51 protein-coding genes (1 of these 51 running past the window's edge) are annotated in these 57,671 nt (G+C 50.9%); 18 read left to right on the top strand and 33 right to left on the bottom strand.

The features are described 5' to 3' along the window. Positions 1–2,483, top strand: the 3' portion of a protein-coding gene (locus tag B051_RS0120260) for a multicopper oxidase domain-containing protein (RefSeq protein WP_245539677.1). Its footprint begins 148 nt before the window's first position; 2,483 of the gene's 2,631 nt are visible here — the last part of the coding sequence; the start codon falls outside the window, past its left edge; its stop codon occupies positions 2,481–2,483. Positions 2,484–2,862: 379 nt separating this feature from the next. Here the strand turns inward: B051_RS0120260 and B051_RS21740 are convergent, their stop codons facing one another. The 11 genes from B051_RS21740 to B051_RS0120200 form a co-directional block, all read right to left on the bottom strand. Next, entirely contained in the window at positions 2,863–3,564 is a 702-nt protein-coding gene (locus tag B051_RS21740; RefSeq protein WP_018480067.1) for a DUF305 domain-containing protein, read from the bottom strand. A 92-nt stretch (positions 3,565–3,656) separates the two neighbouring features. Continuing rightward, complete coding sequence (locus B051_RS0120250; protein WP_026236559.1) at positions 3,657–5,768, bottom strand: copper-translocating P-type ATPase; 2,112 nt, start codon at positions 5,766–5,768, stop codon at positions 3,657–3,659. Positions 5,769–5,786: 18 nt separating this feature from the next. After that, positions 5,787–6,071 carry a hypothetical protein gene (locus tag B051_RS0120245; protein WP_018480064.1) on the bottom strand — a complete coding sequence of 95 codons (285 nt, stop codon included), beginning with the start codon at positions 6,069–6,071 and terminating at the stop codon, positions 5,787–5,789. 119 nt (positions 6,072–6,190) lie between these two features. Further along, a complete protein-coding gene (locus tag B051_RS0120240; RefSeq protein ID WP_018480063.1) occupies positions 6,191–6,859 on the bottom strand; it encodes a hypothetical protein in 669 nt (222 codons plus the stop codon). A gap of 219 nt (positions 6,860–7,078) precedes the next feature. Further along, positions 7,079–7,666: a helix-turn-helix domain-containing protein gene (locus B051_RS0120235; RefSeq protein ID WP_051080691.1), complete on the bottom strand. Its 588-nt coding sequence runs from the start codon at positions 7,664–7,666 to the stop codon at positions 7,079–7,081. An 860-nt stretch (positions 7,667–8,526) separates the two neighbouring features. Further along, a complete protein-coding gene (locus B051_RS21735) occupies positions 8,527–9,159 on the bottom strand; it encodes a DUF3347 domain-containing protein (RefSeq protein ID WP_018480060.1) in 633 nt (210 codons plus the stop codon). A 282-nt stretch (positions 9,160–9,441) separates the two neighbouring features. Beyond that, positions 9,442–9,714, bottom strand: a complete 273-nt coding sequence (locus B051_RS22125) for a hypothetical protein (protein ID WP_018480058.1) — start codon at positions 9,712–9,714, stop codon at positions 9,442–9,444. Between the two features lie 154 nt (positions 9,715–9,868). Further along, entirely contained in the window at positions 9,869–11,638 is a 1,770-nt protein-coding gene (locus B051_RS0120215) for an efflux RND transporter periplasmic adaptor subunit (RefSeq protein WP_018480057.1), read from the bottom strand. 45 nt (positions 11,639–11,683) lie between these two features. Beyond that, the gene (locus B051_RS0120210) at positions 11,684–13,117 is read right to left on the bottom strand and encodes a TolC family protein (protein WP_018480056.1); all 1,434 of its coding nucleotides are present in this window, start codon (positions 13,115–13,117) and stop codon (positions 11,684–11,686) included. Beyond that, on the bottom strand, positions 13,114–16,884 hold the full coding sequence (locus B051_RS0120205; protein ID WP_018480055.1) for an efflux RND transporter permease subunit: 3,771 nt from the start codon (positions 16,882–16,884) through the stop codon (positions 13,114–13,116). The genes B051_RS0120210 and B051_RS0120205 overlap by 4 nt, the downstream gene beginning before the upstream one ends. A gap of 97 nt (positions 16,885–16,981) precedes the next feature. Next, positions 16,982–17,419, bottom strand: coding sequence for an HYC_CC_PP family protein (locus tag B051_RS0120200; RefSeq protein ID WP_018480054.1), 438 nt, complete (start codon positions 17,417–17,419; stop codon positions 16,982–16,984). A 397-nt stretch (positions 17,420–17,816) separates the two neighbouring features. Here B051_RS0120200 and B051_RS0120195 point away from each other — a divergent pair, with 397 nt between their 5' ends. Next, on the top strand, positions 17,817–20,084 hold the full coding sequence (locus B051_RS0120195; protein WP_026236557.1) for a heavy metal translocating P-type ATPase: 2,268 nt from the start codon (positions 17,817–17,819) through the stop codon (positions 20,082–20,084). 109 nt (positions 20,085–20,193) lie between these two features. Next, positions 20,194–20,403, top strand: coding sequence for a heavy-metal-associated domain-containing protein (locus B051_RS0120190; protein ID WP_018480052.1), 210 nt, complete (start codon positions 20,194–20,196; stop codon positions 20,401–20,403). A 79-nt stretch (positions 20,404–20,482) separates the two neighbouring features. On the opposite strand, the gene B051_RS0120185 is transcribed toward B051_RS0120190, so the two are convergent. Together B051_RS0120185 and B051_RS0120180 are read right to left on the bottom strand one after the other, a co-directional pair. Next, entirely contained in the window at positions 20,483–21,454 is a 972-nt protein-coding gene (locus tag B051_RS0120185; protein ID WP_018480051.1) for a nucleotidyl transferase AbiEii/AbiGii toxin family protein, read from the bottom strand. After that, positions 21,451–22,176, bottom strand: a complete 726-nt coding sequence (locus B051_RS0120180; RefSeq protein ID WP_018480050.1) for a type IV toxin-antitoxin system AbiEi family antitoxin domain-containing protein — start codon at positions 22,174–22,176, stop codon at positions 21,451–21,453. Before B051_RS0120180 ends, B051_RS0120185 begins: the two co-directional genes overlap by 4 nt. Positions 22,177–22,486: 310 nt before the next feature. On the opposite strand from B051_RS0120180, the gene B051_RS0120175 reads away from it, so the two are divergent. The 9 genes from B051_RS0120175 to B051_RS0120135 all read left to right on the top strand — a co-directional run bounded on the left by B051_RS0120175 (position 22,487) and on the right by B051_RS0120135 (position 30,856). Then, positions 22,487–23,125 carry a hypothetical protein gene (locus tag B051_RS0120175; RefSeq protein WP_157579147.1) on the top strand — a complete coding sequence of 213 codons (639 nt, stop codon included), beginning with the start codon at positions 22,487–22,489 and terminating at the stop codon, positions 23,123–23,125. A 6-nt stretch (positions 23,126–23,131) separates the two neighbouring features. Then, positions 23,132–24,211: an XRE family transcriptional regulator gene (locus tag B051_RS0120170; RefSeq protein ID WP_083919486.1), complete on the top strand. Its 1,080-nt coding sequence runs from the start codon at positions 23,132–23,134 to the stop codon at positions 24,209–24,211. A 698-nt stretch (positions 24,212–24,909) separates the two neighbouring features. Beyond that, positions 24,910–25,083, top strand: coding sequence for a hypothetical protein (locus B051_RS22635; protein ID WP_018480047.1), 174 nt, complete (start codon positions 24,910–24,912; stop codon positions 25,081–25,083). 299 nt (positions 25,084–25,382) lie between these two features. Next, complete coding sequence (locus B051_RS0120160; RefSeq protein ID WP_018480046.1) at positions 25,383–26,414, top strand: SAVED domain-containing protein; 1,032 nt, start codon at positions 25,383–25,385, stop codon at positions 26,412–26,414. A gap of 5 nt (positions 26,415–26,419) precedes the next feature. After that, positions 26,420–27,976 (top strand): nucleotidyltransferase, encoded by a 1,557-nt coding sequence (locus tag B051_RS21725; protein ID WP_018480045.1) that lies wholly within the window; start codon positions 26,420–26,422, stop codon positions 27,974–27,976. A 342-nt stretch (positions 27,977–28,318) separates the two neighbouring features. Then, a complete protein-coding gene (locus B051_RS0120150) occupies positions 28,319–28,774 on the top strand; it encodes a LexA family protein (RefSeq protein ID WP_018480044.1) in 456 nt (151 codons plus the stop codon). Beyond that, positions 28,771–30,039 (top strand): Y-family DNA polymerase, encoded by a 1,269-nt coding sequence (locus B051_RS0120145; RefSeq protein WP_018480043.1) that lies wholly within the window; start codon positions 28,771–28,773, stop codon positions 30,037–30,039. The genes B051_RS0120150 and B051_RS0120145 overlap by 4 nt, the downstream gene beginning before the upstream one ends. 77 nt (positions 30,040–30,116) lie before the next feature. Next, entirely contained in the window at positions 30,117–30,446 is a 330-nt protein-coding gene (locus B051_RS0120140; RefSeq protein ID WP_157579145.1) for a hypothetical protein, read from the top strand. Positions 30,447–30,493: 47 nt separating this feature from the next. Beyond that, on the top strand, positions 30,494–30,856 hold the full coding sequence (locus B051_RS0120135; protein ID WP_018480041.1) for a hypothetical protein: 363 nt from the start codon (positions 30,494–30,496) through the stop codon (positions 30,854–30,856). Between the two features lie 110 nt (positions 30,857–30,966). Here the strand turns inward: B051_RS0120135 and B051_RS0120130 are convergent, their stop codons facing one another. The 3 genes from B051_RS0120130 to B051_RS21720 form a co-directional block, all read right to left on the bottom strand. Further along, on the bottom strand, positions 30,967–31,410 hold the full coding sequence (locus B051_RS0120130) for a beta-barrel fold lipoprotein (RefSeq protein ID WP_018480040.1): 444 nt from the start codon (positions 31,408–31,410) through the stop codon (positions 30,967–30,969). A gap of 135 nt (positions 31,411–31,545) precedes the next feature. Then, entirely contained in the window at positions 31,546–32,640 is a 1,095-nt protein-coding gene (locus tag B051_RS0120125) for a DUF3991 domain-containing protein (protein ID WP_018480039.1), read from the bottom strand. A gap of 7 nt (positions 32,641–32,647) precedes the next feature. Then, positions 32,648–33,280, bottom strand: a complete 633-nt coding sequence (locus tag B051_RS21720) for a DUF4099 domain-containing protein (RefSeq protein WP_018480038.1) — start codon at positions 33,278–33,280, stop codon at positions 32,648–32,650. A gap of 308 nt (positions 33,281–33,588) precedes the next feature. On the opposite strand from B051_RS21720, the gene B051_RS0120115 reads away from it, so the two are divergent. The 6 genes from B051_RS0120115 (at position 33,589) to B051_RS0120090 (ending at position 42,524) form a co-directional block, all read left to right on the top strand. Beyond that, positions 33,589–33,906 (top strand): DUF6660 family protein, encoded by a 318-nt coding sequence (locus tag B051_RS0120115; protein ID WP_157579143.1) that lies wholly within the window; start codon positions 33,589–33,591, stop codon positions 33,904–33,906. 112 nt (positions 33,907–34,018) lie between these two features. Beyond that, positions 34,019–38,404, top strand: a complete 4,386-nt coding sequence (locus B051_RS0120110) for a CusA/CzcA family heavy metal efflux RND transporter (RefSeq protein WP_018480036.1) — start codon at positions 34,019–34,021, stop codon at positions 38,402–38,404. 20 nt (positions 38,405–38,424) lie between these two features. Continuing rightward, the gene (locus tag B051_RS0120105) at positions 38,425–39,627 is read left to right on the top strand and encodes an efflux RND transporter periplasmic adaptor subunit (protein WP_018480035.1); all 1,203 of its coding nucleotides are present in this window, start codon (positions 38,425–38,427) and stop codon (positions 39,625–39,627) included. A 10-nt stretch (positions 39,628–39,637) separates the two neighbouring features. Beyond that, positions 39,638–40,048, top strand: coding sequence for a Fur family transcriptional regulator (locus tag B051_RS0120100; protein WP_018480034.1), 411 nt, complete (start codon positions 39,638–39,640; stop codon positions 40,046–40,048). 63 nt (positions 40,049–40,111) lie between these two features. Continuing rightward, on the top strand, positions 40,112–40,477 hold the full coding sequence (locus B051_RS0120095; protein WP_018480033.1) for a DUF3703 domain-containing protein: 366 nt from the start codon (positions 40,112–40,114) through the stop codon (positions 40,475–40,477). Positions 40,478–40,496: 19 nt separating this feature from the next. After that, complete coding sequence (locus B051_RS0120090) at positions 40,497–42,524, top strand: heavy metal translocating P-type ATPase (RefSeq protein ID WP_018480032.1); 2,028 nt, start codon at positions 40,497–40,499, stop codon at positions 42,522–42,524. Positions 42,525–42,918: 394 nt separating this feature from the next. Here the strand turns inward: B051_RS0120090 and B051_RS21715 are convergent, their stop codons facing one another. The 17 genes from B051_RS21715 to B051_RS0120005 all read right to left on the bottom strand — a co-directional run bounded on the left by B051_RS21715 (position 42,919) and on the right by B051_RS0120005 (position 57,502). Continuing rightward, a complete protein-coding gene (locus B051_RS21715) occupies positions 42,919–43,269 on the bottom strand; it encodes a helix-turn-helix domain-containing protein (RefSeq protein ID WP_018480031.1) in 351 nt (116 codons plus the stop codon). Continuing rightward, the gene (locus B051_RS0120080) at positions 43,266–45,233 is read right to left on the bottom strand and encodes a type IV secretory system conjugative DNA transfer family protein (protein ID WP_018480030.1); all 1,968 of its coding nucleotides are present in this window, start codon (positions 45,231–45,233) and stop codon (positions 43,266–43,268) included. Before B051_RS0120080 ends, B051_RS21715 begins: the two co-directional genes overlap by 4 nt. 104 nt (positions 45,234–45,337) lie before the next feature. Then, a complete protein-coding gene (locus tag B051_RS22120; RefSeq protein WP_018480029.1) occupies positions 45,338–45,796 on the bottom strand; it encodes a hypothetical protein in 459 nt (152 codons plus the stop codon). After that, the gene (traN, locus tag B051_RS0120070; RefSeq protein WP_018480028.1) at positions 45,793–46,581 is read right to left on the bottom strand and encodes a conjugative transposon protein TraN; all 789 of its coding nucleotides are present in this window, start codon (positions 46,579–46,581) and stop codon (positions 45,793–45,795) included. The genes B051_RS22120 and traN overlap by 4 nt, the downstream gene beginning before the upstream one ends. A 1-nt stretch (position 46,582) precedes the next feature. Continuing rightward, on the bottom strand, positions 46,583–47,764 hold the full coding sequence (gene traM / locus B051_RS0120065; RefSeq protein WP_018480027.1) for a conjugative transposon protein TraM: 1,182 nt from the start codon (positions 47,762–47,764) through the stop codon (positions 46,583–46,585). Continuing rightward, positions 47,751–48,137 carry a hypothetical protein gene (locus B051_RS0120060; RefSeq protein WP_245539674.1) on the bottom strand — a complete coding sequence of 129 codons (387 nt, stop codon included), beginning with the start codon at positions 48,135–48,137 and terminating at the stop codon, positions 47,751–47,753. Before B051_RS0120060 ends, traM begins: the two co-directional genes overlap by 14 nt. Further along, positions 48,115–48,723 carry a conjugative transposon protein TraK gene (gene traK / locus B051_RS0120055; RefSeq protein WP_018480025.1) on the bottom strand — a complete coding sequence of 203 codons (609 nt, stop codon included), beginning with the start codon at positions 48,721–48,723 and terminating at the stop codon, positions 48,115–48,117. The genes B051_RS0120060 and traK overlap by 23 nt, the downstream gene beginning before the upstream one ends. A gap of 17 nt (positions 48,724–48,740) precedes the next feature. Further along, a complete protein-coding gene (locus B051_RS0120050; protein ID WP_018480024.1) occupies positions 48,741–49,736 on the bottom strand; it encodes a hypothetical protein in 996 nt (331 codons plus the stop codon). A gap of 4 nt (positions 49,737–49,740) precedes the next feature. Next, on the bottom strand, positions 49,741–50,364 hold the full coding sequence (locus tag B051_RS22115) for a hypothetical protein (RefSeq protein ID WP_157579141.1): 624 nt from the start codon (positions 50,362–50,364) through the stop codon (positions 49,741–49,743). A 15-nt stretch (positions 50,365–50,379) separates the two neighbouring features. Continuing rightward, entirely contained in the window at positions 50,380–51,051 is a 672-nt protein-coding gene (locus tag B051_RS0120040; RefSeq protein ID WP_018480022.1) for a hypothetical protein, read from the bottom strand. Beyond that, a complete protein-coding gene (locus tag B051_RS0120035; protein ID WP_018480021.1) occupies positions 51,026–53,470 on the bottom strand; it encodes a TraG family conjugative transposon ATPase in 2,445 nt (814 codons plus the stop codon). The genes B051_RS0120040 and B051_RS0120035 overlap by 26 nt, the downstream gene beginning before the upstream one ends. A gap of 48 nt (positions 53,471–53,518) precedes the next feature. Next, positions 53,519–53,821 carry a hypothetical protein gene (locus tag B051_RS0120030; RefSeq protein WP_018480020.1) on the bottom strand — a complete coding sequence of 101 codons (303 nt, stop codon included), beginning with the start codon at positions 53,819–53,821 and terminating at the stop codon, positions 53,519–53,521. A 3-nt stretch (positions 53,822–53,824) separates the two neighbouring features. Next, positions 53,825–54,100 (bottom strand): DUF4134 domain-containing protein, encoded by a 276-nt coding sequence (locus B051_RS0120025; protein ID WP_106219179.1) that lies wholly within the window; start codon positions 54,098–54,100, stop codon positions 53,825–53,827. Positions 54,101–54,142: 42 nt separating this feature from the next. After that, a complete protein-coding gene (locus tag B051_RS0120020) occupies positions 54,143–54,553 on the bottom strand; it encodes a hypothetical protein (protein ID WP_018480018.1) in 411 nt (136 codons plus the stop codon). 154 nt (positions 54,554–54,707) lie between these two features. Beyond that, positions 54,708–55,202 carry a hypothetical protein gene (locus B051_RS0120015; protein ID WP_018480017.1) on the bottom strand — a complete coding sequence of 165 codons (495 nt, stop codon included), beginning with the start codon at positions 55,200–55,202 and terminating at the stop codon, positions 54,708–54,710. 72 nt (positions 55,203–55,274) lie between these two features. After that, positions 55,275–55,904 carry a ParA family protein gene (locus B051_RS0120010; protein ID WP_018480016.1) on the bottom strand — a complete coding sequence of 210 codons (630 nt, stop codon included), beginning with the start codon at positions 55,902–55,904 and terminating at the stop codon, positions 55,275–55,277. Between the two features lie 20 nt (positions 55,905–55,924). After that, positions 55,925–57,502, bottom strand: coding sequence for a relaxase/mobilization nuclease domain-containing protein (locus B051_RS0120005; protein WP_018480015.1), 1,578 nt, complete (start codon positions 57,500–57,502; stop codon positions 55,925–55,927). Between the last annotated feature and the right edge of the window lie 169 nt (positions 57,503–57,671).

The raw sequence follows: 57,671 nt of genomic DNA, 5'->3' as shown, positions 1-57,671 counted from the left end.
TGACGCTGGTAAAGCAGAAATCAAAAGCCCCGGCTAAAGAGCAGCAGGCTCCGCCAAAAAAAGCAACCCAAGCCAAACCTGCTACACCTTCTAAAAAACCTGTGCAGCAGAAACAAGCGCAGCCGACTCAAAACAATGATCAACCTGCTCATAAACATGCACAGCCTACGCAGCAAAAGCCAGTCACACCTGTACAGAACCCGGAAGAAAAAGAGAAGCCCGTACATAAAGCAGGACATAAACCAGAGAGCCCGGGGCCAACATATAAACCGCGTACTGTGCGTTATGACCTCTATGTACGGGATACCCTTGTAAACTTTACCGGCAAAACCAGAAGAGCCGTGGCCATAAACGGCAGCATTCCGGCACCTGCCTTAACGTTTACCCAAGGCGATACGGCCGAGATCTATGTGCACAATGAGATGGATGTGGAAACTTCCATACACTGGCACGGGGTGTTCCTGCCTAACCGGTTTGACGGTGTTCCCTGGCTTACCCAAAAACCGATCAAACCTCACTCTACTTACCTCTACAGATTCCCGATCATCCAGAATGGTACTTACTGGTACCACAGCCATAGCGCCTTTCAGGAACAGAGTGGGATGTACGGTGCCCTGATCTTTAACAAGGTGAATGAACCGGATATGCCGGCTATACCTATTGTGTTAAGCGACTGGACTGATATGAACCCCAAAGAAGTATACCGGTCACTGCGCAGTGCCAACGATTGGTTTGCCATTCAGAAAGGTGCGACGCAGGGTTATGCGGAGGCCATCCGAAAAGGCTACTTTGGGACTAAACTGAAGAATGAGTGGAAGCGGATGGAAGCGATGGATGTGAGCGATGTGGCCTATGAGAAGTTTCTGACCAATGGGCAGGATATAGCAGAGCAAACGCATTTCACGGCCGGGGATGTGGTGAAGCTCAGGGTCGTCAATGGCGGCGCTTCCACTTACTTCTGGCTGACCTACTCCGGAGGCAAAATTACCGTGGTGGGCAACGATGGAAACGATGTAGAACCTGTGGAAGTGGACCGACTGATCATCGCGCCTGCCGAAACCTACGACCTGCTGGTCACCATACCTGAGAACATGCAATACGAGTTTCTGGCTACTGCCGAAGATCGTTCCAATACCACTTCGCTGTGGCTGGGCAGGGGCATGAAAATGAAGGCGCAGCGTTTAGGCAAACTGAACTACTTTGAAGGCATGAAGATGATGAACGACATGATGAAGTTGAACGGGGACATGGAGCCGATGGGTATGGAAATGAGCAACCAGCAAATGGACATGAACAGCGTGATGTACCCGGAGTCAGCAGGCCAGGACCATAGCATGCACGGAGGAGATGAGACAAAACCTGCTGCTGATACAAGCATGCAGATGAAGCAGCAAACTGACACCACCGCACACCAGGGCCATGACATGAAAGGGCACGATATGCAGAGCATGAACATGAGTGGCAGCGATGGCGAAATGGTAACCCTGAACTATGGCATGCTGCGGGCTCCTGAGAAGACAATGCTAAAACCCGGCCCCGTAAAAGAATTGCGTTTTGAGCTCACCGGCAACATGAACCGCTACGTGTGGACCATGGACAACAAGACGGTGTCAGAGTCTGACAGGATTCTGATAAAAAAGGGGGAAAACGTGAGAATCATCATGTTCAACAACTCCATGATGCGACATCCCATGCACCTGCACGGTCACGACTTCCGGGTACTGAACAAGCAAGGCGAATACGCGCCTCTGAAAAATGTGCTAGACATACTGCCCATGGAAACCGACACGATCGAGTTTGCAGCCTCGGAGAACGGCGACTGGTTTTTCCACTGCCACATACTCTACCACATGATAGCGGGCATGGGCCGCGTGTTTACCTACCAGAACTCACCCCCAAACCCGGAGCTTCCGAATCCTGAAAAGGCTCGAAAAATGTTTAACCGCGAAGACAAGGTTTTTCTGCCATCTGCGCAGGTAGGGTTGGAAAGCAACGGCAGCGATGGAGAGTTTATACTTGGCAGCTCCCGTTACCAGCTTTCCACCGAATGGCGGATCGGTTTTAAGAAAGAGTACGGTGTAGAAAGCGAGACGTACTTTGGCCGCTATTTCGGGAAAATGCAGTGGTTATATCCTTTCATCGGCTTTGACTATCACTACAATAGCGTAGAAAATGAGCCGGAGAATAATATGTTTGGACAGACAAGTAACCAGGATAACCGGAAGGTTGCCGTAGCCGGGGTGCAATATACGTTGCCGATGCTGATCGTGTCAGAAGCCAGAATTGACACCAAGGGTAAACTGCGTTTCCAGTTGCGACGCGATGATGTGCCGCTTACCAGCCGCCTGCGCCTGAATTTGATGGGCAACACCGATAAAGAGTACATGGCCGGTTTGCGCTACATCGTAACCAAGTATGTGTCGCTATCAACTCACTATGACAGTGACATGAAGTATGGCGCCGGACTTACGTTTGTGTATTGAAGCAACTGGGTTCGTAAATACTTGAAGCTGACTTGCTGGTATCTGATGAAGAAGAGCGGCTACTTATAATCTATATAAGTGCCGCTCTTATAGTTCCATAACTACAGGTTCTTATAATGGTGTCATTCTTCCAGGAAGTTACCATGTGGACTTATGCCTTTTAGGTACATAGGTTGTCACTTATGATGACCTACCACATACAAGGCTTAAGTTAAGTCTGTAAAACACTGCTACACCCCAGCACTGCCCCTGATCGTGCCCGATCGTGTAAAATGCGAAGGGTACTGCTACGGACTCTATTGTAGTTCGGCAAAGGCCACTGCTCCAGAATTGTAGTGGCCTTCCTTATGCTCTAAGTTTCTTTAGAGTTAAAAAATTACTACTTGTTCTGGTCAAGCCAATTTCTAAATTCTTTTATTTCTTTTTCCTGTTCATCAATGGTTTTTTGGGCCATTTGTTTCATCTCTTGGGTTTTACCTTGCTTCAAGAATGCTCTTGCCATCTCATTTCCCATTTCGTGGTGGTGTATCATCATCTGGGCAAAGCTGTGATCTGTATTTGCTCCGCTCATATCGCCCATGTTCTGGTGCATATCATCCATCATTTTGCGCATTGGCTGCATCATACGCATTGTACTGGCAGTGTCTCCTTTAGTGGGTTTGTGTGTTTTTGTAAAGTCCTGCAGCTTCTGGATATCTTCTTTATTCGTTTTCACTGTCTTTTGAGCCATCTCCTTCATTTTGGCATCGGTGCCATTGGCTATTTCATCTTCAGCCATGCGGATGGCTCCCTGATGGTGCATGGTCATCATGTTCGCAAAGTCATAGTCAGGATCTCCTGTCATTTTTGCTTTCATGGCATGCATTTCCTCCATATTCTGGTGCATGTGTCCCATCATGCCGCTCATCTCACCGGTATTCATGTTGTGCTGGGTGTTATCTTCACCCATCATTGAATCTGATTTGGCGTCAGTAGCTGTGGCAGTTTCTGCTCTGTTGTTTTCCTGGCTACAGGCTGCAAGAAGGAAGACTACCCCTACAAACAGCATTTTTGTTGGCAATTGTCTATTTATTTTTTTCATAGTTTTGAATTTATAGTGTTATATACGTGATGAATGAATACAATTAGGGAGTACGGAAGTTTGCACCGGTGTTTAGGGCATGCCTGCATAAACTATTTTATCTGCCGGCGCAGCAGTTGCGCATTGATCGCCACAATCACGGTGCTCAGACTCATTAGCGCTGCCCCCACGGCCGGCGATACCATGATGCCCTGCTTATAGAGTACGCCGGCGGCCAGGGGCAGCGCGATCACGTTATACCCTGTTGCCCAGATCAGGTTCTGGATCATTTTGCGGTAGGTGGCCTTGCCGAAAAGTATGAGCGAGGCGATGTCCTGTGGGTTGCTGTTCACCAGTATAATATCGGCGGTCTCGGCGGCTACGTCGGTGCCGGAGCCCACGGCGATGCCTACATCGGCCTGTGCCAGGGCAGGGGCGTCGTTCACGCCATCGCCGGTCATGGCCACGAACTCACCTTGGGCCTGCAGCTCCTTCACCTTCTCCTGTTTCTGGTGGGGCAGTACGTTGGCCAGGAAGCCGTCCATCTGCAACTGGTCACTCACGCTTTTGGCTACGCGCTCGTTGTCGCCGGTGAGTAGCAGGTTCTTAATTCCGTTTTGTTTCAGCACCCGTATGGCCTCGGCCGACTCCTCCCGGATTTGATCGCGCATGGCGATGTAACCAACCGGCTGATTCTCTACCAGCACATACACGACTGTTTCCACGCCTTCTTCTGCCTGGCTGGCGGGTACGGGGATATCGAATTCAGTGATATAGTTCGGGCCCACTACCTTCACATCTATTCCTTCCACTATACCCTCGAGCCCTTTACCCGGCAGGTAGGTAAAAGCCTGTGCAGGAGGCACGACTATACCTTCTTCCTTTGCCCGGCGTATGATACTTTGCGCGATGAAGTGCTCCGAGTTCTGCTCCACGGCAGCGGCCAGGCGCAGCATTTCCCGCTCGTCCATCGCATTGTCAAAAATCACGAGGGAGGCAATCTCATGGGAGCCCTGCGTAAGGGTCCCGGTCTTGTCGAAGATGACGGTTGTGATCTTGCGGGAGTTCTCGAAGGCGGTGCGGTTGCGGATAAGCAGGCCATTGTTGGCCGACACAGCCGTAGAGATAGCCACCACCAACGGCACGGCCAATCCCAACGCATGCGGACAGGAAATAACCATGACCGTCACCATGCGCTCCAACGCAAAAGCCAGGTCCTTCCCAAGTAAGAGCCACACGGCAAAGGTGCCAAAGCCGGCGGTCAGCGCCACATAAGTCAGCCACTTGGCGGCCCGGTCGGCCAGACGTTGTGTCTCAGACTTGGTTTTCTGGGCATCCTGCACCAGCTTGATCACCTTGTTGAGGTAGCTCTCCTTGCCCGTAAACTCCACCCGCACGCGCAGGGCACCGTTGCCGTTGATGGAGCCGCCGATCACTTTATCGTCCTTATTCTTTTTGACAGGTTTGCTTTCGCCGGTGAGCATGCTCTCGTTCAGGTGGCTTTCTCCGTCTTCCACCACGCCGTCGGCGGGAACTTTCTCGCCCGGTTTTACCAATATTAAATCGCCCTTCTGCAGGTCTTCAATACGCACTTTTACGGTTTCGCCATCCCTGATGAGCATGGCCTCGGCGGGCATCATGCTCACCAGCAGTTCCAGTGCTTTGGAGGCACCCAGCACGGAGCGCATTTCAATCCAGTGCCCGAGCAGCATGATCACAATCAGTGTGGCCAGCTCCCAAAAGAAGTCCATGCCCTCCAGCCCGAACACAATGGCAGTGCTGTAGAGGTAGGCCACCGTAATAGCTACCCCGATCAGCGTCATCATACCCGGTACTCCTTTCTTCACCTCTTCGGCCAGACCCGTCAGGAAGGGCCACCCGCCATAGAAATAGATGATGGACGAGAGCACGAAGGCGATGTATAGGCTGTAAGGAATGTCCAGTGAGAAGCCCAGGATGTGCTGCACCATCGGGCTGAGGATGATGACAGGCACAGACAGCACCAACGATACCCAGAAGCGCTTCTTAAAGTCCTCTATCATCATGCGGTGATGGTCGTGGCCGTGTTCACCGTGCGGTGGATGTCCCGAGGTGTCGTGGTGCATGGCATGCTCGTGGCCGTGCAGCATTTTTTCTTCCAAGTGTTCTTTGGCTGCTTCTACGTGATTTTCAGCTTGTTTTTTGGGACCATGGTGATGATGGTGATGCCCAGGATTGTTCTTCATAACTATCTGATTTGATGTTTAGTACTCTCGCCTTAATTTGCGGGCTAGATCAGGCGTAATAGAATCAGCATATACGCCATATGCATCCACCAAAACTCCCTTCACTCCTTTATCAGAGGAAACAGCATACGCGACAGAATTATCACTAGGATTGCTGGCACCTTCAAACCGGTAAACTTCATCAATCTCAAATTCTTCAGGTTTTAACTCCAGGTGTAGCTGCGGGCATTCCAGGCAAGTGGGCTGCAAGTTAAGGTCTACTGCGTAGCCGCGCTCCCGTAAGTTGTTCAGCGTCTCGACCATCGTATCATACTTGTACTGTTTTATCTATTTAGCTTTAATGAATATAATGATTTTGTTTGATTCTTTCTTGAAAATTAGTAAATGAAAAAGGCGCAGCTAGGGTGACTGCGCCTTCGGACTTAATGGTGGTGACCCGTCTCCAGGTATTTGCCTTGTGGGCCGACACCCTCTATATGTACGAGCTGAGCACCGTAATGTCCGGCCATGGCCACACAGTAGGCAGCACTGGTAAGAACAAGAGCAACAACCAGCACGCTCCAGCGCTTCCCTTTAAACAAGAACTGATTTAACAATTGGGCTACCAGGGCAATTCCTCCGAGGTAGATGGTCCAGTCAGCGTAGAAGTCATGCTGTTCAAGCACCAGTTTGGCATGCGCTGTAAGGCCAGTTGTATGCGGGTGGTCGATTTCAGTTACATAGTAGGCCGTACTAAAGCTGATCAGAGTGGCTACGGTGGTGATCCAATCGAGTTCCTTGCGCAGAAACAGGATGTTGCACAGCTGGACGGCAGCAGCCACTAAAAGCAGCACGATGGGGAAGTGCACGATCAAAGGGTGCTTATTTGGAAAATCATCAGGCCGAGCATGAACTGTTTCAGGGTTTTGCCGGTGCGCTGCGTGCGCTTCGGGTGTTACCACAGTTGGGAGGGCAGAAGTGTCAGATTGCTGTACCTTCTCTTCGGTTTTGGCTACCTCCCCGTGCTTCTCGCCTCCATGAGCATATAGTCTCTCAATTTTAGTTAAAGACAAAAGCAAAGTGAATGTCACTATAAAGTATACATTTTTCATTTTAAAAGTTTTAGTTAAGTGGTTGTGTTACTGTTCGTGGTTTATATCCACAATACTTAACTACTCCCTTATTTATTTAAACAAACTGCTACAGGATGCATGAAATCGTACTAGCAATGAGAATCCATTTTGTACACCATTAGCGTACTCAAGCGGGAAGCAGGCAGTTTTATATATTTATGGAGTAGTCTTATATATTCTGTGTAGAAATCTATAGTGTCAATACAGGTTGTCAATGGTTCGCCGGTCTGTACCACCCTCATTCTTGTATTTATTGAGGGTGATACCCGTCACCTCTTTGAACTGCCTTGACATATGTTGCAGGCTTTTATAACCTAGTTTGGCTGCAACAGCACTAAGGGAAAGTTCATCATAGGTGAGCAGTTCTTTGATGCGCTCTACTTTCTGTACAACAATATATCTGCTCAAAGCGATGCCTTCACATGCTTTGAACGTAGTACTGATAGTGGAGTAATCTTTCCCTAACTTATCAGCCAGATACGTAGACACGTTAGTAGTAAGGGATGAGATCTCCTCGCTATAGATTAGCTGAATGACAGCTACTTTTATACTCTCTATAAGCTCTTCTCGCTTGTCGTGGAGCAGTTCGAAACCCTTTTTTGCCAATACCGCTTCTATCGTGGCTTCATCTACCTCGGCATTTTCACCGACAGCGGCCACACCTAACGTTACTTCCAGGACATGCAACCCTAACTTTTCCAACTCCTCCTGCACAACCATAATGCAACGGGGGCACACCATGTTTTTTATATGTAGCACCCTTTGGTGCTGACTCTCTATACTCATACTCCTCAGGTAGTGTGTAAAGCGATTAGCGGCATAATTAGGCTAACCGCCTTATTTGATACAAACTTATTTAGACTGTCTTACTTTGCTCCAGGGCTTATAAAGCACTATAAAAGCACAGAAGACCATCCTGCAGCAATACCGAAGACACATAGCTCTTCCAGTACTGTCGCAGACAGAAACAATTTGTGCATCAAATTATGAGAGAGTGCAGGAATATCCTGATGTCAGGTATCTTAGGAACAGGGGCATCCGGGGGAGCATGTGATACTGCTCTGATACTATTACTGTACCAGAACCTCAGGAAAGCCTGGAACAGACTACCCGCAAGGGCGTAAGGAGCCTTCACGAGTAACGGCAAATCCACGGAAGGAGCCTCCTTAACAAAATGGGCGTAAACTAAATCTGAACAGCAACCATCCTTTTCCGGTGCAGGAGCCGGATGCTCGTGCGCTTTTTGGTGATGCCAGGCGATAGTGGCCTTATGTTCGTTTGCGTGGCTATGCCCCCCGTGTTTCGCACCATGATGGTCTTGGGCAAGCGCTGCAGGCAGGAGCCGCTGCGCCAGGTGCGGAAGATTACAGACCAATTGGGCAAAGTACAGGTTCACGAAGACCGCTAACAGCAGCAGCCCCGCAAAACTTGTTCTCTTGCTATGCCTGGTTCTTCTCATGAGCTAAAGCCTCTGTACAACAGCACCCAATCCTACATTTAATAAACAAATATAGTAAAAAAGTAACATCTCACTACTTCAACCTTTGGTTGAAGTAGGCTAACTTATTTTACCAGAAATCAACAACACTTTTGAATGCTGCAGGTGGTTAAGCGTGAGCCGATAAAAGCTCACGCTTGATTTGTATCTAATTAAGCACTTCCTCCGTGCTGCCACATTTAAGCATCTGCTCACCGAAGTAAGGGTTGCGGATCTCCTGATTGGAGCTCAGCCAGTAAGCACCCTGGTTATCCATGGCCATCGGGCAGTGCTGGTAATACAGCTTCTGGTTTGTAGGGCCAAAGGCTTTAGTCAACGCAAAAGTAGCCTCAGAGAGCAACTCCAGTTGTCCGCGCTGTGCAGGCAGGTCTGTAGCTTCTGCTATTTTAGAAGCACTTTGCTTCACTTCGCCCAGTTTTTCTTCAGCAAACGCCTTCTGTTCGCCCTGCAGCGCAGATACATTTACTTTTTCGGCAGCGGCTACTACGGCTTTCGCATCAGCCTGTACTTTAGCAGCGTCAGACGCCACCAGGTTGTCTTTCAGTTTCAGGTAACTGTCTACTACGGCAGTGATCTGCTCTTTAACAGGACCGGCAACCGACGTGTAATCCGGGGCGTCTACCACTACTTTGCCCTCAGCCGGCATGGCATCGCCGTGCGCCATACCTTCGTGGTGCTCCAAGTTTTCAGTTTCGGCAGTAGTTGTTTCTTGCTTGTTCTCTCCGCAGGAAGTAAATACAAATGCTGCAAGGGTAGCAGCTACAAGGGTTCTTTTCATCATTGGTTTTAATAGTTATAGGTTTTAATTTGATTTTAACTGGTTTTATAGCAGGAAAGCATAAAAGGGTAAAACTTTACTCTTTTATGCGCTACACTACCCTTTGTTATTGCTTATACTTCTTGTAGTTTTCTGCAGCAGCAAAGTATAATACATCGCCGTTGATGCTACCCGGCTTCAAGGCAACAAAGGCCTTCAATTTACTTCCTCACCTGTTACCGGATCAGCGGCATAACGTACCTGGCGGTCGTTTTGGATAGTTTTAACGCACATTTCGCAGCAGCCCTAGTACATTTTATCCTCAAAGGCCACCGGGTACTGCTCTTTGCCCATAAAGGCGTTGTTCACCATGCACACCAGATCCTTGGGCAAGCCATCTGCCGTCATCAGGTCAGCCGGGGATGCCTGTTGCTGTGGTTGTATGCTGGCCATATGGGCCTCGTGGTTGGATGGAGCCTCGGAGGCTGCGGCGGCCTGCGTTTCCGGTGTTATCTCAGAAGAGCAGGAGGCCAGCACTACAGCTGCTAAAGCGGTGCTGTAAAACAAGTTATTTCTCATGAGCTCAGGTATGGTTAAGTCGTTATCTGTTCAAAAAGGACAATTCCCAAAGCTAGTATAACAGCTAGGTAAAGGAGCCATCTGAGCCAGGACTTTTGTTTGGCTTTAGGGCTGTCGTCTCCGGTTCTGCAACAATCTTTCATGGCCTAATAGCTTAATGGACATGACTTTGCACCGGTGCAGATTTGTCGGCTGCAGGTGCTCCGTAACCCTGTCTGTAGGTCTGCTCCGTCTCGCCGCAGGTAAGCATGGCATCGCCAAAGTATGGGTTACGGATGTCTTTCTGCTCGCTCAGCCAGTAGCCACCCTGGTCGCCCAGTGCCATCGGGCATTTCTGTTTATAGAGCACCTCCTTGCTTGTGCCGAAGGTTTCCACTGCCTCAATCAGGTGGTTGGAGAGTGGCGAGAAGGCTTCCCGTTGTTTGTCGATAACGGTGCTTTTCTGGATCGCATCGGCGTTGGAGGCCAATACGGGCTGCAGCTGCATCCATTTGGCATGGCTACTGCCATCCAACAGGGTCATATCGGTTTTGTTCAGTGCCTGCCTGAACTTGCCTGCAGCCTGGCGGGCAGCGTCAGCATCAGAAGCCACAAGGGCATTCTTCAGCGTATAATAACTATCTACCAGGACCGTCAGCTGTGTCTGGAACTCCTCCGGAGCCTCCAGCATGTTGTTGGCTGGCGCTGACATCATGCTATAGTTCCCGCTCAGTTGGGCGGCTCCGTCCACGGCAAACACGCCGTTTGTCACCACCTGCTCGCCTTCGCTTAGTCCGGCTTCTATCAGGTACATATCGCCCAGACGAGGACCCAGCGTCACCTCCCGCATTTCAAAGGCAGGTGCGTCGCGATCATCCGCCTTCACATACACGACTGAGCGCTTGCCCGTCCAGAGTACGGCGGTGCGTTGTATGGCCAAGGCATTCTCTTTGGCAGCTGTTCGGGTGGATGTCTTGATGCGTGCATTGGCAAACATGCCCGGCTTCAGCTGATTTCCTGGATTTAGCACCTCGGCCCTTACCTGCACAGCGCGGGTGCTGGCATCGAGCACAGGCGTAACAAAGGCGACCTTGGCTGTGAACTCCTTGCCCGGGATGCCCGGTACAGTAAAGTTAATGCTTGCCCCTTGTTTAACCCAGGAAAGATCGCTTTCATACGCATCCAGCACCACCCAAACAGAGGAGAGGTTGGCTACCTGAAAGAGTATTGAACCTGTGCTGACATAGTCGCCGACGGCTACCTGACGTTCGGTTACTACCCCGGCTGCACCGGAATAGATGTCAAAGCTGGTCAGGATGTCATTGGCCTGCTCGATGCGCGCTATCTGCTTGGCCGAGATGTTCCATAGCCTGAGCTTGGTTTTGGCGGCTTCGTAGAGTTCCGGCATCAGGTCTTTGGATCTAGCCGCCTCCTGCAGCTCGCGCTGCGCTGTGATGAGCTCCGGGGAGTAAACCGAGGCCAGCCGTTCGCCCTTGCGTACTTCCTGGCCGGTAAAGTTGACATAAAGCCGCTCGATGCGGCCCGGGAACTTGGCGGTGATGGAGGACACCTGTTGCTCGTTTAGCTGCACTGTGCCTGACAGCAGCAGCTCATTTTCAGGGTTTACCAGCTGTGCGGGCGTTGTTTGGATGTTAGCCAGGGCGATCGCCTCCGGTGTCATCTCCAGCACATAGCGGCTCGTTTTGCCGCCGCTGCCGCCCTTGCTCACCGGTATCAGGTCCATGCCGCAAAGCGGGCACTTGCCCGGTCCGTCCTGCCGGATTTGCGGGTGCATGGAGCAGGTATACTCGGTTGCGCCTGCCGTTTCTGCCGCGTGGTTGTGGCCTTGTTCGGCAGCTCTGCCCCCGAAAATGAGCCAGCCCAGGAGCAGGCCAGCCAGCGCTACCAGTATATAGGTCGTGATTTGTTTATTTCTTGGTTTCATCGGTCTTGGATGGAATGTATGTTTCATTGCCTGCCAGGGGCAAGCTTAAATATCGCTGTTCATCATGCGGTTGATGGCCGAGACGGTAACATGCTGCTCGGTTACGGCCTGCAGCTGTTGCTGCCGCAGGCTAAGTATAGCCTGTCGTTGCCGCAGGATTTCTTCTATGCCCGCGCCTGCGACGCTGTAATTGGTGGTCAGGAGCCGGATGGCCTGCTCGTTGAGCACGATTTGCTCTTCCAGCAACTGCAGGGTTTTGCTCGTTCGCTCGTAATCGTACAGCAGCCCGCTCAGTTCGGCAAACAGCATGTTCTCGGTGGCTTCGCGGTTCTGCGTTGCGGCCTCCTGGGCATACTGTGCCTCCTTCTGCGCCGCTTTATACTTCTTGCGGTAGATCGGCAGGGAGATGCTCACCATCGGCATCACCATGTTCTCGCCCCCCATGGCCATCTGCGACATCTCATCGGGGCGCGGTTTAAACACCATGTACTCCAGCCCCACGCCAATCATGGGCCTGCCCATCAGCTTGGCCATGCGCAGCTGTGCCTCGCGCGCCTTCTCGTCCCACTCATACATTTTCAGCATCGGGTGGTTCTGGCGGATAGAGTCCTGGATGAGGGACAGGGAAGCAGGCAGGGCAACCGGCGCTAAGGTATCGGCTACCTGCACTTCCAGGTTCAGGTCGCGGTTGAGCATGCTGTTAAAGGCAGCCACTTTGGGTTTTCTCGAGTCGCGGAGTAGCTGGAGGCGGTTCTCCATGTCCTTTACCTGCACCCGGATAAGGATAACATCTACCATCGAGCTGCCCGACGAGGCCATGCTTCCGCCGCCGGCCATACCGCCCATACTTCCGCTGCCAGAAGAAGCCGTTGAGGTGCCGCCAGTGGAGCCTCCGCCCATGCCGGCCATGTCCGAAGAGGTGCTGCCAGCCATACTTTGGGAAGAAGCAGCGCCCGGGCTCTGCCGGCGTGGGGAGGCCGGGGCGCTTGTAGCAGGCCCCGACTTATACTTTGCCAGGGCCACCCGCTCCAGCGATTTAAGGATCTCCAGCTCCCGTTCCAGCAGCTTTACCTCCTCGTCGAGCTGGTAGAGCGAAAGCCAGGTGGTGCGGACGGTGTGGTAGAGGTTGATCTTGGCCTCGATAAAAGAAGAGAACTTCATCTGTGCCATGTAATTTGCCTCTGTTTTGGCGGCATCCAGCGAGCCGAACCAGGGAAACATCTGCATGATGGAGGCACTGCCTACCTCTTTGCCCATGTAGCGGTCCATAGGCTGCAGGTAGAAACTGAAGGAGGCTTCCGGGTCAGGGAGTGCACCTGCCTGCGGCACCTTTTGCAGCGCCGCCTGGTACTCGGCGTAGCTTGCCTTCAGCTGCGGGTTGTTTTCGCCGGCCGTCACCAGGTACTCCTCCAGGGTCTGCGCCTGCAGGGCCGGAACAGCCAAAAGTAAAAGTATAATATTTAGAATGATCTTTTTCATACGGCTTGTTTGGCTTGTTTTTTAACCTTGGCTTCTTCGCGCCAGCTGTAAAGTACCGGCACAATGAACAGGGTGATCAGCGCCACCGTCATCCCGCCGAACGATGGGATGGCCATCGGCACCATGATATCCGAGCCACGGCCGGTGGAGGTGAGCACGGGCAACAGGGCCAGCAGGGTGGTGGCGGTAGTCATCAGACACGGTCTCACGCGGCGCATGCCAGCTCTCAGCACGGCCCTGCGTACGCCGTTTCGCGTTTCGGGCTTAGACGCATCGAAACTCTGCTTCAGGTAAGTGCCCATCACCACGCCATCGTCGGTGGCAATACCAAAGAGGGCAATAAAGCCCACCCACACGGCCACGCTCAGGTTAAAGGTGCGCATCTGGAACAGCTCGCGCATGTTGGTGTCGCCGAAGGAGAAGTTGAGGAACCAGTCCTGCCCGTAAAGCCACAGCATCATAAAGCCCCCCGAGAACGCCATCGCGATGGAGGTGAAAATGAAGAGCGTCGTGGACACCGAACGGAACTGGAAGTATAGAATCAGGAAGATGATGAGCAAGCTTATCGGAATGATGATGGCCAAGCGCTCCTCGGCGCGAATCTGGTTCTCATAGTTACCCGAGAACTCGAAGCTCACGCCCGTGGGTACCACCAGCTCGCCGGATACTATTTTCTGATCCAGGTAGCGCTGCGCATCCTCCACCACGGTTCCTTCGGCAAAGCCATCCTGCTTGTCAAACAGCACATAGCCAGTCAGGAAGGAGTTCTCGCCGCGAATCATCATCGGGCCTGGCCGGTATACAACTTCGGCAATTTCGCCCAGTGGCACCTGCGCCCCGCCAGCTGTCGAGATCAGGATGCGGTTGATGGCCTCGGGGTCGTTCCTATGCTCGCGGGCATAGCGGGCACGGATGGAATAACGCTCGCGGCCTTCCACGGTGGTGCTCATCGACATACCGCCCATGGCCACTTCGATGTACTCCTGCACATCGGCCACGTTCAGCCCGTAGCGACCCATGGCTTTGCGGTTCAGCTCGATTTCCATGTAAGGCTTGCCCAGCGATCGGTCGGCAAAAACGGCTTCCGGCTGTACGGAGGGCACCTCTTTCAGCACACGCTCCAGCTGCAGGCTGAACTCCTCAATGGTTTGCAGGTTGGGGCCGAACACTTTAATGCCCATGGGCGCCCGCATGCCCGTCTGCAGCATCACCAGTCGCGTTTCGATAGGCTGTAGCTTCGGGGCAGAGGTTACACCGGGGATGTTGGCCGCCTGCACAATTTCGTCCCAGATATCATCCGGGGTCTTAATGTGGTCGCGCCACTGGCGATAGTACTCGCCGTTTTCGTCTTCTATCAGTTCACCGGCCCCGTCACGCACAAATTCGCCTTCATCATCCACCTTAAAGCGCATTCGGTGGCCGCTGGCATCGGTTTTATACTCTGACTTGTACTGGATCACGTTCTCGAACATCGACATGGGAGCCGGGTCCAGCGCTGTTTCGACACGGCCGGCCTTGCCCACCACCATTTCCACTTCCGGTATGGACGAGATCTGCATATCGAGCTGCTGCACAATGCGTTTGTTGGCTTCCACGCCGGAGTGCGGCATCGAGGTAGGCATCAGCAGGAAAGCACCTTCGTCCAAAGACGGCATGAACTCATCGCCCATACCCGGGAAAGTATGCGTAAGTCCGCTCCAGACAGCAGTAGTTCGGATGTTATAGCCGGTTTTGTCGATGCCATTGGCTACCCACCCGAACACGCTGTTAAAGCCAACCCATATCAGGAAGCCCAGCAGCATGATAGTGGCCGGAATGGCCATAAACTTGCCTTTGTTGGCCAGACACCACATCAAAATGCGCGGGTAAGCTTTGATAAACAAAGCGAATGCACCCAGCAGCAGGGCAAGTATGAGCAGGATGAAAAGGAAGTTAGCCAGTAGGCTGACAGAGGCTCCCAGCGGCATCCACTGCGAGGCCAGCAGCCACGAGACGGCCAGCACGGCAATCCCCACCATCACCGGCGCGTTATACCTGGCGAAAGGCTGCGGACGGTAATAAGCCAGCAGATTATTGGCTGCCACCAGTGTCAGCACCACTCCCGCCAGCGGAAGTATAAACAGCACGGCCACACCCAGCGCCAGCAGGGCCCAGTTCAACACTTTAGACCAGCTAACGCTCTTGGACTTGAGCCCGAAAACCGTATGCGCAAAGGCCGGCATGATCAGGAGGGTGAAGATCAGCGAAGCGACCAGCGCAAAGGTTTTGGTGTAGGCCAGCGGGCCAAACAGTTTTCCTTCCGCGGCCTCCATGGTAAACACCGGCAAGAAGCTAACGACGGTAGTGGCCACGGCTGTAACAATAGCGCTGCTTACCTCAGCGGAGGCATTGTATACCGTTTTCAGCAGCGACTGCCCGGGCGGAGCCTCGTCCATGTGCCGCAGAATGTTCTCGTTGAGAATAATGCCAAGGTCCACCATGGTGCCAATGGCAATGGCAATACCCGACAGCGCCACGATGTTCGCATCCACGTTGAACTGCTTCATCATGATAAAGCACATGAGCACAGCCAGTGGGAGCAGGGCGGAGATGAGCAGCGAGGCGCGCAGGTTGTACACCATCACGATGATAACGATGATGGTGATGAGGATCTGAAGTATAATCGCCTCGCTTAGCGTACCCAGCGTTTCGTTGATGAGTTGGGTACGGTCGTAGAAGGGTACTACAGTTACTTTGGAGGTGCGCCCGTCCTCGAGTTTCTTGGAAGGCAGACCGGCTGCAATTTCGTCCAGCTTCTCTTTCACGTTGTTGATCACGGCCAGCGGATTGTCGCCGTAGCGGGCCACTACCACACCGCCCACGGCCTCAGCACCACCTTTATCCAGTATGCCCAGCATAGAGCGGTCGGCCGGGCCAATGTTGACGCGGGCAATGTCACGGATGCGGATCGGCACGTTGGCATTTACCCGGACCACCGCTTCTTCAATATCCTCCAGTTTCTGCACGTAGCCCAGGCCGCGCACAAAGTACTCCACTTGGTTTATCTCCACAGTGTTGGCCCCCACATCCAAGTTGCTTTTCTGCAGGGCGTTCATCACCTCCATCATGGATACCTTGTTGGCCTTCATCGCCACCGGGTCCAGATCCACCTGGTACTCCTTTATATAGCCACCCACGGAGGCTACTTCGGCTACCCCTTCGGCGCCGGCCAAGGCATAACGCACGTAGTAATCCTGGATCGTGCGCAGCTCGTGCAGGTCCCAGCCGCCGGCGGGTTTGCCGTTCTCATCGCGTCCTTCCAACGTATACCAGTATACTTGCCCCAGCGCAGTAGCATCGGGCCCTAGCTTGGGGGTAACATCTGCCGGAAGCAGGCCGGTGGGTAGGGAGTTGAGTTTCTCGAGAATGCGGGAACGGCTCCAGTAGTATTCCACATCCTCATCAAAAATGACGTAGATGCTGGAGATGCCGAACATGGAGGAGGAGCGGATGGTTTTAACACCCGGCATACCTAAAAGAGAGGTGGTGAGGGGATAGGTGATCTGGTCCTCCACATCCTGTGGGGAGCGGCCCATCCACTCGGTAAAAATGATCTGCTGGTTCTCGCCAATATCCGGAATGGCGTCGACGGGAACGGGATCGTTGGGCAGGAATTTGACGTTCCAATTGAAAGGAGCCACCACAATGCCCCAGCCAACTATCAGGAGCAGTAGCAGCACGGTAACGAGTTTCTGCTCCAGGAAAAATTTTATAATGTTGTTTAACATGCTTTATTCGATTGAATACAAGAACGTATGCCGCCTAAAGGGCAGCACCAAACCATACCGGCCTACAGAGGCAGGTAGAAATCGAAAAAAACAAGGCTTATAGCAGGAATGACTGTACCAGCACCGGTATGTCACGGGCCAGCGGGGGAGAAGTATAAAGCGCGTAGGCAGGCTTCAGGTCAGTCTCAGGAGCTAACCACTGCAGCACCACGGCCTTTAGGGTAGCTATCAGCTGGATGTCCTGGAGCTTGGTGAGGGAAATAGCCTTGTGCTTGGCTGCCACGTCATGCCGTTCCACAAGAACCTGGTGATCGGCGCAGCAGGCAGCGTCATCTGCAAAGGAGGCAGGGGTATGGCAGGCCGGGGCTTTCTTCACAGGCTGCTCCATTTCCATCGGGCAATCAGCCTCGGCCCCGAAGAAGGTCACATCGCGCAACTCACCACCGCAGATATGCAGCCCCACAGCCATACCCGTCGAGGAGACGAGTACCAGCAGTGTGAGGGTTAGCAATATGATCCGGTGGAAAAACTTCATGAACAGAGTTATTTGCGTTTACAAAGGTACAAAGGGAACAACCAGGCTTGTTACATAATTAACAAAAATTTTTATATATTTTTCGTGTAGGTTGCGCTGTAGGACTTCCTTACTGCACGCAAGGCCCACCCCCCCCCGAAGCCTGGGATGGGCCTTGAACACCAGCAAATGATTTGCCCTCCCATTTAGTTAATTTAGGTAACCATTAATGCCGTTATGACGCCCTCAGCACATAGCAGAGGGTTATCGTACGACTATCTCGTAGACTGGCTAACGATTACTCTTCTACAGATCCCTTCAAGAGAATTTGTAACTCTTATCCAGAATTATATAAGAGCCAGGGCAGGAGTAGGACGTATCTTTATATTATTCTACATTAACAAAGTAAGGAGAAATCATGGAAAACAATATAGTAACGCCGAATAAGACTATCCGTCAGCCCGCTGTGAAAGAGCAGAAAGCATCTTTACCAGTCACCGGTATGAGCTGCGCCTCCTGCGCCCTCAGCGTGGAGTCCATGGTGGGAACGCAGCCGGGGGTGTCGCAGGCGGCGGTGAACTTTGCCTCCCAGACACTGCAGGTGTCTTATGATCCCGCCAGGGTCACCCTTTCAGACATACAGCGAAATGTCCAAGAGATTGGCTTCGACCTGATCATTGACCAGGAAAATGCGCAGGAGAAACAGGAGGAGGCCCAGCAGAACCATTACCAGACACTGAAGAGGCGGACCATAGCGGCAGGAATTCTCACCCTGCCGGTGTTTATTATCGGGATGTTCTTCATGGACATGCCTTACGGCAGCTGGATCATGATGGTGCTGAGCGCGCCCGTGCTGTTTTACTTTGGCCGCAGCTTCTTCATCAATGCCTATAAGCAGGCCAGGAACGGGAAGGCCAACATGGACACGCTGGTGTCGCTCAGTACGGGAATCGCCTTTGGCTTTAGTGTTTTCAATACCTTCTTTCCGGGGTTCTGGCTGGCGCGTGGCGTGCAGCCACATGTCTATTTTGAGGCTGCCGCCGTGGTGATTGTCTTCATCATGCTGGGCAAGCTGCTCGAGGAGAGGGCAAAGTCCAACACTTCCACAGCCATTAAAAAGCTGATGGGGCTGCAGCCGAAGACTGTATGGCGGGTAGAGGGGAAGCAGGAGCGGGAGGTGGCCATTTCTGAGGTGCAGAAAGGCGACTTGCTGCTGGTGCGTTCCGGCGAGAAAATACCTGTGGACGGCGAAGTGGCCCAGGGCAACTCTTTCGTCGACGAAGCGATGATATCAGGGGAGCCCGTACCGGTGGCCAAAGGGAAAGGAGACAAAGTCTACGCAGGCACCATTAACCAAAAAGGCAGTTTCCGGTTTATAGCCGAGAAGGTGGGCAGTGAGACTATGCTGGCGCACATCATCAAAATGGTGCAGGAGGCGCAGGGTTCCAAGGCCCCGGTTCAGAAACTGGTAGATAAAGTTGCCGGCATCTTTGTGCCTGTTGTGTTGGTGATAGCGCTCGGAAGCTTTGCCGCCTGGTTAGCACTTGGCGGGGACAGCGCCCTGACGCAGGGACTGCTGGCCCTGGTGACCGTGCTCGTGATCGCCTGCCCCTGTGCCCTCGGTCTGGCAACACCAACCGCCATCATGGTGGGCGTAGGCAAAGGTGCTGAAAATGGTATCCTCATCAAAGATGCGGAAAGCCTGGAACAGGCCCATAAAGTGAATGTCGTCATACTCGATAAGACTGGCACCATAACAGAGGGTAAACCAGTTGTAACGGATATGATTTGGACAGATGGTGCGGAAGCACGGAAAAAAAACCTGCAAACGGTGCTACTTTCCCTGGAACTCCAGTCCGAGCACCCGTTGGCTGAAGCGGTTGTGCGCCACCTCAAAGAGCAGGAGGTAAGGTCTCTGGAGCTCGGCAGCTTCGATAGCCTGACCGGGCGCGGCGTCAAAGCCTCTCTGAACGGCAACCAGTATGTAGCAGGTAACCATCAACTGCTGGAAGAGGAAGGGGTGTGCATTGCTCCTGAGCTGGCTCTTCAGGCAGATGCCTTACGATCCGAAGCCAGGACAGTGATCTTCTTTGCAGAAAATAAGGCGGCCGTTGCCTTGGTGGCCATTGCCGACCAGATCAAACAGCATTCTGCGGCAGCCATCCACGCGCTGCAGGAGCAGGGGGTAGAAGTGTTTATGCTCACCGGCGATAACCAGCAAACAGCTGCCAGTGTAGCCAGGCAGGTGGGCGTGAAAAACTATAGGGCGGAGGTACTGCCGTCAGACAAAGCTGCGTTTGTAAAGGAGCTCCAGGGACGGGGGAAAGTGGTGGCCATGGTGGGTGACGGCATCAACGACTCGCATGCCCTGGCGCAGGCGGATGTAAGCATTGCCATGGGCAAGGGCTCTGACATAGCCATGGATGTCGCTAAAATGACACTTATCTCCTCAGACTTGCTACAGATTCCAAAAGCGCTGAAGCTGTCGAAGCAAACGGTGCGGACGATCAAGCAGAACCTGTTCTGGGCCTTCATCTATAACCTGATAGGCATTCCGATCGCGGCGGGTGCTCTTTACCCGTTTTACGGCTTTCTGCTGGATCCCATGATTGCAGGCGCGGCTATGGCCCTGAGTTCTGTGTCAGTGGTCGCGAACAGCTTGCGGCTAAAGGTGCAGAAGCTGTAGGCAGTGCCTGAAAGCAATGGTAAAAATCAAAAGGTAAGTATCAGGCAGGACATCGGCTTGCTTTACTTAACAGTATAAAACGAAGTAGTATAATTTAAAAAGAGAAACCATGAAAGACTTACAATTTAAAACCAATATCAACTGCGGAGGCTGTGTCTCTAAGGTAACCCCTATACTAAATTCCACTGAAGGCGTTTGCGAGTGGAACGTAGATACAACCAAGAAAGACAAAGTTCTCACCGTGAAAACAGGTTCTTTATCTGCCAGTGAAATTATTGCCACTGTCGAAAGAGCTGGTTTTAAGGCACAGACACTGTAAGTGTACAATAGCTGGTGCTTACGCGCCAGCTATTTTGCTAAATTTTTCCGCTTACTTTGTATTTAGCTCATAATCTTATTCAGAGGCTGCTCCTTTGCTCTCTGATGTGTGCAGCGATTATTTCCAAAACAACTACTATCTCCTCTGGGTCAGGCAGTGAGCCATACACCAGGGAGCGGAATTCCTGCTGGTAGGCCGACTCCAAAGAATTCCAGACTCCTCTCACGTCGGCGAACAGCAGGCAGGCATCCAACGGCTGCATGGCCCAGTCGCCCTGAAACTCGCTGTTTCGGGCATCATCGGCCTGTACGTCCTTGATCATTTGAAAGAAGTCCTCGCTGTGCAGAAAGGCGGTCACTGCAGGTGCTTTTAGCATGGCGTGCAGGTCATATACGTGGCGGATCTTGCTACCTAATTCATCTACTGGGTTTTCGGCATAAGAAGCCCGCACCAGGGCTAGTACTTTCTCTGTGAAGGTGCGCTCCAGGCTCACCACATTTACCTCAAAAGGCTCTAGCTCGTACTGGCGGATCAGGTCCAGCAAACCACGTTGAGCCATAAACTGGCTGATGTAAGTCTTAATTGGCATCAGCTGGTGCGGGTTGGGGCTGGCAAAGGAGTTGATCTCCACCAGGATCTTGTCGGTTGCTTGACCGTAGTCTCCCTGCACGGAGGCCCCGTAGTCGTGCAGCGTTTTGCGGAAGCGGGAGCCCTTGCTGGTCCTGTGCGGATCATCTACCTCCACCATGTCCTTTGTGATCTCTTTTGAGATTTTGCGGATCAGCTGCATGACCTGGTTGTTAGTCATGCCTTCGTCGGCATTAATGGCCAGGTCGATGTCCTCGGAAAAACGCTCGATCAGGTTGTAGGCCTTGGATAGCGATGTGCCGCCCTTGAAGATGGCTTGCTCCACGTAGGGGGAGTGGGCCAGGCGGTAAAGCACCAGCGTCACCCAGTAGTCTTTCTCCACATACACATCCCTAATCTGCAGGGCCTCTGCCGTGGCCGTAATGGCATCCCGAAACACCTCCGGGTTTTGGTGCAGGTTCATATGATATTCCAGTCTTTTCTGTTGGGCAATATGCTCTCGCTTATACCCAGTTTGTATTTTGTCAGCGGATTCAATGACTGCTTTAGCCTGTCTGCCTCCTCTGTAAAGCCCAGACGCTCCAGCAGGGCTCCCAGCAGGGCACGGGTAGCGGGGTTATAGTCCAGCGCCAGCTCCATGAGCCGATCCATGTCGCGTTCGGCTAACTCTTTGATATACTTAAGCAGAATGAGGATCGTCTTCTCGCTGTTGCGGTCCGGAATCTTCTTGTAACCGCGCAGAGCGTCCAGGACCTGAAGCTTGTCAATGTCAGACTCCTTGAAGTTGGTGGGGCTTTGAACATAACGCACTTTGGTTTTCCCTACATTCGCTACCCGGCGCTGCTTGCGTGTCATTAGCGTCACCTCCTGGGGAACCTGCGTGGTCAGACCCAGCTGGTTGTAAAGCCCCAAACCGCTCTCGTACCCTTTGACTTCGCCTTTGGAGGTGCTCAGGCTCTTGATGATCTCTCTTTCGGATGGTCTCACTTTCCCGAAAACAGTTTCCTTTGGCTTATAGTAGCGGCCTTTTGCCAGCCGGTTGATCACCCCCTGCTTAGCCAATCTACTAAGCGCGGCTGCCAGCGCCTCCAATTGGCTGTCACTTACCTGAAAGTCGGCATAAGTCAACAGCTGACCGGTCTGGGCCTGTTCAATTCTTTCCCGGACTTGCTGCATGATGCTCATATTCTGCTTCCTCTGTAGCTTAAAACCACCCTCAAAGATATAATAGGTTACTCTATTATGTCAAGTTTTTTCGTTATAAAACTTGACATTAACTCAATTAGTTTCAAAACAGGAGTCAGGACAGAAGAGTGAGATACATGAGCTATAAGAACACTAGCAACATCAATTTACAAATAGATGATATTTGATTAAAAAACCTTTATGACATGATCGAAGCCTTGTTCGAAAAAAAATTGTAAAAAAATTTTATTCGTGATTTTGCCTGTTATATTTTTAGTGATATATTTGAATCGAAATATATAGAATGCCCATGGAGACAACTCTACGACCTACCATAACGCTATCTGACTTTCGTGACTTGGTTACGCCAGATGAACTGCAAGCTATTGTCAATGCTGTGGAAAGGGCCATCACCATCACCCTGGAGGTAGAGGGTACAGACCTCTATATCCCGCACTTCCGTGCCATTTACTCCTCCTGTCTTTTTCCCCGCATTTGGGGTATGCTCGAGGAAAGGTTCAGGAGCGATGAGGACTGGGAGGTAAAGAAGACACTCATGACCTTTACTTTGATAAAGAAAGGCGTGTGCCAGTTCCACTTCTACAAAGGAAGGGCAAACGCCGCCTTCAAGGCTAACTCGAAGCGCCAGAAAGCGATTGTGCAGGGAGAGTTGTACGCGGACCTTGAAATGCTGCCGAGCGTCATTCTGCAGCACTTCTCTGACCGGGCCAACTCACATTTGGTGGGGTTTCACGCGCTTTTCTTCGTGAGGGGGCAGCTGATGGAAGAGTTCGACGTCCTGCGTCAGGCCTCTACCCACAATCTGGCGTTGGAGCTGGAGCAAGATATTTACCCAATTACAGATGAGGCAGACAGCTTGGTTATAAAGTTCCGACCTAAGAAAAAAGGGAACCCCGGCAATGACTCAAAGCAACAACAGAAAGGATAATAGCATATGCAGACTCGGTTCAATTACCAAATGCTGGAATTAGCCAGGTCATCGCGCGGCATCACGCAGAAGGAGCTCGCGGCACTTATCAATAGGACACAGGCAGCGGTCTCTCAATGGGAGCACAATCTGCGCGAACCGAACGAGGAGGACATTGCCCTGCTCTCAGAGGCACTGGACTACCCTGTCAGCTTCTTTTACCAGGAAGACATCGACTCCTATCTGCCCCCAGTACAGGGGCACTACCGCAAGAAGGCGGCGCTCAAGGCGGTGCCGCGGACACAGCTGGAGTCGCACTTCCGGCTATTGGGAGGGTGGATCAGCAAATTGCAGGACGCCATTGAGCCGGAGGACGGCATCGCCGTTCCGGACTTTCTGGATGACTCGGTTACGGATACTGCGCCGCAGGACCTGGCGCGCAAGCTGAGAGCCAAGTGGCGCGTGCCGAACGGCCCAATCAGAAACCTGACCGCGCTACTCGAGAACCACAAGATCGTGGTGGCCAAGACGTGGATGGCTAATGAGAACGTGGATGGCTACAGCTTCTTTACGAGCCGGGGCCTTCCCGTTATTTACATCAACCGTGAGTACAGCCTTGACAGGATGCGCTTTAGTCTGGCTCATGAGCTGGGGCACTTGGTCATGCACACAGACTGTCTCCCGGGTGAGGAGCGCGAAATAGAGGCGAACCAGTTTGCAAGTGAGTTTTTGATGCCTGCACACGATATACACGACCAGCTAATCGGCCTTCGGTTGGAGAGCCTGATGGGGCTGAAAGCCCGTTGGGGCTGCTCCATGGCGGCCATTGTCATGCGTGCAAAGCACCTTGGCCTGCTCAACGAGGAGCGGCACAGGGGGTTGATGATCCAGCTCGCGCCTTACAGGAAGAAGGAGCCGGTTGACCTGTCAAGGCATGGCTTTACGGAGGCATCACAACTGCTGAGGGAGATGGTTCGCTGCCACCTGGAGGACCTGGAAATGTCTGCTACAGATATCAAGGAGATGCTGCACCTTAACGGGGGCGACTTCCGTCAGTTCATGGCTTCGCTGGGCTTTGTCAATGAGGGGATGTTCGTGTCGCGCTAATTAATTTAGTGCAGTTAAGGTGACAGTATGACAAAATTCTCTGTTTGACAGTTATTTCGGCGGGCTGTATGCCAAATTGCTAGTAATCATAAATTGAAAATTAATATATAGCAATAATGAACGTAGGCGGTACGCTTCTTGTTCATACTAAAAGAATAAAACCAGCTAATCTATGCTGCAAACATATGACTGCTGGTTTTTACGGGTCAGAATCCGCCAAGATTCTGGGGTGAAGTCGACGCTTCGGTAATGGTACTGCAAAAGTAACAAAATTGTTACGTCCTGCAAATCCACCTGAATTCTTCACTCGGCCTAGCCAGCCAGCCCTCTCCGGCTACATTCACTTACCGGGTTACGGTGCGCCTTAAAGCACCAAAGGTTATTTGCCTGCGCCTCAAAAGACAAGCAATGGATTATAAGCAAATGCATATGGTTAAATAAGAGGAGAAGTACACAATAAAATCAACGGGACACTTGTGTCCGAAGTGTCGGTAAAGGAAGACAATCCGATAAGGAGTCAGTGATTTCACTTCATTCTAAAGGGTAATTTGTGCTCTTACTTGCCGAACGTGACACTCATTGCAGCGCATGCCATCGTAGCAGTCGCCCGGGCATTCTGTGCCTACGGGCCATGGTATGTGCCCAGTCGGGCTACGTGGATCAACCAATATATTTACTGGATTTTAACCATACAATAGATGGCGACAAACAAGCCGGCCGGGGACGGCCACAGAAACGGAGCCGTAAGAGAGCGCTCCCAGACTTACAATCCGCACAACGACCGCTGGGTGAAGCGAGACGCGAACACCGGGCGCTTCATGGACCAGAAGTCCGATGGAAAGCCCTTTAAAGGGGTTCGCAAGGAGAGGTAGGCCATATGATGCACTGTTGCGCCCAGAAGTGTGTGTTTAGACTTAGTATAAGCATTGAATCTGGGTGCAACAGCTGCCTCAACCATACCTAGTGCTTTAAGCCTAGGTTACAAAGACTGAGAGAAAGCTAAACACCCTGCAGGTTCATACAGGCAGGAGAATCAGAAAAGTTAATAAGATATATGCCTGTTAAAAGAGCAAGAAAAGCCATTCCACAGGGCACGGCAAGGAAACTGTGGGTAAAATCAGCAGGGCGTTGTCAGTACCGTGGGTGCAACATCGTGCTGTGGAGAGACTCCATGATGCAAAAAGACATGAATAAGGCCTACATCTCCCATATCATTGCAGCTAAGGAAGATGGACCACGTGGAGACGAGGAGCTCTCCGAGAAGCTTGAGATAGCTTATGAAAACCTTATGTTGCTTTGCGACGAGTGCCACAACAGGATTGATGAAGCCGATCCTGAAAGCCATTCGGTGGTGTATCTTCAGGCAATGAAGGTCGAACATGAGGAAAGAATAGAGACATTAACTGATATAGGTATAGACAAGAGGAGCCATATCGTTGTTTATCGAGCAAACGTAGGCGAGCACACCCCTGTCCTCAATTTCGAAACAGTGAGGAGCTACTTGCCGCCTGAGCGTTATCCGGCAGCCCCTAGCGCTATTGATTTAGGCATGATAAACAGTCCTCAGAGAGACAAAGATGACTTTTTTTGGCAGTCAGAGATCAGTAGCCTAAAAGCCCTTTTTACAGAACAGCTAAAGCCTAGGCTGCGCAAGGGAGAAATAGAGCACCTGTCCGTTTTTGCCTTTGCGCCGATTCCGCTTCTGGTAAAGCTCGGGACCCTGATCAACGACATCCAGCACGTAGAAGTCCACCAGCCCATACGCAACCCAAAATCCTGGAAATGGCAACCAGATGATGAATACAGTGATGTCCGCTACTTAGTCCATTCCCCTAAGGAAAAGCAAGCACAGGTAGCCCTAAATTTATCGTTGAGTGCTACTATCACCAACGACAGAATCCACCGGGTGCTTGGGGAGGACGTGGCGATCTTCACCCTCACTACAGAAATGCCTTTCAATGACTTACTTAAGTGCAGGAAGCATTTACATAACTTCAGCAAAGAGCTTAGGCTCTTGCTAAACCAGATCAAGGCGGAGTACGGCTCTGAGGCACCTCTGCACGTGTTTCCTGCCATGCCGATTAGCGCAGCTGTGGAGCTAGGCCGCTCCTGGATGCCCAAGGCAGATATGTCCTTGCTGATGTATGATGAGAACACGGCGGCTGAGGGCTTTAGACAAGTTATTGAAATCCAAAACAACTGAAAGACATGCTTTTTCCCTCACCTTTCAAAAAAGCAGTAGGCACAGGCCAATTGCTAGAACAGGTCGCTGCAGCCCTAGACATCACTGAGGCACAATATCAAACTGTGGTGGACAGATATACTGCTGTTGCCAAGCATCTAGCTAAGAAGGACTCGCCCCTCAGCCCCTATAGCCCCGACATCAAACCGCAAGGGTCCTTTTTAATTGGGACAATGATTAGGCCTCTCATCGAGGATGATGAGCTGGATGTGGACTTAGTCTGCAGGCTGAGCGGAAAGAGCACAGCCTGGGCTCAGTATCACTTAAAGCATGCCATAGGCGGGCAGCTAAAGGCGGATGAAACTTACAAACGCATGCTTGATGAGGAAGGCAACCGGTGCTGGACACTAGTTTACGCTGAATCCGCTAAATTCCACATGGACATATTGCCAGCCATAGTGGGCAGCGGTCACTTTACCTTGCTCGAGAGATCCTTTGCGTCTTTGGACCAAAGCCAAGTGGATCAGCTGGCGATACGTATCACGGATAAGCGGCTTGGGAACTACACATCTGACACGAACACAACCAACTGGCTGAAGAGCAATCCATTTGGCTATGCGGCATGGTTCAAAGAAAGGTCGAGAGTTTCTCTGCTAGAGTCCCGCAGCATCAGGGCCTCCGTTGAACCACTCCCTGTCTACGAGAAGAGAAAAGAGCCACTGCAGAGGGTAGTTCAGCTTCTTAAAAGGCACAGGGACATCATGTACGGGGGAGATCCATGCAAGCCGATCTCTATCATCATAACTACTCTGGCCGCCAGAGCATACAACAGGGAGGCCGATGTCTCCTTGGCGCTCTCCAACGTGCTCCAGAGGATGGAAAGTTACATTGAGGAGAGGTACAGTCCTGTACACGGCAGGTACATCAAGTGGGTCGGTAACCCTGTTAATCCAGAGGAAAACTTCGCTGACAGGTGGCTTTTGGAGTCAGAAAGGGAGAAGAACTTCTATGAATGGCTCGAAAAAGCCAAAGAGGATTTTGCACACCTTATGTCATGTAGTCTGACCGAGGCCTACAGATACTCTAAAGAGCTGTTTGGCACCCGATCGGTTAACGAGGCTGTAGAAGAGCTTGGCGTCAAAAACCTAATTACTGAGAGATACCAGCAGCCATCCTACTTGCCGGCTGTTCTAAACGCAGCTCATAGGCAACAGCCTCAGTGGCCAGTCGCAATACGTTACAAAGTAGAAATACACGGTCACTACAAAAACAGCAAAGGCAAGCGAGTCACTATAACGGGAAATACAGTTGTGCCCAAAAATTGTGACATCTTTTTTGTCGCCTCCACAAACGTTCCCAAACCGTTTGATGTATATTGGCAAATAGTAAATACTGGCGAAGAAGCAGAGAAAAACAAGGGCTTGAGAGGAGGCATTTATCACTCTAGGACACTAGGCAAGGGAGGGCTAAACCAGAAAGAATACTCAAGCTATAAGGGGACACACTGGGCGGAGTGCTTTATCGTAAAAAACGGTGTCTGTGTGGCCAGAAGCTATGAGTTCATTGTGAACATAGGTGAATAAGTGATTAGCGATTACCCTTTAAAAGCAAAGTAAATTGCATCAGAAAGACTTGGTCTCTTTCTCGTGCAATTTAAGATGTCATCGGTTTAGCAAAGGCTAACTTTTTTCTTCTAATTAACATAAGGTAAATTATAAGACTATCTATATATAACTATCATCCATTATAAAACAGTCCTTAATTATGGTAATATATTGGTTGACAGTCCTATACAATAGGAACACTTGAAGATTGAAAAATAATAAGACGTTATAAATACTAAATATTTTAGCTTTTATATTTTATAAAGTTAATAAATTTCTCTAAAGTTGCGTAATAGCTAATATTTTTAGCAAACATGCAACATGAATACAGAGATATTATTACCCTCGGAAACAGTAAGCTTTGTTCTGCTAGGTCGTGACACGGAAACAAAGTTCCCGCTCTTCGCGGCACGTGTCCCGGCGGGTTTCCCCAGTCCGGCAGAAGAGCACATTGAGGACAGAATCAGTTTATCATCTTATCTAAACGGGCACCCAGACGCTACTTTTTACGTGCGGCTAGAGGGGGACTCTATGATAGACTACAACCTGCTGGAGGGTGACTTGCTCGTTGTAGACCGTTCACTGCACGTGCGCAGCGGCGACATCGTGCTGGCCAACGTGAACAGCGAGTACACGGTAAAGAAGCTGGAGATAACCGAAACTGGGGTTAGGCTTCTGCCCGGTAACAACAAGTATAAACCTATAGAAATCACGGAGGACCTGGAGTTTTTGGTCTGGGGCGTAGTGCGGGGTGTAGCCAGGAGGATACGTCAATGACTAGTTTGTTTGCCCTTGTAGACTGCAATAACTTTTACTGCTCTGTGATGCGCGTCTTTCACCCTGAGCTAAACAATGTGCCCGTGGTAGTGCTTTCTAACAACGACGGCTCGATCATCGCCAGAAGCAATGAAGCCAAAGCACTGGGCCTGCAGATGGGGCAGCCCTTTTTCGAAGCCAGGCCAACTATAGAAAAATATAATGTAGTCTACTTTAGCTCTAACTACACGCTTATAGGTGACATGTCTGCCAGGGTGCACAGTACCCTGGCCCGCTTCACTCCCAATATGGAGATTTATTCCATTGACGAGGCATTTTTGGACTTGGGTGGCTTTAAAGGAATAGATATACCGGATTATGCACGCACCATCCGGAACACCGTCAGAAAGTGGACAGGCATACCCGTCAGCATAGGTGCCGCGCCCACAAAAACCCTGGCGAAGCTTGCGAACCGGATCGCCAAAAAGTCTGAGAAGGCCAACGGTGTGCTGGTGCTGACGGAAGCTAAGCATTTGGAGGCGGCACTAAAAAGAACCGACGTCGGTGACGTATGGGGCATTGGCTCCCGCTATGCCACAAAGCTCCACAGCTTCGGCATAAACAATGCCTGGCAGCTAGCCAATGTCACGGATGCTTTTGCTAAAAAACATCTGACGGTGGTGGGGCTGCGGCTGGTGAAAGAGTTGCGTGGGGAGCCATGTACTGACCTAGAGATTGAGCCTCCAGCAAAAAAAGGGATCTGCTCCTCTCGCTCATTCGGGCAACCAGTAACCACGCTCAACGACCTAAAGGAAGCAGTGGCTGTCTACGCCTCCCGGTGCGCCTACAAGCTACGGCAGCAAAAAAGCGCCTGTCGCGTGGTAACCGTGTTCATTCACACTAATCCATTTCGGGAACGGGAGCCGCAATACTACAACACCAAAACCATCAATCTGCCCGTTTCTTCCTCCTCCACTATAGAATTAGTTCAGTACGCTACCATGGCACTGGAACACATCTACCGGGACGGGTTTGCCTACAAGAAAGCCGGCGTGTACATCACGGAGATTGGACCGGCAGACGGCGCACAGATGAATATCTTTGACAGGGTGGATCGGAGTAAGCATGCAAGCCTCATGCTCACGTTGGATCAACTTAACAAGTCTATGGGAAAGGGCACGGTAAAGGTAGCTGCTGAGGGGGTGAGCCCTATTTGGGAGCCTAAAGCTGAATTCTCTCCTCCATGCTATACCACAAGAATAGAAGATGTCCTGAAAGTGCGATAAGGCTCCAGCAAAGGATAGCTATCTTGTATATTAAATTAGATGTGCTAAATTCGGTAATGGTTAAACTTGAAAAGTACATGAGATTTAAAGAGGCAATAAAATTTATACAAGGGAATAAAGACAAAGCAGCAGTCGCAGTGAATAAAGAACAGATGGAAATTTTCATTCTTGATGTCTTTGTAGATGATCTTGAGTCTGATACTAGTGTTGAGGATATCCCTGTGTCTGTTTCTTACGAGCAAGATTTAGGGCCTGGTGCTGGTTCAGAAGACTTCTATGAAATCTCAGAATGTCTGGAAGAGCATCCTCATGTAGAAACATTAAAATTCTTTGTCGTTGACAAAGAGCTTGCCGATAGTATCCGAGGACATGAGTTTTGGTATCAGCTTGAGGCGCTGCGGCTTTAGTAGTAACTTGAAATAGGTAGATCTAACTAACAAAGGAAGGAAACTATATGATCAAGATGAAACATCCGGTAGAAGAGCGTAATGTCAGTCAGGAAAAATTTCTGGCCACCTGCCCCATCGGGGAGCGCCGCTTTCACGAGCTGATGTTTACGGTGGGTAACATTTCTTATCGTTACCATCACGAGGCCAAGGACTACACTCCTAATATGAATGATTATCAGGAATGGCTTGAGGGTCTGCCCGATAAGGTGCGGCAAGGAATGGAAGAACAAGGTTTCGAGAATTGTAAAAGCATCCTATCATTCACACGCTATGTAATGGAGAAAAACGATGTGGGAATGGAGGAGTACATTCGCCTTCATATGGACCCGCAGGACTACGAAGAGTACCTAAAAATAGCGAAAGGCTAGGTATAAATAAGTTAAAGATGCCTTTCTTATTTGATATTGGCGCTGAAGTTCGCTTCATGGGTAACACCTTCCATCTGCTAGAGCATTGAAGAGATGCCTCAAATCCTACCTCATTCATTGGCCTTATAATTCAGGTACTCATTTTTCTCCCCTGAAGCTTCATTGTAATTAAAAGTCTTCTCATCAATCTGCTTACCGTTCTTGTAAATAACAAAGCGCATCTGCATAGAAGCAGGACCATTCTCCACGGCACTGAACTCATTGGCAGCTTGTATGGTGAGTTCCCTTACCTTATCCGCTTCATAGGAATAGGACGTCTCCGAAAGGTTCCCGTCAAACAACACGGGCGGCATAGCCTCATTAGTACCCCTCACTTTAAAATCGCCACCTCCAATAGTAATAATCTTAATGAACTTCTCATAATCCCCTGACTGGCTGTAATCGACCCGATAGGTAGCAGTATCAGGCAGGGCCGGGCCCTCGCCTTCGTCATCACAACTAGCAAAAAATAGAACTGTACATAACAGAAGGGAGAAGATAGATAGCTTTTTCATAGCCTAAAAATTAAATGGTTTATAGTTAGGTGAAAAATATTTTCTACAGAGACGTAATTAACCGCAACAGCCAGGCGAGACACAGAAACTGCATTTCATCTCCTAAAATCTTTGACTGCTATACTAGATTTCAGATCATAACTTCACTTTCATAGGGATACGATTCTCCTGGTCGTTTTTGGGATGTATGATGTCGTTATAGTCTTTATGGCCAAGGGGCTTATGCACCTGAAGTCCGGAACGAATACCGGAGTTCTTCTCAAAGGCAAAAAGGCTCAGCTTGTCTACAGGAATATCAAATTTCTTTTCATCCAAGCTGAAGGTAATACTGTCGGCATTCTTTGTAAAGGTGTAGGGCTTACCTACTATTGCCGTGGCCAGATAGATATCATAGATCTTTCCCTGGTAATCGTTATCGAAAATGGTATGCTTTTGAGCATGCGGCCACGCCTTCAGGGAAAGCTCCACCTGCATCCTCGACATTCCCCCGCCAAACGAGACGAACACTGAGTTGCTGAAGTCCCGCTTATCCTTCTCCAGCTGATAGAAGCTCATGGCATCTATAGGGTTCTCCGCAAAGTAGACATGGCGTGTAAGAACCGGATTCTGCGCAAAGTCGGCTACCCAGACACCGTGCTTGCGGTCGCTGCCCGATGCCACGCCCTTAAAGCCATAATTTCTAAGGTCGTAGCCTATCGTTTCGCTGCTAGCTGGCCTTTGCAGAGGGAAAGCGATATTGGTATAGGCATTATCCTTCTCTGCGTCCCGCACTAGCCTTATGTAAGGCAGGAACAGCTGCACCGTCTCGCTAGAGAGACCTCGTTCCTTGATTAGGTAATGCAGCTTAAAAACAGAGGCCTCCGATTCGACAAACCTGCTTTTGTCAAAAGGCTTTGCTTCCGTAACATTGTAGATTGGAGCTTTGGGTTGAGAGGCATAAGCATACCTAGACAGCACCCTATTGATACCGTCGATCTCATTGCGAAAGCTTCCCTGGAAGCGGTGCAGCCGGTTGGCCACAAAATCTATCACAGACCCCTTGTCGTTGCTTCCATCCCGGTTGAAGTACATCTGCCGGGAGCTGTCGCCCGGGTTGTTGATGATAATCCTGTCTCCGTCAGGGTGCCTGAACTCAGGGCTCTTTCTGCCCTTCAGGGGGTCAAACACATAGCCTAGCGACTCGGCGACCTGAATAATCGACACCTGCTCTCTGTATTCCTGAAAAGTCATAGGCAAGCTAACGTTTAATAGACACAACAGGAGTTTCCTTCACTGCCAAGGTGTGGCTTTCTTTTACAGAGACTTGCCCCTCCACTATCTTCATTCCTTTAGGATCATTCAAATCCAGGCGGGCTGAGATCAGCTGATCCTTTGCTTTGGAATAAAGCTCCAGGGTGCCGCCTTGCCGCAGGTGCTCTTTCTGATCAGTACTCAACACGATATCCCTGATAGCACTAGGCACTTGGATATCCCGTACCCTCACCCTTAGAATCTCGTTGGTCTCCTTATCCAGCTGGAAAACATACAGCTCTTTCTCCCCATTAAGCGATTTAAACGGCTTTACCAGTAGCTCTCCGTTTAGCAGCTTCTCCAGCTCCTGCTTACTGGCTCCGATTTCGTTTTGTATCTCCCTTCGTATCGGGTGGATCATTAGCGATAAGGTGTTGTCTGGATTCATCTTCAGGCTCAATTTTGCATCCACGGTAAGAGGTTCCAGACTGGCGTCCTTGATAGTAAAGGTATTCAGGCTTGTGCGCCTGCCCGTCAGCAGGCTCACCAAATCGTCAGACTTCATGGAGAGCACGTCTTTCTTGTTCATTCCAAGGCGCTCGAATTGACCGTACGGCAGGTCTTTTATATCAAAGTTCATAGTTTTAATTAAATACTAGATACATTGATTTAAATTTACGATAAAATAATTTTTGAGTATATAATACGGGCTAATTATTCTAATTTTCATACATTACATGTATAAATAATAAATCATTATACATAAAGTATATAATAAAATATTCTTATTGGGATTCCTCAATATAAAATAGACTTAGGAGCAACCTAACAATAAGGAGAAAAAAACCACTCCCACTAAACATAAAATGCTATAAATGTTCCCTAGTGAGCGCAACAGCAACACTGCTAAAGCAGTACAACAGCAGAATTATTCTTACCTTTGCAATAATGAAGTACCTGACTGTCATTTGGGCTATTGTGATACTGGCCATGGCGTGCTTGCCATGTGCAGATGAAGGCGCAGCCTTTGCCCAAAGCAACGTAACGACAGTGCAGGTAGACGATTTTCATCAGGACGGTGCGCAGGACGAAGACCTTTGCTCGCCGCTGTGTGAGTGCAATTGCTGTGGCGGCATTACGCTTATCTCCTGGATAGCCCCGCCGTCAGAGCCGCAGCCGTATCCGCAAAACACGTACCGCAGCGCCTATCTTGATGACGCCGCCTTTTCGCCTGGATTCCCCTTCTGGCACCCGCCTAAGGTTTAACCGACTCTTTTCTGTTTAAGAAAACACGCCCTGCTGCATTGTCAATGCAGCTAAGAGTGGCGTGCGCTTATACGTTGTATAGGTGGTTTTTTGGGTTAAACCAACCATTGTAGTGTTAGACAAAATCATTCATTTTTCCATCTACAACAAGCTCATCATCGGCATCTTAACGCTGGGGCTTGTTGTATGGGGCGGCTATTCCCTGACCCAGCTGCCCATCGATGCCGTCCCGGACATCACCAACAAACAGGTACAGGTCATCACCTCCAGCCCTTCGCTGGCGGCCCAGGAAGTGGAGCGGCTCATCAGCTTTCCGGTGGAACAGACCATGGCCACTATTCCCGACATCGAAGAAGTGCGCTCCATTTCCCGTTTCGGGCTCTCGGTGGTAACCATTGTGTTCAAAGAGAAAGTGGACATCTACTGGGCACGCCAGCAGGTGGCAGAGCGGCTCACGGAAGCTTCGCGGAACATACCACCTGGCGTCGGCAGCCCCGAAATGGCGCCTATTTCCACTGGCCTGGGCGAGATTTACCAGTATGTGGTGCATGCCAAACCAGGCTACGAAGACAAGTACTCAGCCATGGAGCTGCGCACCATTCAGGACTGGATCGTTCGCCGGCAGCTGCTGGGTACGCCCGGTGTGGCGGAGGTTAACAGCTTTGGTGGTTATCTGAAACAGTACGAGATTGCCATAAACCCCAACAGGCTGAAAGCGCACAACCTGAGTATCACGGATGTACTCACAGCCCTGGAGCGCAACAACGGCAACACCGGAGGGGCTTACATCGACAAAAAGCCAAATGCCTACTTTGTGCGCAGCGAAGGGCTCATCAAGAGCCTGAGCGAAGTAGAGAAGGTGGTGGTCAGCAACACCTCCAACGGCACGCCGGTCCTTATCTCGGATATTGCCCAGGTGCAGTTTGGCGCTGCCAACCGCTACGGCGCCCTGACCGATGCCCAAGGCGAAGCAGTAGGAGGCATTGTGATGATGCTCAAAGGCGAGAACACCAACCAGGTCGTAAAGCGGGTAAAAGAGCGCATGGAGCAGATCCGGAAAACCTTGCCCGAAGGCGTAGCCGTGGAAGCCTTCCTGGATCGGAGTGAGTTGATCGGCAGAGCCATCAGTACGGTAGAGAAGAACCTGATTGAAGGAGCCCTGATCGTGATTTTTGTGCTCGTGCTCTTTTTGGGGAACCTGCGGGCCGGTCTGGTGGTGGCTTCCGTTATACCGCTTTCCATGCTGTTTGCCGTTATCTTGATGCGCCAGTTTAATGTGACGGGCAACCTGATGAGCCTGGGGGCCATAGACTTCGGCATCATCGTGGACGGCGCCGTGATCATCGTGGAAGCCACCATGCACCACCTGGGCTTGCGTGGCGGCAACAGGCTCACCCAGGCTCAGATGGATGAAGAAGTATACGAGTCGGCCCGTAAGATCCGCACGTCGGCTGCTTTTGGCGAGATCATCATCCTGATCGTGTACCTGCCTATCCTGGTGCTGGTGGGGATAGAAGGAAAAATGTTCCGGCCCATGGCACTGACGGTTTCCTTCGCCATCCTGGGTGCTTTTATCCTTTCCCTGACTTATGTGCCAATGATGTCGGCGCTGGTGCTGAGCAAGAACACGGCGCACAAGCGTAATTTCTCCGATAAGATGATGGACTTCTTCCAGCGCCTGTATAGTCCCGTCATCAAAGGAGCCTTACGATTGAAGGCATTGGTGCTGTTATTAGCCGTGGGCTTGTTGGCCCTGGCCCTGCTGCTCTTCTCACGCATGGGCAGCGAGTTTATACCCACGCTGGACGAAGGCGACTTTGCGCTGGAAACCAGGTTGCTGACGGGCAGCTCCCTTTCGGAGACCGTCGAGAAAGTGACGCTGGCTTCCCGCATCCTGAAAGAGCGGTTTCCGGAAGTAAAGGAGGTCATCAGCAAGATCGGGGCTGCCGAAATACCGACAGACCCCATGCCGATGGAGTCTGCCGACGTGACCATTATACTCAAAGACAAGGAGGAGTGGACCAGCGCCAGAACCCGCGAAGAGCTGGCCAGTAAGATGACCGAGGCCCTGGAAGCCATTCCGGGTGTCACCTTCGGCGTTTCCCAACCCATACAGCTGCGCTCCAACGAGCTGATTTCAGGGGTGCGGCAGGATGTAGGCATCAAGATATTCGGGGAAGACCTGCAGGAGCTGACGCGCCTTTCCCAGGAAGTGGGCCGTGTGGTGTCAACGGTAGAGGGGGCGGAAGACCTGTACGTGGAGCAGGTGTCGGGCCTGCCGCAGATCGTGGTGGACATTAACCGCGACCAGCTCGCCAAGTTCGGGCTGGATGTGGAAACGGTGAACCAGGTCATCAACTCCGCCTTTGCCGGGCAGAGTGCGGGCATGGTGTACGAGGGCGACCGCCGCTTTGAGCTGGTGGTCAGGCTTGCGCAGGAAAAGCGGCAAAGTATAGACGATGTGCGGCAGCTCTATGTCACAGCCCCCAGCGGGGTGCAGGTGCCGCTGGAGCAGCTGGCCAGCGTGCACTTTCAACAGGGACCGAACCAAATTCAGCGGGAAGACGCCCAGCGGCGCATCATCGTGGGCTTCAACGTTAGGGGCCGGGACATTGCCAGCGTGGTGGAAGAAGTACAGGATAAGATCGACAGCGCGGTTCAGCTGCCAACCGGGTACTTTATCACCTATGGCGGGCAGTTCGAAAACCTGGAGCAGGCCAACGAGCGACTTTCGGTGGCCGTGCCCGCTGCCCTGGCGCTTATCTTTTTGCTGCTCTACTTTACCTTTAAGTCCGTACGGTTCTCGCTGCTCATCTTCACCGCCATCCCCTTCTCGGCCATTGGGGGCGTGCTGGCCCTGTGGGTACGCGGCATGCCGTTCAGTATCTCCGCCGGGGTCGGTTTTATCGCGCTCTTCGGCGTGGCCGTGCTGAACGGCATCGTGCTCATTGCCGAGTTTACCAGGCAGCGGAAGGAACACCCCGGCCTAAGCCTGCGCGATGTGGTGCTGGACGGCACATCGGTACGCTTGCGCCCGGTGCTGATGACGGCTGCCGTGGCTTCGCTGGGCTTTCTGCCGATGGCGCTCTCCACCACGGCAGGCGCGGAAGTACAGAAACCACTGGCTACCGTTGTGATCGGAGGCCTGATCACATCCACCCTGCTGACCCTGATCGTGCTGCCCGTACTGTATGTTTTATTAGAAGGTTATTACATGAAATATCAGCGTAAAAAAGCAAACGACGGGCTTTCGGCGGGTACGGCTTTTCTCTTCCTGCTGGGTGCTTTCACCGTGCTGTCGCTTGCCGCGCCGCAGCAGGCAAAGGCGCAGCAAGGCGTAAAGGTGTATACGTTGCCTGAGGCGGTTTCCCAGGCACTTGATCAGAACCCGAGTGTAGGAGCTGCCAAGCTGGGCGTGAAAAGAGCCCAGGCACTGAAAGGGGCAGCCTGGGGTATCGATAAAACCCAGGTGCAGTACTCCACGGGCAAGCTTGCGACGGGTGCGTATGACAATGAGCTTTCCGTATCCCAATCGCTTCCCTTCCCCACAGTATACGCCCACCAAGCGAAGCTGGCGGAAGAGCTCACCCAGGTAAGCAGGCTCAATCTGTCACAGCGCGAGCGGGAAATAGTGCGGGATGTCAGGCTCAACTACTACGGCTTGGTGTACACTCTTTCGCAGCTGCACTTGCTCCATTACCAGGACAGCCTGTATGCGCAGTTTCTGAGAGCAGCCCAGGTCAGGCTGCGAACCGGGGAGACAAACCTGCTCGAGAGGGTAACGGCCGAGGCACAACTCTCAGAAGTGCGTAACAACGCCTTCCAGGTAGAGGCAGACAGGGCCATTTTCCAGGAGCGACTGCAAGCTATTTTAGCGATAAATGCAGGTGTCGCCCCGGCAGACACCGTTCTGCAAAAACTGCCATTCCCAACGGTTACCGAAGAGATGCTGGAGCAGCACCCACGCCTGCAGCTGGCACGGCAACAGATAGAAGTAAGGCAGGCCGAGACAAAGGTGGAGCGGGCAAGGCTCCTGCCGGACCTGCAAGTGGGGTACACCAACCGTACCTTAGGCGCCCACGAAAGTGTCATTGCCGATGTGGAGCCGGCGCAGGAAGTGTCATTCGGCGTGGCCATACCCCTCTGGCCAAAGCCGCAGCAGCGGCGCGTTCAAGCCGCCAAACTGCAGGCCGATGCTGCCAACCTGGACCTGCAGCAAGCCCGCAATGAGCTGCTGGCAGATACCAAAGCGGCCCTGCAGCAGGGGTTAAAACTGCAAAGCAGCCTGGCCTACTACGAGGCAACTGCGCTGCCACAGGCGCAGCTCATCATCGAGCAGGCCACAAAAGCTTACCGGGTAGGGGAAATCAGTTATCAGGACTATGTGCTGAGCCTGAACAGGGGACTTTTAATTCAGACAAACTATCTGGAAACCCTCCACGCCTACAACCGGGCCGTGATTGAGCTACAGTTTCTTATTGAAAATCAAAACAACTAATTAATTTGAATCCATCCCAAATGAAAAGGATCAGCTATATCGTATATTTCATGGGCCTGTTCCTGATTGGCGCCTGCGGCAACGAAGCAGAAACTGCTCAGGAGCCCGGACACCGGGAAGAAGAAGCCCATGAAGAAGAGAACCCGGCAAGTGCCGAACTAACGGAAGAGCAGTACCAGGTGGCAGGCATTACCTTAGGCAAGCCGCAGCTGCGCAACCTGAGCAACACCCTCACACTTACCGGCAAGCTGGACCTGCCGCCGCAGAACATGGCTTCCGTAACGGCTCCGCTTGGCGGGTTTATCCGGAAAACCCAGGTGCTGGAAGGCACCTATGTTAAGAAAGGCGACCTGCTGGCTACGATCGAAAACCCGGAATTTGTGACGCTGCAGGAAGACTACCTGAAAGAAAAGAACCGCCTGGATTACCTGGAACTGGAATATAAGCGCCAGCAGGAACTGCACGAGGAGCAGGTGTCCTCTGCCAAGACCTACCAGCAAACGGTGGCCGAGTACAGAAGTGTGCAGACGCGGGTACAGGCCCTGCAGGAGCGGTTGGCCATCATCGGTATCACGAACGGCTCTCTCCGAAGCGGTAAAATCAGACGTATACTGCCGCTCCATGCGCCTTTAGAAGGTTATATTACCTATGTCAAGGCAGATGTGGGCCAATACGTTGCCCCCACGGATGTACTTTTCCGCATCGCCGATACCGACCACCTGCACGTGGAGCTAACCGTGTTTGAAAAAGACCTGACCTCACTCAGGAAAGGGCAAGTGGTGCGCTACTCCTTGCCCGGGGAAAGCGCGGCTCAGCGCGAAGCCACCATTTTCCTGATCGGCAAAGAAATCAGCCCGGAGCGCACCGTGCAGGTGCACGCCCACATGGAAGAGGAAGACAAGGACCTGGTGCCCGGCATGTACGTGCAGGCCCAGGTGGCGCTGGATGACAAGCAGGTACTGGCCTTACCGGAAACAGCGGTGGTACAGGAAAACAACACTTCATTTGTCTTTCTCTACACAGGCCAGGAGCAGGAAGGAAATGCCCTGATGAAAAAATTTAGAATGGTACCCGTGGTGCGCGGCGTGGAACAAGGCGGTTTTGTACAGGTGGCACTTCCCGCCGGTGTAGATACGGCTACCGGAAACTTTGTTACCAAAGGAGCTTACTCGCTGCTTTCTAAAATGCGAAACGCTGAGAATGAGGGCGGCCATGGTCATTAATTATAGAAACATGCTGAAAAATCTGGACAAACTACTGCAGGATAAAAACATACGTCCAACGGCCATGCGCCTGCTTGCACTAGAGTATATTTCTTCACAACAGACGGCTGTTAGCCTCAGCGACCTGGAGGCAGCTTTTCACCGGGCGGACCGCATCACCTTGTACCGTACTCTGAAAACCTTCGAGGAAAAGGGATTGGTACATAGCATTATGGATGGCACCGGTTCGGTAAAATATGCGCTCTGCGAAGAAGGCTGTGAATGCGCTCCAGAGGATCTGCATGTGCATTTCTTTTGCAATAAATGCCGGGAAACGATTTGCCTGCCGATGTTGCGCATCCCTAAAATCCCCCTGCCGGACAACTTTAAGCAGGAAGAAGCTAGCCTGGTGATCAAGGGGACCTGCGGCAGGTGCAACTAAACAATGCAATGCAATTGCAGGCGGTTGGGCAGTAGTTTTGTAAAAGAAAACAAGAGAAGAACTATGAAATTTAACTGGAGCATGCCCACACCCCTCCGGACTTACTACCGACAGGAGCTAACTTCTTACCGCACGCTGTGGCAGCAGGGGCTTGCTGCTGAGGCATGGCGGCATCTGGAGCGGGCGCACATTCTGGGGCAGCCTTACCCCATAGAGCACACTGCCGTACATTGGAAGATGTTTTTATTTGGTTTTCAAACCAAGAACATTAAGGAGATAGTAGGGCAGCTTCCCCGCCTGCTGATCGGGGGAGTGAAGTCATGGGCAGGGGTGATACCGGTTGGAAACACCGGTGGTGCCAACGTGCCGCCGCTCCGGCCTATGCCGATTCCGGATGACTTGAAGCAGATCATCGAATCTGCACGATAACATTTGAAAGAATACGAACATGACAAAGCATATAGAGACAGATAAAAACATAGAGGAAGATTTTAAGCCTCTTGAGATAACCTCGCCCCGTACGGCGGAAGCTCCCGGCCCGAATGTGGGGGCCGAGTGCTGCTCCGTGGACGGAAAGACAAAGCAGGCAGGTGCCATGGAGCACGAGCACGCCGAGGAGGAAGCCAAATCATCCTACATCCCCACAGCACTTAGCCTTATCCTGCTATTGAGCGGCATCCTGCTGGACTACCTCGATACGCCCTGGTTCACGGGTTATGTGCGCTTTATAGTGTATGCAATTGCTTATGTGCTGGTGGGCTGGCGCGTGGTGTGGCACGCCATCAAGAGCCTTCGGGGCAGTTTCTTCAACGAGTTCTTTCTGATGAGCATGGCCACGCTGGGCGCTTTTTACATCGGGGAATATGCCGAAGGCGTGGCCGTGATGCTTTTCTACGTGGTTGGAGAGCATTTTCAGGAAGCGGCCGTGTTGCGCTCCCGCCGCTCCATCAAGGCGCTGATCGACAACCGGCCTGATGAAGTAGGGCTGGTGACTGAGAAGGGCATAATAAACGTGAAGGCCAAAGAAGTGCGGGTGGGCGACGTGGTGCAGGTAAAAGCCGGCGAAAAGGTGGCCCTGGACGGGGAGCTGCTCTCCGAACGCTCCTCTTTCAACACGGCTGCCCTCACCGGTGAGTCGAAGCCTGACACGAAAAGCAAGGGGGAAACGGTATTGGCCGGTATGATCAACCTGGATCGGGTGATAGAACTTCGGGTAAGCTCTGCCTACGAGAACAGTGCCTTGTCTAAGATCCTGAAACTGGTGGAGGAGGCTGGCAGCCGGAAGGCCAAAACGCAGCAGTTCATCACCCGGTTCGCCAAAGTGTACACGCCCATTGTGTTCTTCCTGGCCGTTGGATTAGTTTTCATCCCATACTTTTTCGTGGAAGCCTATGACTTTAACCAATGGCTGTACCGGGCGCTTATCTTCCTGGTGATCTCCTGCCCCTGCGCGCTTGTCATCTCCATTCCGCTCGGCTACTTTGGAGGTATTGGGGCGGCATCGCGCAATGGTTTGCTCTTTAAAGGCTCTAACTTTCTGGACCTGATGACGCAGGTGGATACGGTGGTCATGGACAAGACCGGCACTTTGACAGAGGGGGTGTTTAAGGTACAGCAGGTGGAGACGGTTTTGGATGATAAATCTTGGTTCCTGACGGCCGTGGCTGCGCTGGAGAGCAAGTCCACGCATCCAATCGCGCAGGCCATTATGGCCGAGGCAGGCCAGGCATATACACAGCACCGTGTGGAGCAGGTGGAGGAGATATCCGGGCATGGGCTGAAAGGTAAGGTGGACGGCAAAGAACTGCTGGTGGGAAATACTAGGTTGCTGGAGAAGTTTCATGTTGCTTTTGACCCGAGCCTGAAGGAGATCGTGGAAACGATCGTGGTAGTGGCTGTGGACGGTACCTACACGGGCTACATCACCATCGCCGACAAGGTAAAGGAGGATGCACCGCTGGCCGTGAGCCGAATGCGGGAACTGGGCGTGAAAAAGCTGGTTATGCTATCGGGTGACAAGGACTCCATTGTGCAGAAAGTTGCTGGTGAGCTGAAGCTGGACGAGGCATACGGCGGGCTGCTGCCGCAGGACAAGGTGAGCAAAGTGGAAGAGTTGAAAGCACAGGGCAGAACAGTTGCCTTTGTGGGGGACGGGATTAACGATGCGCCCGTGATCACGCTGGCAGACGTGGGCATGGCCATGGGCGGGCTGGGGTCCGATGCCGCCATCGAGACGGCGGACGTGGTGATTCAGACAGATCATCCTTCCAAGATTGCCACGGCCATCAACATCGGTAAAAAGACCAAGCAGGTCGTATGGCAGAACATCGCCCTGGCTTTCGGTGTGAAGGCCATCGTGCTGATCCTGGGTGCTGGTGGTTTGGCCACCATGTGGGAGGCGGTGTTCGCTGATGTGGGGGTAGCCTTACTGGCTATACTGAATGCCGTGCGGATACAGCGGATCAAGTTTGACTGAGGCAGCAAGGACAGCCGCAGAATCAGCTTTGTGGAAGCTGTAGCTTGTTTCCTTAGCTTTCTGAGGCAGAGAAATTACAACTGGTAAATGCTCAACATCGGAGATGAAGCAACTTGAAAACTGGTTGTTTCTGATCTGTAAACGGTTTGCAATAGGCTTGATTTCGGGTCGCAGTCGGGTTCAAGTGAAGGACTGGGCGTATTAACAAATGACCGAAATTGAGATAGGTAGTTCATCCCTGGAAGAGAATTAGCCTTCTAAGTCCTCCAATTACCACTCTGCCTGGCATATCAAATAAAATTGGGCAATTATTGTATTTAAGATTAACTATTCATCTTTTAAGCAAGATAAATCAAGAAATATTATTGAAAAATGGCCGTAGAAACAAAATGAATCAGGGGGTATTCAGCAACCGAATCACCTCCTCAATCTGCGTGGAAAATTCACTTTGGGCGAGCTTCAGCTTTTCAACGGCAATGCTGTTGAGGCTGTGGCTGTTGGATAGCTTCTCGTGCTTCTCCAGGATGTCGAAGTTGTCGGAAAAAAGAAGGTCCACGTGAAAGTGCTTACTGTAGAAGCTGAACAGGAGCAAAAGCAGTTCGATAGTCCCTCCCACCCCGTTCTCCAGCCGGGATATCTGGTTCTGGTTCACCCCCATGGACTCTGCCAGGCTCTCCTGCGATAAATCAAGCCGCTTTCGCAGCAGCTTTAGCCTTTGGCCTAACTCCTGTATGCTTACGCTCATTCCTGTAACGCTGTGATTAGTGTCTTAACCTCATTTCTAATTTTATTGTAGTTTGCTCTCAGGATTTGGTCTTTTTGGTCGGGGGTACCAAAGTTATAAAATTTTGGCAAGTCAAGATACTGCTTTTCTTCCTGTTGTATGTTATCAAGGTCGAGATTAATTTTACAGTGGTAGGTACTGGCAACATACTTCCCGCTATACTCTTCGCTATCGGAAGCCACCTGTCCTACCAGTTCGCCCGCCTGCAAATTGGCTATTTTGGATGCCGGGATAAGCGGTCCCATTTCCTCGTTCATGTTCACAGAGGTACGGTTTCGGTCCACGCTAAGCCCCTCCTTTAGCTGCCTCACCCTACCAAACAGTTTTTCCAGCCAGTCAAGCGTTTCTTTATTACGGGCAGAGCCCGAGAGTACATTGGCCGCTACAGAGCAAATGGTATCGGCTGTTTCCCTGCCATACTGCTGCCGCAGCTGCGGTAGTTCCTGCAGGCCCAGCAGCACTGCTATCTTGTTGCTCCTGGCGGTAGCGATCAGGTTCTCCACCCGGTGTATGTAAAGCGTAGGAGACTCATCCACGATCAGCCCACAGGGCAAGTTCCCCTTTGTATTGATCAGGCGTGTCATGCGATTGAGGATAAGCGCATTGCAGGCGCTGTTAATGCTCTGTGTGGCCGGGTCATTTGCAATCACCAAAACAGAAGGGTTTTCCGGGTCCGTTATCTTTAAGTTAAAGTCGTTTCCTGATAGTACCCAGAATGTTTCTTTTGTGGCAAGCCGGCCAATATTAATCTTTAAGGTGCCAATCTGTCCTTCCAGCTGCTCAAAGGCTCTGTTTTTATAGGCTGTGGCAAAAGGCGAAAGCAGGCTCTCCAGCTCAGGTTCGGAAAAGAGCACCTCGAAAATTTGATCATAGCTGAGGTTAATGAAGGAAAGTACATGCGGAAATGAAGAATACCGCCCCCCTTCGTGGCGGCTCAGAAAGTAGATGCAGCTGGCCAGGAAATTAACGGCCGATTGATTGAAGAACTGCGCAGAGCCTGAGTCCCTGTCTCCTTTTCGCAGAGCCTCCAGCAGCGCCTCAGCCGTTTCGGTGGCATCGGCCAGGGTAGGCAGGTACTCTGGCTTTAAAGGGTTAAATCTCCTGCTGTGCTCTACGCTGTTAAAATTGATGACATGGAACCTGTGGTTTTTCAATACCCCTCTCTTTCTATTGACCAGGTAATGGTAATAAGTCGTTCTGGCCAGGTCCGGAAACTTGAAGTCGTAGACCATCATAGAGAAGCCTTTCCCCAGGAGCTGTTTGATAAAAGGTAACACCACTGAGAAAGACTTTCCAGAGCCAGGCGTACCGATCAGCAGTGTTGCCCGAAAGGGGTTTACTACATTAAGCCACCCGCGCTGTACCCGCTTCTGGTAATAGTAAAGCATCGGGATGTTCACCGAGTAAGGCGTATGCACCGGTTTCCTGGACTGCTCAAAGGACTCATTTTCCACGTTGAATTTGTCCTTCATTAATCGGTGTTGTATATGCTTGGAGATGTTATCCAAGGCTATATGAATCATCATTGCACCTAAGAAGGAGAGCAGGATGTAAGCCGCATCAGACAGGGACACATCCCAGAAAAGATTACGGCTGCTTTTAAAGAAATAAAAGAAACCTGAGCCAAAGAAAAAGGCGCAGCCGATGAGCAAGGGAAGGAAGATATGCCGGAGCGGGTCGAGATCCAGGTTCTTCCTGGCCTTTGTGCCAATGCTCACGATCAGAATCAACCCGAAGGTAAAAGCTTTGGAGAAGTAGATGTGCTCATAAATAGCCATGCGCTTTACCTTGCGCAGTACAGGCTGCAGCTGATACATACTGCCCGAATCCATAAAGAGGAAAACAGCTACCTCTACTACAATAGTGAAATAGATAAGTCCCTGCAGGAAGGAGTAAAGTTTTTTGATTTCGCTGGATTCTTCCATATCGTTCCTGATAAAGGTTATCCAATACTATCAGATAGATGTAAGGGAAAGACTTAACAAACTTTCTTTCCTGAGAAAATTCCCGTCGACTAGCCAAATCCTGCTCACAATGGAATTTTGATGCCCGCCAGTAAGCCAGTCCTAAAGTTGTGGTTTACCCGAAGCACGCCCTCATTTTTCTGTTGGAGCATCAGCACTACATTTCCCGGCAGCACATAGCCCAGCTCCAGGCCTGCCTGCAGCGCACCAATGAAATGTGCTGTATTGGAGCCAATGCCCGCTCCCAGGCGCAGCTTGAGAAACGTGTTTCTGGAACGGGTAAGCATGGGTTTGTAGGCAACCCCCACTAACCAGTTTTTGCTGTCGTCCACGTTGCTCTTATAGGCATCACCGAAGATCTCATAGGAATTATAGTGGCGTTTGCTGAACTCCAGGGCAAGGTTAGCAGTTAAGGCATCCTTGTACATCCAGCCGCCTGCTACGTTCAGGTGGGTGTAGCCCTCTTGCGCCCGGCACGACAGCACAACCAGGAGCAGTAAGGAAAGGAGTAATGACTTTCTCATAAGGTGTCTGCATGAAGGATATCGGAATAGTCAATTTTAAGGGAGATGGTGCGCCCAGAAATCTGCTCCTCAGCCACCTCAATATGGAACACCTTTTCCTCTGGGAAAGTAAACTTCCTGAAAACAAACACGTTCCGGTACTGACGCTTGAAATTACCCGTGTCATAAAGCTGGAAACTGGGCTGTAGCTCCACCTGCTGAAAGTTAGTGGCCTTCACGACCTTTTTATCCTCAATCTTAAACCGTATTTGATCGACCGTATAGGGAATGTTGGTGTCATTTCTAAGGGAGACATCAATAAAGAAATAGTCTCCCACTGTATAGATGTTGTTTAGCCTTGCCTGCATCCCCTGCCCTTTCGTAGTCACACTGTTGAACCGGGGTTTTCGCTGGAGGGCCAGCAGCGCAAATCGTGTCATGTCCTCCCGGCTCATGGCCACAGCCGGGTTCAGGTAATCATCCACCCGGGTAGGGTCTATACGCACCTCCGTGTCTGCCCGATCCGCTCGGCTGTAGGCCAGCTTATACTGTACAAGGAAGCGCTCTCCAACGATGGTGATAATACCCGGTTTTGCTCCGCCATGCTTGGGTTTGACCCGAAGGATATTGGCAACAGGTATGTCTCCGGCTACATCATCTGTGGAGATATCTACATACTGTATCGGCTCAGGACTCACAATATGCGTGGAGATGTTTTCATGCACGTGCACTACCTGAAGGGAATCCTGTGCCGAGGCTGAAAACAGCAGGGCAAACAACACATATAGAAGGAATAGCTTTTTCATATTACAGGGCTTTATTATCTATCAAATAAACAATGGTGTTGTACTTCAACTTAGCTTTGTTCTTCCGGATGGCTTTGCCTGCGGCGCGGGTGGTGGTCTGAGAAACCCTTTCCAGCATAGAATAAAGCATCTGGCTGGCATTGTCAGGTGAATCCTCAAAAGTCAGTGTCTGACCACTGCTCACATTCCCGGCAAGCTCTTTTGTAAAGTCCCGGAACTGCGAATCCGGGACATACAGTCCAGCCAAGCCGTCGTTGTCGTAGATACTCAGGTCTACCGGGATGATTTGGTTGCCGTAGAGTATAGAGCGGATGGCTATCTCAATTCGTTGGGCACCGAAACCGGAGACCGTGCCGTAGAGGTAGCTGCCTTTTTTTATTTCGTAGTCCCGCACATAGATGTCATCCAGCAGGCGAATCCTGATCCTGCCGCCTTGCATCACCTTCAACCCTTCGTCCAGAATAGCTCTGATAAACTGCTCCTCACCGTCTGCTGTAATGGTATTGAAAAAGGCTTTGTTCGTATTTCTGTATTTTGTCACGGGTAACGGTGTCGGCTCTTGCTTCTCGGAAGCCGGTGCATGGGCCTTCATCGGCTGTGGCCCCCTACGAGAAGGCACAGGTTCCTCTCCTACCCGGCTCAGGCTGTCAATAAACATCATCTGCTCCCGGAATAGCCGCATTTCCTCTTCATATGCCGATTCAACTTTTCGCATAGGGCGGGCTGACCGTCCAGGCACAGAGGCAGTAGCCGATGCATAGCGCTCTGAGCTGATGCGCTGCCGCTGGCTTACACGCTCCATAAACCCCTCCGGCTGCTGATCCGATAGGATACGGTTATTGAGACTGTCGAGCATCCGCCGCTCCTCTTCCGTGTACACGCTGCCATAGGCAATGTCCCTGGGGTCTACCCTATCCTCCCCGATTTCCTGTATGGCCGAGTAATCGGTCCTATACTTAAACTCGTCCCGAAAAGCCGAGAACTTATCCTTCATGTCCCGCTTTCTCAAGTTAGCATCCGGAAGGGAGGTATTCAGGGCTGTTGTCTCGGTGAGCTCCACTTTTGTTTGTGCGGCGGTGGCCGCCGGTGTCATGTCCAGCCACAGATAATTAAGCAGGACAAGGAAAGGGAGTATGATGAGCGGGATGGCATACCTGGGATGCCGAAAGTTAATTCTCTTCATGGATGATTCGGTTTAAACGCTGATCAATATCTTTGAGAAAAACACTGTCTTGGGCACGCAGGCTGTCAGGATCCAGCTGCCTGGCTGTATTGTAGAGCTTTATCAGCTCCAGCATATCTGCGGTACTCGACCTGCCTATTGTCATCTTGTCGCCAGAAGTATCAAGCTGCCTGTACAGCTCGCCAACCGACACGGCATAGTTTCCCTGGTGCAGGTGCCGGACGACTAATAGCCCCTTGACAGCCACAGACAGTAAAACCAGCATGGCCAGCACCACTGCTTTAGGATTCGAGGCACAGTAGTCCCTGACACTTTCCCTGAGGTATGAAAGCCTTTGCTTTATATTACCGCTAAAAGGATTTCTTTTCGACATACTCCAAGTCCTTGTTTAGGACCGTTTTCCAGTTCTTTATCAAAAGTCCATGGGGGTTGTTCTCTGTGCGCGGCACTTCCTCAAGATCCCCCTCTGTGACAAGAAGTCTTTTCATCACAGAGGTCTCCCGCTCAATGCGCTGTGTGGCGTAGTAGGTAAAGTGCCTGTTTTCGTCCACTTTAACGCTATCGGTTTTGATCGTCAAAACCGCAGAACTAGCCAGGATCTGGTTGTAATAGCCCTTCTCCTTCAGGTTGTTGTATTGTGCCAGACCGGATTCATCCACCAGGTACATGGCCTTGGAGATGTTATTCTTAATGTAGGCGTCATCTGGAGGTAGCGTGAAGAAGAGCAGGTGAAACATGTTCACGTGCGACTTGTACTCTACTGTCCGGTTTACCCCCAGCTCGGTCTGCTCCACCAAGAGCGGCACCGAGTGGTCGATCACATAGATCTTCTTCCGTTGCTCCTCGGCATAACGAAAGGCAAAGGCGCAAACCGTGCCTACTATAATGATGGAGGAGATAAAGCTGCCGATACTCACGGCAAATGCCAGCTTCATTTTCTTTTCGAGGTTGTTTATCATAGCAAGCGCTTTTTAGTTTATTTTAAAATTCCTCCGGCCGCCTTCGCAGCTCCTCCTGCCATTGTACCAATGGCATTACCCACACCCGTGGTGTGCACGATCCAGGTGGAAATAATGGGAATGGTCAGCATGGCCAATCCTCCCACAATCAAGGAGACGATGTAGAAACTGATGCCGCCCGAGGGGAAGGAAACGTAGGCAATGAACATCTCTTCGTTGCCCAGTACTGCCTTCAGGATATCTATTTCCTTCATCAACCCATACTTGACCAGCACAAAGGAGATGGACATAACGATATAGCCCAGTCCCGAGTACAGCCCTACGGAAATATAGCGGGCAATCCAGGTCAGGTAGGAGTCCCGAAAGCCCGGCAGCACGCTAAGGGCAAAGGAGAAGGGGCCCAGGATCACCAGAATGCCTGCAAAGATGATCTGCAGGAAATAGATAATGTAGGAACATACCTGAAAGATGCTGATCACCATCCACTCCACCACCATCATCGCCGTAAAGTGCAGCTTGGCCATCAGCATCAGGTAATACCCTTTCATTTTGTTAAACAGGGGTTGCAGGTCAATCCCCATGGTTTCGTACCAGCTCGCGTCACTGGCTTCACTCTCAATCCGCTCAAACTCGGCGCTGCTCTCAGAGAGCTTTCGGGCCACACTGTCCACCAGCGCGAGGCGTTCCCGGTGCAAATCCTCCACCTGGTCTACCTGTGCGCCGTACATGCCTTTTGCCTGATCATTGACTAGCTGCAGCGGCAGGTTCACAGCATCGATAAACCCTGGCCAGAAAACAATCACCAGTGTCAGGGCGAAAGGGCGCAGCAAGGGCATGATGCGAAGCGTTTCATCACCGGCCATCATTTTGTAAGCCTCCAGGCCAAAGTAGAGCAGCATGCTGATGGCGCAAAGCGCCTGCGCATCATACAGAAAAACACTCACCAAATCCTGTATATTGAGAAAGAGCCCGTCGAACAGGTCAAATATGGCTTTATCGATCAATTCACGCATAGCATCAGTCGGTTAAGTCCTGACTCGTTTTAAAGAGAGAGATGAGCCGCCTGAAATAATTCCTCAAGGCCGTAAGCTCCCCGATGTATACCCGCAGCTGCTCCCCTTTTTTGGCATCGTCCAGGTAAGCGTCCAGGATGATCCCGATGTCGGCGTTAATTCTATCCCGCTCGGCATGGATGGCCAAAATATAATCTGCCTGCACCCCGGCCTGCACCGCCTCAGCATTCATCCCCAATAGGGCAGTGTTGAGTTCATCGATCTTCTTTTTATACAACAGGTGGTATCCTTTATTCAGGGACCTGTCAGCAAACTTGAACATCTCCTGCTCATATACCTGGCTTACTGCTTCCTCCTGCGCCTGGGCCTTCACCTTGTTCTGGTTCAGCAAAGCCATGGTAGGGGCAAGCTGCAGCATGTTCCGCCTGTCAGGCCCTTTCCTGTACTTGTTATGAAACAGAATAAAGTACCATTTCGGGTTGAACTTTCCCCAACGGGTAACAACCTCCCGCTCCAGCTGGTACCTTGTGTTTTTACTGTTAACTGGCTGCACGCCCTGCCCCAGGGCATCTGTAAAGAGGCCAGGAAGCAGGGCCAGGCACAAAGCGGGTACAAATATTGAATTCATAGCAATAGTGATAATTTACTTCTTGATTGCCTTGTACTCATCCATCAGGGAGCGGATGATCGCCTGGCTGTTGTCAGGGTAGGCAAGTCCCATCGGGTTCATGGTCTTCAAAAGGCCCGCGTACTTGGCCACGCGCATCTTGCGGGTAATGGAATAGGCCAGGCCCCGCATCACCCGCAGCTCGTCCACCACGTGGCGGATAAGGGTGAGCCTGTCGGCATTGTTCATTAGGTTCACATCCGTGCCGATGACAGCCACCTGGTAGATATAGGTAAACAGGTCGGATGTACGGTTGAGCAGCTCCAGCTCTGTCTTGGCAGCGATCAGGAGCAGCTCGTTATCACCGCGCGCCAGTTCCATCATTTGGTTTTGGTAATGACCTATGTCTGCGGCAATTTGGGAGGCATAGATAATGTTCTTGCTCTGACCGATAATGGATTGCACAGATTTAAGGGAGTTGTACATCTTTTCCTCCAGCTCCTTGATCTGCGTCATCTTCAGGCTGATGGTAGTCTGCAGGGCCGCAATCTTTCCTTCGTTTTCCTTAATGTCGTTTAAGGCCGCCTGCTGGGCCGTGTGGTTGACAACAAGTGTGGAGACGACCGCCGGGTCAAAAACAACCTGCTGGGCTAGTACATGACCTGTTACCAGGCTCATGAAGCTAAGCGTGTAGAGGTACTTTTTCATAGCTGCGTTGCAAAATCAGGTGAACAAATTCATTTAGCTTGAGCCCCGAGGCCTTGAAGTCTGCGACAAACCTTTCCAAGGCCTCCCTGAAATCCCCATACTTGCTCAGGTACACTTGCATGGCCTCTTTTTCCTGGCGCTCGGTGGTAAAGGTCAAATACTCTTCCAGCGATACCTCCACGCCGTACACCTCACCGGTGGCCCCGCGCTTGATGTAGACTTCCTTGAAGCGGCCCCGCCCCTCTTTGTTGTCGAGGCTGTTGATGGTAAATATCTTCTTGCGCTCCACCTCATTGATAGAGAGCAGCGCGGCGATCTCATCGAAATTGTCCTTGAATTTGGTCTGGTCCAAAAGGCAGATGGTGTCGGAGTTGTTGATGATAGAGTTCTTAACCACAACATTGCCGATGATATCATCCAGCTCCTGTGTCACGACCACGGCCTCTCCCCAGAATTTGCGGACCGTTTTATAGACGTAGAGGATATAGCCGGCCATCAGCGGAGAGGCAATGGCCTTCCAGGCCTCCTCGATGATGAGCGCCTTACGGTTCTTCTTGTGGCGCATCTTCTGAAGGAACACATCCATAATGATCAGGGTGGTGATCGGGAAAAGTACCTTATGCTCCTTGATGGCATCTATTTCAAAGACAATAAAGGGCTCATCAAAAAGGGTGGTATCCATCTCGTTGTTCAGGATCTGGCCATACGCCTCCCCTTTGCAGAACTTCTTGAGGATAAACCGATAACTGGTCAGGTCAAACTTAATGGACTCTTTTTGTGTGATCTCGTCGATCTTTCTGATGGAGAAGTCATAGAAGGACTGGAAGGAAAGGTAGCTGCTCTCCAAGCCGTTTTCAAAGTAGTATTGGTAATAGGAAGTGATAACGGAAGAGAGGACGCTGTCCTCAATTTGGCTGACAGTGCCCTCGGCACCTTTCCAGAGCAGGCCCACCAATGACTTGAGAAACTCCCGCTTCTCCTCGTTGAATTCGGCAGCAGAGATCCGGAAGGGGTTCATGGTGATAGGCTGCTCCTCGGAGTAGGTAATGTAACGGCCCCTGTAGTAGGCACACAGGCCGGAGTAACTGTGTCCGGTATCCACCAAAATAACATCTGTGTGCTGCAGGGCATACTGCCGGATCAGGTGGTTCATGAAAAATGACTTCCCTGCTCCCGAAGGCCCCAACACGAACTTGTTACGGTTATTCATCCGGCCTGAGAAGATGGGCCCATCACTCGTGTCAATCGTGATAGGAATCCCCTGCCGGTCCGTGAAGTATACCTGAAAGCTGGATGACTCACTTTGCAGCAAACGTTCTTTAAAAAGCAGACATAAGGCCGCGTCTGAAGTAGTCAAAAATTTATCATATACTTTAAGCTCCGAACTATTGCCGGGCAAGGCACACCGGAATAGTTCGAGTTGGTTATATGCGTTTCGGGAGGGAATAATACCAATGGAAAACAAAGCGCTTTCCAGATAGTTAGCAGCACGGTCTATCTCCTTTTCTCTGGCTGAAAGCAGCACGCTGTAGTGTCCGTACACGAGCAGCTGGTTATCCTTGGCGATATCGGCCATCACCTGATCAATATCCTGCACACTCAGATCATTGGCCGGGTCAGGCATGGAGAGGTGTTTTTTTCTTTTGGCCTGCAGCCTGGCCAATTCATGGCGCTGATCTGGGATTTGGATCACTTGGTTGTACACCAGGCAGTCACAACCTGGTACCTGGTGCAGAAAATGCATCAGGTCTACCGGGAGGCTATACCCTATGTGAAGCGCTGTGTTTGGCTTAAGATTGGACGGAAAGTTGATCTCGTCTATGTCCACAAGCGAGATACATCGGATAACGCTGTCACCAACTTGAAGGCCTTCATCTGAGGCAAGGAGGTTATTGAGCGCATAAACCTCATCGGAAAAGTTGAAGGCAAGCATGCGGGAAATAAACTGCTTCACCTCGATCTCTTTCAGAGCATAGGGCTTGAAAGACCTGCTCTCCAGTATGTCCAGCACTTTGGCAACGTTCCGCTGGAATGCTTTGAAGTCTTTCTCGTCATATGTAAAGAAGCTGGAGCGCCGCACATCCCTTGTTATAGTTAGGTATGTAGAGACGTCCAGGTACTCTCTTCCTGCAAATGTCTCCTGAAATTTCTGACTCAGGAGGTCATCCGTTTTCTTCGGTACATAGCACTTCCTGGCTAGTATGTCCGTTTTCTGAAGGGTATAGCCTGCACCTAGAATTTTAACAATGTTGGCAAAGGTCTGGTGGAAGAGATGGTAAGCCTCCACGTCTGCACAGTACTGCAGGGCAGGATTTTGTACTTTGATGATAACCGAATAATCTCCGCGCTCATGATATAGAATATCATGGGCATGACGGTCTATGCCAATGTATGGCAGACCAAATCGCTGCTTTTTCATGGCTGAGAAAAGTGATGACGTTAAAGTTGTGCTGCCAGGGCCAGACTCCTATCTTCGTGCAGAACGCCTCCATTGTGCGGGCATGATGTATACCCCTTTGGACTTCGTTTTATGATGCAACCCTTTCTTCTGCTGCATAGCCGTAAACCCCATACCGCCGAAAGTCACGATCACCAAGGCTACCAGACCTGAAAAGAAGTTGAGCGAAACAGATAAGACAACTGCCGCAAAGAAGCCAGTTAGAACGGAGGCCAGGCCCCAGTAGATATATCTACCTTTCAAGGATTTAAATACAAGGGGTTTTTGCAGCCCCTTGTAGACATTAAATCCTCTGTTATCTTCGGGAGCCACGGCTTACAAGCCGAAGAAGGCTTTGATCACTACCCCCACCACCATCAGGAATACGCAGGACCCCATCCACCCCATGACAGCCTTTTGTGTGTCCTGGTCTCCGGAGTTCCACTTGATGTACACCCTAACTCCCCCAATCAGACCAACAATAGCTCCGATGACCAGGATTAGGTTGCCTACAGGGTCAATGTAAGTTTGGAGTTCAGAGGCTCCGGCATCAATGCCTCCGGCCCCTTGAGCAAAGGAAGATGGGACAGCGAGGACTACCAATACGAGCATAGCAAGTAACTTTTTCATAATCTCTGTCATTGAGTTAAAAATTTATGAAGAAAAAGGTATTGCGTTTGAAAGTCGCCTGGCGTTCTGAAGGAATTCCTCTAGGGGTATCCCCTGCCCTATCACGGGCATGGCGACACTATTCTCAGAGGCCGTCTGGTGCGCAAAGGCATGCCCGTCGGCTGCAATAGGATACTCTTGGAGACCGCTATCCAAGGGTTGCTCCTCCTGCTCGTAATCCTCATAATCCTCCTCGAATTCTTCCTCCAGGTAATCCTCGTCCACAATGTCTTGGGGTGCCTCTGTAGTGTCTACTAAATCTGAAACACTGTACTGCGCCACCATATCTGCGGCTACGCCTTTTGCATTTCGAAGATACAGGTCAAATAACAGGTTACCTGCATAATAAAGCACATAGAGTACTGCTACCGTAGCAAAGAAAACGCCCCAAGACATAGCTATATAATTTAAGTTAAAACATCGATTTACAAACTAGACATTCCTACTTTAAATATATAATAGATATGAAAAACGGTTTTATACTTATACGTATATTTTAAGATTAGATTATTTATTTATATACTTTTTTACCTAATGTTATAGATTCAGCTTAGTTCAAGAACTTGTTATCCGTTCTATCACGGAGCCTTTGAATCTCCTCTTTATGCTCTTCAATGAATTTGGCAAACAGGTAGCTTGCCAGCACATTGATTTTGATCCCTCCTTTTTTCTTCAGCAGGTCTAGCACTTCGTGTATATGCACGTCCACATAAACTGTTTTGGAGGTAAAGGTAAACTCATCCTTCGCACTATCGAGCTCAGCAAGCAGTTGTTCAAAGCTCAAACCTGACGCTGCTTTACCCGAAGCCTTTGCAGCTGTCTTTTTCGAGGAAGGCGCCTCCTGCTTTTTGCCTGCTGTAGCGGTAGAAGAAGCCTTAGGCTTTTCACCTTTTTTGCCCGATTTTGAAACTGCGGGCGCCGTCTCTTCTTTTTCCTCAGGAACTGGTTGAACAGCTTTCTCTTCTGCGTTTTTCTGCTGGGGAGCCTGTCCTATGCTTTGCTTAAAGCTCTTGATGTCAAACCCTTTGTTACCTGCTGTAGCCATGAATAATATACGTTATTTAATTAAAATGTTTCAATTATTGAATATTAATATAAATTTTATTTAAAGAATCTTCTATATTGTCTCTAAATACTCATTATATATATACCCAAAAGAATTATCGAGCACCCCACGGATATCCGAAGAGATCGATACGGTATCTATGCGTTGAAATCCTACACGGTCTGGCAGCGCCGGAGCCACAGTGCCGAATTGCGCCAGCTGCTCATCCACGGCAGCTTTCAATTCATAATTCACGGAGGACTTCAGGCGGTTTGGCAGGAACACAATCCTTACCTGCGGGTTAACGTGCTTGGCCACCTGAACAAAGAACATGGTGGACTCAAAAGTCATCTTTTCATAGGAAAACGGACAGACGATTACTTCAGCATCCTGGTATACAGCAATAAGCTCGTTCGTGTCCAGCCTGCCAGGCATGTCCATAATAACATGCCCCCCTTGCAGACTGTCAATATGCACCTTGTATTTCGGGTACTCCTCTACCTCCATCTTGATAACCTCGTACAGTGGGTCATTGGCATACAGCTCCTTCTCCTTCTCCCATCTGGAGTAGATGGAGTCCTGAAAGTCCATATCCAGGATGATTACATTGTCCTTTTTCTCCAAGGCCAGATAGTTAGCCAGCAGTATACAGGTGGTGGACTTGCCTACCCCTCCTTTTTGGTTTGCTACTACAATTTTCATGTATTAATCGTCTATGTATATTATCGTTTTCGTTGATTCTTTCTCTTCCTATTCTCTCCCTGATCAGGTCCGAGGTTTGACTCCATATGGTAAAGCATAGAAGCTGCCAGTTGACCGATGGCCCTGGAAGACTGGGTCCATGCGCCCTGCAGCCTTTCCTCCCTCGCCCGATCACTACCCTTATCGAGCTCAACAACCTGCACAGCATGAAAGGCAGGCCTCTCATTGGTCAGATCTACCCAGGCATATACCCGTTTCTGCTGATGATCAACCAGGAAGTGCTTTCCGTCTGCATGAGCGATGCTCCAGCCGCAACTGTCCAGGATTTCCTGCAGCGGCCTGCCGCTGGCAAGGCCGCTGTGCAGCTTGGCGGCCACCACCTCCTTCTCCAGAGGGTCAGAAGCCTTCGCAACCGACAGATCCGACTGCTTTACAAAAAACAGCCTGGAAAGCAGCTTTATATCCTTATCGCTCGCCACGGTGTACTGCCGTGCCTCCTGCAGCCTTTCCTGGTAAAGCAGCGCCCTGACACGGGCCTTATCAAGCATCAGAACAGGGATGCTGCCTTCTTCATCTCCCTTGATGCGGATCTCTCCCTTTCTGTTGATCAGGAGCCCTGTTGCCTCCAGCTGTCTCTTGAAGCCGGTGTAGCACAGCCCCCTGTCTACAGAAAGCTTGGCTATAAGCTCCCGTCCAGCCTGTATTTTATCTTCTCTGTTAACACTGGAAAGCAGCTCATCGAGCTTCATCACCTGGGAACCCTTTAGCACCTGTTTGCTGGCATGGTCGAGAATCGTGTAGCCATAGGGAGTGCTCTTCCCCTTTGCCTGGTGCACCACCAGCTCTATCCCGAACTTTTCCTTTAATAGCCCGGAGAACTGCTCCACCGTTAGGCCTCGTTTATACTTGCGGAATATGGCTTTCAGCTGCCCTACACGCGCATTTGGTGCTTTATACTTTGCTATCCTGTCAGCAACTTCTTTCCTTGCAAAGGCATGCACCATTGAACCGTACTTAATGAACTGGTACTGCCCCTCCTTCTCCGTGACCTTCACGCCTTCCCTTTCGAGCAGCAACTTAAACTGAGCTTCAGAGGAAAATCCATATGCCAGCGTTTTAGTCAAGTATGCTTTTACCTCGTATGCCACATCCTGCATCAGAATCTCCTGCATCACTTTCTGAGACCTTACGTTTTCATACTTGTCATTCACCTTCTTCCCCTCTTTGCTTACCCTGGTAGACACCATGTGCACATGGTTGTGCGCAGTATCTGAATGAAAGTAGATAAGGTAGGGGTTGTCATGGTACCCCATGCGCTGGAGGTATTCCTCCGCGATTTCCAGGAGTTCCTCCGCACTCTTCTCCCTTCCCTTACAGGAAATAATGGCATGGAACTGGGACTTTAGCACTGACTCGTTTGTGTTTGCCACCAACGTCATGTACCTGATGTAATCCTCCTGCTTCAGGCTTCCCGCAGCCAGGTTCAAGAAACCGAAGTTCTCAGCCTTGAGCAGCTGAGCTGCACCCTGTGCTCTTTTCTCTTCATTGTAAACAACGCCATTGAACCCGGCAGCGGCAGAAAGGATTTTCACGATCATAGCCCACTCATTAACGCTTCAAAAATATAACAAATAATAACTTTTGCATAAAAGCTACTATATATTATTTAACAATTTTAAACTATTACATTTTAGTTAATAGTTATTATTTTTTATTTATAACATAAAGCTTAATAGTTAATAGTTAATAGTTAATAGTTAATAGTTA

The sequence above is a fragment of the Pontibacter roseus DSM 17521 genome (assembly GCF_000373265.1).
GTDB lineage: Bacteria > Bacteroidota > Bacteroidia > Cytophagales > Hymenobacteraceae > Pontibacter > Pontibacter roseus.
Note: the sequence above shows the minus strand (reverse complement) of the source record. Positions and strands in the feature narration are given on the sequence as shown.

Excerpts from the sequence above, each read along its gene's own strand:
- B051_RS0120115 (WP_157579143.1), top strand. The coding sequence starts at position 33,589 with ATGAAGTACCTGACTGTCATTTGGGCTATTGTGATACTGGCCATGGCG.
- B051_RS0120170 (WP_083919486.1), top strand. The coding sequence starts at position 23,132 with ATGCAGACTCGGTTCAATTACCAAATGCTGGAATTAGCCAGGTCATCG.
- B051_RS0120205 (WP_018480055.1), bottom strand. The coding sequence starts at position 16,884 with ATGTTAAACAACATTATAAAATTTTTCCTGGAGCAGAAACTCGTTACC.
- B051_RS0120025 (WP_106219179.1), bottom strand. The coding sequence starts at position 54,100 with ATGCTCGTATTGGTAGTCCTCGCTGTCCCATCTTCCTTTGCTCAAGGG.
- B051_RS0120250 (WP_026236559.1), bottom strand. The coding sequence starts at position 5,768 with ATGAAGAACAATCCTGGGCATCACCATCATCACCATGGTCCCAAAAAA.
- B051_RS21740 (WP_018480067.1), bottom strand. The coding sequence starts at position 3,564 with ATGAAAAAAATAAATAGACAATTGCCAACAAAAATGCTGTTTGTAGGG.
- B051_RS0120040 (WP_018480022.1), bottom strand. The coding sequence starts at position 51,051 with ATGAAAAAGTACCTCTACACGCTTAGCTTCATGAGCCTGGTAACAGGT.
- B051_RS0120105 (WP_018480035.1), top strand. The coding sequence starts at position 38,425 with ATGAAAAGGATCAGCTATATCGTATATTTCATGGGCCTGTTCCTGATT.
- B051_RS0120035 (WP_018480021.1), bottom strand. The coding sequence starts at position 53,470 with ATGAAAAAGCAGCGATTTGGTCTGCCATACATTGGCATAGACCGTCAT.
- B051_RS0120005 (WP_018480015.1), bottom strand. The coding sequence starts at position 57,502 with ATGATCGTGAAAATCCTTTCTGCCGCTGCCGGGTTCAATGGCGTTGTT.
- B051_RS0120245 (WP_018480064.1), bottom strand. The coding sequence starts at position 6,071 with ATGGTCGAGACGCTGAACAACTTACGGGAGCGCGGCTACGCAGTAGAC.
- B051_RS22125 (WP_018480058.1), bottom strand. The coding sequence starts at position 9,714 with ATGAGAAATAACTTGTTTTACAGCACCGCTTTAGCAGCTGTAGTGCTG.
- B051_RS0120080 (WP_018480030.1), bottom strand. The coding sequence starts at position 45,233 with ATGGAAGAATCCAGCGAAATCAAAAAACTTTACTCCTTCCTGCAGGGA.
- B051_RS0120135 (WP_018480041.1), top strand. The coding sequence starts at position 30,494 with ATGATCAAGATGAAACATCCGGTAGAAGAGCGTAATGTCAGTCAGGAA.
- B051_RS0120160 (WP_018480046.1), top strand. The coding sequence starts at position 25,383 with ATGATGCAAAAAGACATGAATAAGGCCTACATCTCCCATATCATTGCA.
- B051_RS0120150 (WP_018480044.1), top strand. The coding sequence starts at position 28,319 with ATGAATACAGAGATATTATTACCCTCGGAAACAGTAAGCTTTGTTCTG.
- B051_RS0120020 (WP_018480018.1), bottom strand. The coding sequence starts at position 54,553 with ATGTCTTGGGGCGTTTTCTTTGCTACGGTAGCAGTACTCTATGTGCTT.
- B051_RS21735 (WP_018480060.1), bottom strand. The coding sequence starts at position 9,159 with ATGATGAAAAGAACCCTTGTAGCTGCTACCCTTGCAGCATTTGTATTT.
- B051_RS0120215 (WP_018480057.1), bottom strand. The coding sequence starts at position 11,638 with ATGAAACCAAGAAATAAACAAATCACGACCTATATACTGGTAGCGCTG.
- B051_RS0120200 (WP_018480054.1), bottom strand. The coding sequence starts at position 17,419 with ATGAAGTTTTTCCACCGGATCATATTGCTAACCCTCACACTGCTGGTA.
- B051_RS0120140 (WP_157579145.1), top strand. The coding sequence starts at position 30,117 with ATGAGATTTAAAGAGGCAATAAAATTTATACAAGGGAATAAAGACAAA.
- B051_RS0120195 (WP_026236557.1), top strand. The coding sequence starts at position 17,817 with ATGGAAAACAATATAGTAACGCCGAATAAGACTATCCGTCAGCCCGCT.
- B051_RS0120240 (WP_018480063.1), bottom strand. The coding sequence starts at position 6,859 with ATGAAAAATGTATACTTTATAGTGACATTCACTTTGCTTTTGTCTTTA.
- B051_RS0120050 (WP_018480024.1), bottom strand. The coding sequence starts at position 49,736 with ATGCGTGAATTGATCGATAAAGCCATATTTGACCTGTTCGACGGGCTC.
- traM (WP_018480027.1), bottom strand. The coding sequence starts at position 47,764 with ATGAAGAGAATTAACTTTCGGCATCCCAGGTATGCCATCCCGCTCATC.
- B051_RS22115 (WP_157579141.1), bottom strand. The coding sequence starts at position 50,364 with ATGAATTCAATATTTGTACCCGCTTTGTGCCTGGCCCTGCTTCCTGGC.
- B051_RS21715 (WP_018480031.1), bottom strand. The coding sequence starts at position 43,269 with ATGAGCGTAAGCATACAGGAGTTAGGCCAAAGGCTAAAGCTGCTGCGA.
- B051_RS0120235 (WP_051080691.1), bottom strand. The coding sequence starts at position 7,666 with ATGAGTATAGAGAGTCAGCACCAAAGGGTGCTACATATAAAAAACATG.
- B051_RS0120090 (WP_018480032.1), top strand. The coding sequence starts at position 40,497 with ATGACAAAGCATATAGAGACAGATAAAAACATAGAGGAAGATTTTAAG.
- B051_RS0120210 (WP_018480056.1), bottom strand. The coding sequence starts at position 13,117 with ATGAAAAAGATCATTCTAAATATTATACTTTTACTTTTGGCTGTTCCG.
- B051_RS0120125 (WP_018480039.1), bottom strand. The coding sequence starts at position 32,640 with ATGACTTTTCAGGAATACAGAGAGCAGGTGTCGATTATTCAGGTCGCC.
- B051_RS22635 (WP_018480047.1), top strand. The coding sequence starts at position 24,910 with ATGGCGACAAACAAGCCGGCCGGGGACGGCCACAGAAACGGAGCCGTA.
- B051_RS22120 (WP_018480029.1), bottom strand. The coding sequence starts at position 45,796 with ATGAGAAAGTCATTACTCCTTTCCTTACTGCTCCTGGTTGTGCTGTCG.
- B051_RS0120175 (WP_157579147.1), top strand. The coding sequence starts at position 22,487 with ATGGAGACAACTCTACGACCTACCATAACGCTATCTGACTTTCGTGAC.
- B051_RS21725 (WP_018480045.1), top strand. The coding sequence starts at position 26,420 with ATGCTTTTTCCCTCACCTTTCAAAAAAGCAGTAGGCACAGGCCAATTG.
- B051_RS0120010 (WP_018480016.1), bottom strand. The coding sequence starts at position 55,904 with ATGAAAATTGTAGTAGCAAACCAAAAAGGAGGGGTAGGCAAGTCCACC.
- B051_RS0120015 (WP_018480017.1), bottom strand. The coding sequence starts at position 55,202 with ATGGCTACAGCAGGTAACAAAGGGTTTGACATCAAGAGCTTTAAGCAA.
- traN (WP_018480028.1), bottom strand. The coding sequence starts at position 46,581 with ATGAAAAAGCTATTCCTTCTATATGTGTTGTTTGCCCTGCTGTTTTCA.
- B051_RS21720 (WP_018480038.1), bottom strand. The coding sequence starts at position 33,280 with ATGAACTTTGATATAAAAGACCTGCCGTACGGTCAATTCGAGCGCCTT.
- B051_RS0120145 (WP_018480043.1), top strand. The coding sequence starts at position 28,771 with ATGACTAGTTTGTTTGCCCTTGTAGACTGCAATAACTTTTACTGCTCT.
- B051_RS0120130 (WP_018480040.1), bottom strand. The coding sequence starts at position 31,410 with ATGAAAAAGCTATCTATCTTCTCCCTTCTGTTATGTACAGTTCTATTT.
- B051_RS0120185 (WP_018480051.1), bottom strand. The coding sequence starts at position 21,454 with ATGAACCTGCACCAAAACCCGGAGGTGTTTCGGGATGCCATTACGGCC.
- B051_RS0120095 (WP_018480033.1), top strand. The coding sequence starts at position 40,112 with ATGAAATTTAACTGGAGCATGCCCACACCCCTCCGGACTTACTACCGA.
- traK (WP_018480025.1), bottom strand. The coding sequence starts at position 48,723 with ATGATAAACAACCTCGAAAAGAAAATGAAGCTGGCATTTGCCGTGAGT.
- B051_RS0120180 (WP_018480050.1), bottom strand. The coding sequence starts at position 22,176 with ATGAGCATCATGCAGCAAGTCCGGGAAAGAATTGAACAGGCCCAGACC.
- B051_RS0120100 (WP_018480034.1), top strand. The coding sequence starts at position 39,638 with ATGCTGAAAAATCTGGACAAACTACTGCAGGATAAAAACATACGTCCA.
- B051_RS0120060 (WP_245539674.1), bottom strand. The coding sequence starts at position 48,137 with ATGTCGAAAAGAAATCCTTTTAGCGGTAATATAAAGCAAAGGCTTTCA.
- B051_RS0120190 (WP_018480052.1), top strand. The coding sequence starts at position 20,194 with ATGAAAGACTTACAATTTAAAACCAATATCAACTGCGGAGGCTGTGTC.